This is a genomic window from Azospirillum sp. A26 (assembly GCF_042604635.1).
In the GTDB taxonomy this organism is placed as follows: Bacteria; Pseudomonadota; Alphaproteobacteria; order Azospirillales; family Azospirillaceae; genus Azospirillum; species Azospirillum palustre.
This window is the reverse complement of record NZ_CP170473.1, coordinates 781,881-839,551: the sequence shown is the minus strand read 5'-3', so window position 1 is coordinate 839,551 and position 57,671 is coordinate 781,881. Positions and strand designations below refer to the sequence as shown.

Annotated in this window: 26 protein-coding genes (2 of these 26 cut by a window edge); 14 read left to right on the top strand and 12 right to left on the bottom strand. The window is 67.8% G+C overall.

From position 1 onward, the window contains the following. Together ABNQ39_RS17840 and ABNQ39_RS17835 are read left to right on the top strand one after the other, a co-directional pair. On the top strand, positions 1 to 75 hold the 3' end of the coding sequence (locus ABNQ39_RS17840; protein ID WP_376962246.1) for an agmatine deiminase family protein. It extends 969 nt beyond the left edge of the window; only the last 75 of its 1,044 coding nucleotides appear in the window; its start codon lies beyond the left edge, outside the window; its stop codon occupies positions 73 to 75. Between the two features lie 114 nt (positions 76 to 189). Further along, on the top strand, positions 190 to 2,076 hold the full coding sequence (locus ABNQ39_RS17835) for an AI-2E family transporter (protein ID WP_376962244.1): 1,887 nt from the start codon (positions 190 to 192) through the stop codon (positions 2,074 to 2,076). Here ABNQ39_RS17835 and ABNQ39_RS17830 read toward each other — a convergent pair. Genes ABNQ39_RS17830 through ABNQ39_RS17810 form a run of 5 tightly spaced genes read right to left on the bottom strand, consistent with a single transcriptional unit; the run spans position 2,073 to position 6,480 of the window. Further along, positions 2,073 to 2,861, bottom strand: a complete 789-nt coding sequence (locus tag ABNQ39_RS17830; protein WP_376962242.1) for a diguanylate cyclase — start codon at positions 2,859 to 2,861, stop codon at positions 2,073 to 2,075. The two genes, ABNQ39_RS17835 and ABNQ39_RS17830, sit on opposite strands and share 4 nt — an antisense overlap. After that, positions 2,858 to 3,805: a sensor histidine kinase gene (locus ABNQ39_RS17825; RefSeq protein ID WP_376962240.1), complete on the bottom strand. Its 948-nt coding sequence runs from the start codon at positions 3,803 to 3,805 to the stop codon at positions 2,858 to 2,860. Before ABNQ39_RS17825 ends, ABNQ39_RS17830 begins: the two co-directional genes overlap by 4 nt. Positions 3,806 to 3,825: 20 nt before the next feature. After that, a complete protein-coding gene (gene siaC / locus ABNQ39_RS17820; RefSeq protein ID WP_376962238.1) occupies positions 3,826 to 4,200 on the bottom strand; it encodes a biofilm regulation phosphoprotein SiaC in 375 nt (124 codons plus the stop codon). Positions 4,201 to 4,220: 20 nt separating this feature from the next. Further along, a complete protein-coding gene (locus tag ABNQ39_RS17815) occupies positions 4,221 to 4,766 on the bottom strand; it encodes a SiaB family protein kinase (protein ID WP_109047716.1) in 546 nt (181 codons plus the stop codon). Positions 4,767 to 4,785: 19 nt separating this feature from the next. Then, on the bottom strand, positions 4,786 to 6,480 hold the full coding sequence (locus tag ABNQ39_RS17810; RefSeq protein WP_376962236.1) for a SpoIIE family protein phosphatase: 1,695 nt from the start codon (positions 6,478 to 6,480) through the stop codon (positions 4,786 to 4,788). Between the two features lie 461 nt (positions 6,481 to 6,941). On the opposite strand from ABNQ39_RS17810, the gene ABNQ39_RS17805 reads away from it, so the two are divergent. From ABNQ39_RS17805 to polA, 3 genes are all read left to right on the top strand, one after another. Further along, positions 6,942 to 7,817 carry a substrate-binding periplasmic protein gene (locus ABNQ39_RS17805; protein WP_376962233.1) on the top strand — a complete coding sequence of 292 codons (876 nt, stop codon included), beginning with the start codon at positions 6,942 to 6,944 and terminating at the stop codon, positions 7,815 to 7,817. 118 nt (positions 7,818 to 7,935) lie between these two features. Next, positions 7,936 to 8,721: a response regulator transcription factor gene (locus ABNQ39_RS17800; protein ID WP_376962231.1), complete on the top strand. Its 786-nt coding sequence runs from the start codon at positions 7,936 to 7,938 to the stop codon at positions 8,719 to 8,721. 101 nt (positions 8,722 to 8,822) lie between these two features. Continuing rightward, a complete protein-coding gene (gene polA / locus ABNQ39_RS17795) occupies positions 8,823 to 11,747 on the top strand; it encodes a DNA polymerase I (RefSeq protein ID WP_376962229.1) in 2,925 nt (974 codons plus the stop codon). Positions 11,748 to 11,878: 131 nt separating this feature from the next. On the opposite strand, the gene ABNQ39_RS17790 is transcribed toward polA, so the two are convergent. Then, positions 11,879 to 14,212: an FdhF/YdeP family oxidoreductase gene (locus ABNQ39_RS17790; protein WP_376962227.1), complete on the bottom strand. Its 2,334-nt coding sequence runs from the start codon at positions 14,210 to 14,212 to the stop codon at positions 11,879 to 11,881. Between the two features lie 140 nt (positions 14,213 to 14,352). After that, positions 14,353 to 15,366, bottom strand: coding sequence for a chemotaxis protein CheB (locus ABNQ39_RS17785; protein WP_376962225.1), 1,014 nt, complete (start codon positions 15,364 to 15,366; stop codon positions 14,353 to 14,355). A 159-nt stretch (positions 15,367 to 15,525) separates the two neighbouring features. Between ABNQ39_RS17785 and ABNQ39_RS17780 the strand changes: the two genes are divergently transcribed. The 3 genes from ABNQ39_RS17780 (at position 15,526) to ABNQ39_RS17770 (ending at position 20,430) form a co-directional block, all read left to right on the top strand. Continuing rightward, positions 15,526 to 17,793 carry a CheR family methyltransferase gene (locus tag ABNQ39_RS17780; protein ID WP_376962223.1) on the top strand — a complete coding sequence of 756 codons (2,268 nt, stop codon included), beginning with the start codon at positions 15,526 to 15,528 and terminating at the stop codon, positions 17,791 to 17,793. A gap of 297 nt (positions 17,794 to 18,090) precedes the next feature. Further along, on the top strand, positions 18,091 to 19,521 hold the full coding sequence (locus ABNQ39_RS17775) for a PAS domain-containing sensor histidine kinase (RefSeq protein WP_376962221.1): 1,431 nt from the start codon (positions 18,091 to 18,093) through the stop codon (positions 19,519 to 19,521). A 228-nt stretch (positions 19,522 to 19,749) separates the two neighbouring features. Then, positions 19,750 to 20,430 carry a LuxR C-terminal-related transcriptional regulator gene (locus ABNQ39_RS17770; RefSeq protein ID WP_376962219.1) on the top strand — a complete coding sequence of 227 codons (681 nt, stop codon included), beginning with the start codon at positions 19,750 to 19,752 and terminating at the stop codon, positions 20,428 to 20,430. An 18-nt stretch (positions 20,431 to 20,448) separates the two neighbouring features. Here the strand turns inward: ABNQ39_RS17770 and ABNQ39_RS17765 are convergent, their stop codons facing one another. Then, positions 20,449 to 21,996, bottom strand: a complete 1,548-nt coding sequence (locus tag ABNQ39_RS17765) for a hypothetical protein (RefSeq protein ID WP_376962217.1) — start codon at positions 21,994 to 21,996, stop codon at positions 20,449 to 20,451. A 320-nt stretch (positions 21,997 to 22,316) separates the two neighbouring features. On the opposite strand from ABNQ39_RS17765, the gene ABNQ39_RS17760 reads away from it, so the two are divergent. Beyond that, a complete protein-coding gene (locus ABNQ39_RS17760; RefSeq protein WP_174473752.1) occupies positions 22,317 to 22,532 on the top strand; it encodes a hypothetical protein in 216 nt (71 codons plus the stop codon). 129 nt (positions 22,533 to 22,661) lie between these two features. On the opposite strand, the gene ABNQ39_RS17755 is transcribed toward ABNQ39_RS17760, so the two are convergent. Both ABNQ39_RS17755 and ABNQ39_RS17750 read right to left on the bottom strand, forming a co-directional pair. Further along, entirely contained in the window at positions 22,662 to 23,984 is a 1,323-nt protein-coding gene (locus ABNQ39_RS17755) for an HlyD family type I secretion periplasmic adaptor subunit (RefSeq protein WP_376962215.1), read from the bottom strand. A 52-nt stretch (positions 23,985 to 24,036) separates the two neighbouring features. Beyond that, positions 24,037 to 28,140, bottom strand: coding sequence for a peptidase domain-containing ABC transporter (locus ABNQ39_RS17750; protein WP_376962213.1), 4,104 nt, complete (start codon positions 28,138 to 28,140; stop codon positions 24,037 to 24,039). Between the two features lie 339 nt (positions 28,141 to 28,479). On the opposite strand from ABNQ39_RS17750, the gene ABNQ39_RS17745 reads away from it, so the two are divergent. Next, positions 28,480 to 48,195, top strand: coding sequence for a beta strand repeat-containing protein (locus ABNQ39_RS17745; RefSeq protein ID WP_376962211.1), 19,716 nt, complete (start codon positions 28,480 to 28,482; stop codon positions 48,193 to 48,195). 54 nt (positions 48,196 to 48,249) lie between these two features. Here ABNQ39_RS17745 and ABNQ39_RS17740 read toward each other — a convergent pair whose 3' ends face one another. Continuing rightward, a complete protein-coding gene (locus ABNQ39_RS17740; RefSeq protein WP_376962209.1) occupies positions 48,250 to 48,744 on the bottom strand; it encodes a MarR family transcriptional regulator in 495 nt (164 codons plus the stop codon). A gap of 239 nt (positions 48,745 to 48,983) precedes the next feature. Here ABNQ39_RS17740 and ABNQ39_RS17735 point away from each other — a divergent pair, with 239 nt between their 5' ends. Both ABNQ39_RS17735 and ABNQ39_RS17730 read left to right on the top strand, forming a co-directional pair. Beyond that, complete coding sequence (locus ABNQ39_RS17735; protein WP_109050645.1) at positions 48,984 to 49,682, top strand: HAD family hydrolase; 699 nt, start codon at positions 48,984 to 48,986, stop codon at positions 49,680 to 49,682. A 251-nt stretch (positions 49,683 to 49,933) separates the two neighbouring features. Continuing rightward, complete coding sequence (locus tag ABNQ39_RS17730) at positions 49,934 to 50,104, top strand: hypothetical protein (protein WP_376962207.1); 171 nt, start codon at positions 49,934 to 49,936, stop codon at positions 50,102 to 50,104. Between the two features lie 289 nt (positions 50,105 to 50,393). Here ABNQ39_RS17730 and ABNQ39_RS17725 read toward each other — a convergent pair whose 3' ends face one another. Continuing rightward, positions 50,394 to 51,677: an MFS transporter gene (locus ABNQ39_RS17725; RefSeq protein WP_109050644.1), complete on the bottom strand. Its 1,284-nt coding sequence runs from the start codon at positions 51,675 to 51,677 to the stop codon at positions 50,394 to 50,396. 844 nt (positions 51,678 to 52,521) lie between these two features. Between ABNQ39_RS17725 and nifJ the strand changes: the two genes are divergently transcribed. Beyond that, positions 52,522 to 56,055, top strand: coding sequence for a pyruvate:ferredoxin (flavodoxin) oxidoreductase (gene nifJ / locus ABNQ39_RS17720; protein ID WP_376962612.1), 3,534 nt, complete (start codon positions 52,522 to 52,524; stop codon positions 56,053 to 56,055). Positions 56,056 to 56,235: 180 nt separating this feature from the next. Beyond that, positions 56,236 to 57,671: the 5' portion of a tagaturonate reductase gene (locus ABNQ39_RS17715; RefSeq protein ID WP_376962205.1), read on the top strand. Its footprint extends 70 nt past the window's final position; only the first 1,436 of its 1,506 coding nucleotides appear in the window; the start codon lies at positions 56,236 to 56,238; the stop codon falls past the right edge of the window.

The following is a 57,671-nucleotide window of genomic DNA, read 5'->3' as shown; positions in this document are numbered from 1 at the left end:
CAGATCGCGGCACTCGACATCGTCCGCGGCGGCGGCGGCATCCACTGCATCACCCAGCAGCAGCCGCTTCCCTGACGGGCCCAATCATGGTTTGGCGACCCTCGCCGCCGTGACGGGGCCGGCGAGGGAACGTGCCGGCGCGGCCGGTGTTCATGTCGGGCATTCTCCTTTCCGGAAAGCCCGACGATCATGGCCGAGGACACCGCTCGCCGACTACAGGCACGCCCCATCGCGGTGACGAAGGCCGCTCCTCTCGTTTCCACCCAGACGATCCTGCTGATCATCACGCTGATCGTGGTGACGCTGTATCTGGCGGCCGACATCCTGATGCCCATCGCGCTGGCGGTGCTGCTCAGTTTCGTGCTGACGCCCATCGTCACCCGGCTTCAGCGCTGGCATCTCGGCCGCGTGCCGTCGGTGCTGGCGGTGGTGGCGCTGCTGTTCCTCGGCATCACCGGCTTCGGTGCCGTGGTGGGCAGCCAGCTGGGCGATCTGGCCGACAATCTGCCGACCTACCAGCGCAACATCCACACCAAGATCGAGTCGCTGCGCAGCGCCACCGCATCGGCCGGCGACCGCGGCGCGTTGAAGCAGGCGACGGACGCCTTCCGCGACCTGCAACAGGAGATCGAGCGCGCCACCGCCGGTGCTGCCCCAAACCAACTGCCCGGCGCCGGCCCGGCGTCGCAGGCCGGCGCGCCGACGCACCGTGAACCGGTCCCGGTGCGCATCGACCAGTCCGACACCGGGGTCTTCGACCTCGTCAGCCGGGTGCTCGGCCCGGCGATGACGCCGATCGCCACCGCCGGCATGGTGCTGGTCTTCACCATCTTCATGCTGTTGCAGCGGGAGGATCTGCGCGACCGCATGATCAGGCTGGTCGGCTCCGGCGATCTCAGCCGGACGACGGAGGCGATGAACGACGCCGGCGAGCGGGTCAGCCGCTATCTGCTGATGCAGGTGGTGGTGAACGTGACCTACGGGCTGCCCATCGGTGTCGGGCTCTGGCTGCTCGGCGTGCCGAACCCGCTGCTGTGGGGGCTGCTGGCGACGGTGCTGCGCTTCATCCCGTTCCTCGGGCCGGTGATCGCCTCGGCCTTTCCGATCCTGCTGTCCTTCGCGGTCGATACCGGCTGGACCCTGCCGTTGCTGTGCATCGCCCTGTTCGTGGCGGTGGAACTGTTCTCCAACAATGTGGTGGAGCCCTGGCTCTACGGAACGGCGACCGGCCTGTCCTCGCTTGCCATCATCGTCGCGGCGGTGGTGTGGACGACGCTGTGGGGGCCGATCGGCCTTTTACTGGCGACGCCGCTGACCGTCTGCCTCGTGGTGCTCGGCCGCCATGTGCCGCAGCTGCATTTCCTGGAGGTGATGCTCGGCGACCGCCCGGTCCTGCCCGACGAGGCGAAGATCTACCAGCGCCTGCTGGCCCGCGATCCGGTGGAGGCGACCGAGCTTGCCGAGGAGCGGCTCGGCAAATGCACTCCGGTGGAGCTGGCCGACGGGCTGCTGCTGCCCGCCCTGTCGCTGGCCGAACAGGAGCGCCAGCGCGGCTCCCTCAATCCGGACGGGCGGCAGGCGGTGGCCGAGGGCATGGCGGGACTGCTGGACGAGCTTTCGGACGCAACCGCGCCTGCCGACAATGCGCCGCGCGTGCTCTGCGTCGGGGCCCGCAACAATCTGGATGAGGCGGCGGCCGGGCTTCTCGCCTATCTGCTGACCGGACGCGGCATCCATGCCGATGTCGTGCCCTGCGAGAAGGCATCGACCCGCGCCATCGCCAGCCTCGGCACCACGGGGGTGGATGCGGTGGTGCTGTCCTCGCTCAACCCCACGGCGCTTGGCCATTGCCGGCGGATGATGCGCCGCCTGCGGATGCATTTCGGTCCGCGCGTGCCGATCCTGCTCTGCCTGTGGAGCGCGCATCCGGAATCCGAGGTGCCGGAGCGGGCCAGCGCCGAGACCGACGCCAATCTGGTCGCCACCGGCATGGCCGGGGCGCTGGCGCAGCTGGAGGAGCTGAACATCGGTGCCGCGCCGGTGCCGGTTGCCGAAGCGGCACCGTCTTCGAGTTAGGCGGCGGCCGCCCAACGGTTGCGTCCGGCGCGCTTGGCGATGTAGAGCGCGTCGTCGGCCTCCTGGATGCAGGCGTCGGCGGTCTGACCCTGGCGATAGGATGCGACGCCAAGGCTCAGCGTCACCGTGAGGCTGCTGTCCTGGTGGACGAACGGATGGTGGGCGATGAGTTGCCGCAGCTTTTCCGCGACCGTTTCGGCCTGGATCTGATCGCTGCCGGGCAACAGGATCAGGAATTCCTCTCCGCCCCAACGGGCGCACAGGTCGTGCAGGCGGAGGTTCCGGCGCAGCAGGCCGGCGGCCTCCACCAGCACGTGATCGCCGGCGGCATGGCCGAAGGCGTCGTTCACGTCCTTGAAATGGTCGATGTCCAGCATGATCAGCGCGAAGCCGCTGCCGTTGCGGCTGACGCGGCACAGCTCGGCCTCCAGCCGCTCGATCATCTGGCGGCGGTTCGGCAGATCGGTCAGCGGGTCGGTCTGCGATGCGGCGTGCAGCGTGCGCGCCATCTGGCGGGTGTCGGTCTGAATGCGGTCGCTGATCTTGGCGATCTTGGTCAGCTGCCGCATCAGCTTCATGTGGTCGTTGGCGAGCGCGCGGAACTCCTGCATCAGCGGATGGCCGGCATAATCCTCGTTGGCCGCGAGACGGGCGACCCAATCCTGAAGCTTTTGTTCCTGCAGCATCATGCCCATCGTTCCCCGCCGCAAGGCCCAGCGTCTGGGCAAGCCCGTTACCGTCGTGCCGCCGGAATTGCCGACCTCGGAGTCGGCAGCCCCTGTCATGGCGACGTCTCCGGCACCGGAAGCGCCGCCGCTGCCGGTGCCGCTGTGGGCGTCGCCGCCCGTGCGACCGGCAGCCGGACGGTGAAGGCCGAGCCCTGGCCCGGTTCGCTCGCCACCGAGATGCCGCCGCCGTGGGTGTCCACGATGCAGCGGGCAAGGTGGAGGCCAAGCCCGGCCCCGGTCGTCCCCGCCGCGTTGGACGCACGGAAATACTTGTCGAACAGCCGTGCCGCGTCGGCTGCGTTGACGCCGATCCCCTGGTCCGTGATCCGCACCGTCACCTGGCCGCCAGGACCCCCACAGGGGCTGCCGACGGCGCCGTCGCCGACCGAGAGGTCGAGGCGGATCGTGCCCCCGTTCGGCGAATATTTGACAGCGTTCTCCATCAGGTTGGAAAACACAACGGCCAAAAGGTCGCGGTCGCCGGGAATGGGCACCGGACGGTCGAGGCCGTGCAGTTCGAACCGGTGGTTGGTGGCGGTCCCTGCCATCTCGCCCGCCAGTGCGGTTAGCATCGCCGCAAGGTCGAAGGCCACCGGCCGCGCCGCCACGGTGCCGAGCCGGTCATTGGTCAGGCAGCGTTCGATCAGGTGCAGCATCCGCTGGACCGCGTTGCGGATCTTGCCGACCCGCGGCATCGCCGAAACCGGCAGCTTCGGCTCCAGCTCCAGCATCTGCGAGGCGCTGTCGATGATCGCCAGCGGCGTGCGGAATTCGTGGCTGACCATCAGCACGAACTGCCGCTGCTGGCGCGCCATCTCCTTGGTCTCGGTCTGGAGACGGTCACTGATCTTGGCGATCTTGTGGAACTGGCGCAAAAGCTTGCCATGCCGTTCCGCCAGCGTCCGGAATTCCGCCAGCAGCGGGTTGTCGGCATTGGCCGGATCCTCGGCCAGCCGCTCCACCCATTGACGAAGCTCCTGTTCCTGTGAGCGCATCGGCATTTCGGGTACTCAGCGCGCCGTCAGTGGGCCAAAATTTCGAACGGCAGAGACACGTCTTCGGCAAACTCCTCCGCCATTTCGAGCGCGCGGTCGTTGTCGCTGTCGTAATGCCAGCGCACCGACACCGTCTGGCCCTTCTGGTGGGCGCCGTCCAGCATTTCCAGCACGTCGATCATGCATTTGATGCTGCTGGTGTTGAGGTAGCTCAGCCCGATGTCGAGCACCACCGCCGGGGCGGGGGCCTTCAGATAATCCTCCAGCCAGTTGAACACCGGCGCATAGAAATCGAAGGAGTTCTCCGGATAGGATTCACCTTCGATGCGCAGCAGCCCGGCCGCCGGATCGAAATCGATCAGGGGAGAGCAGGAGGTTGCCTCGATCCGCAAACTGTCCATTATGTGTATTCCGTGATTTCTTATAGCTGCACTTCAAGGCTGAAGAAGAAATAGGTGTCATCGACCGCGCGCAATGAATATTCCAGCGGCCGGGTGGCCTTGCGCGCCATGTCGATCAGGCCCAGCCCGGCGCCGCTGGCGCCCGCCTCGCGCGGCTTGCGCGACTGTTCCTTGTAGACCGCCTTCAGGCCGGCCTTGTCCAGGCCGCGCAGCTTCTCCAACATCGCTGACAGGCCGGGGACATCGTCCGCCTCCACCAGATTGCCGGAGCTGACGACGTAATGGTCGTCCTCCTTGCCGATCACCACGATGCCGCTGTTGGCCGGGATCGGCCGGCCCAGCGCTTCCCGCGATGCCGTGTAATTGCGGACATTCTGCGCCTGCTCCACGTAGACGGAGAAGACGTCCATGATCGCCGACTTTTCGATCCGCTCATTTTCCAGATGGTTGCGGACCGCCTTGCCCAGCTCTTCGATGACGCTGTGGCTGAAGGGGCCGCTGAAGCAGATCAGCAGCTTCTGCCGCGACAGCAGCTCCTGCAGGTTGAAGAGTTCGTTGCCTTTCATCGTACCTTGATGACCTGCCTTACGGGTGAACGGGGTGGGATGAGGATGCGTCGGGCGCGGATGCCGCCGCAAGCACCGGTGTTGCGGCCGGTGCAACGGCCGGCGAAACGGTGAAGCCGACCAGGGTGATGTCGTCGCGCTGCGCCCGCTCGCCCTGATGGTCGGCCAGGGCCTGCGCGAAGGCGGCCCGGCGCTCCGTCATCGGGATCGCGTCATGCTCCAGCAGCATCGCGGTGAAGCGGCGGTTGCCGAAGCCGAAGCCGCGGGTGCCGCCGGCCTGGTCGAGGAAGCCGTCGGTGGTCAGGTAGAAGCTGCGGCCCGGCGCCAGTTCTACCCGGTGGGTGGTGAAGCGGTGGCCGCTGTCGGACCGGCGATAGCCCAGGCTCTGCGCATCGCCCTTCACTTCGCTGACGGTGCCGTCAGCAGAGGAGTCGATGATGTGCAGGCCGATCCGGCCGCCGGCGAACAGCAGGTCGCCCTTGTCCGGCCGCACCAGGCAAAGCCCGATGTCCAGGCCGTTGTCGAAACGCGGGTTGTCGCGCCCGCGGGCCAGCGCGGCGCGCACCATGCGGTTCAGGCCGCCGAGGATCGTCGCCGGATCGCTGTCCGGCGTTTCCGACAGCACATGGTCCAGAACGGCGGACACCGTCATCGTCATGAAGGCGCCCGGCACGCCATGGCCGGAACAGTCGGCGACGCCGATCAGGAAGCGGCCGTCCTCCAACTCGCGGAAGATGTGGAAATCGCCGCCCACCACGTCGCGCGGACGCCACAGCACGCAGACGCCGTCGAGATGCCGCGCCATCTCGCGCTCGTCGGGCAGGATGGCGGATTGCAGGAGGCTGGCGTACTGGATGCTGTCCATCACCTGCCGGTTGACGACCGCCAGCTGGTCGTTCGACTGGCGCAGTTCCTCCGTCCGTTCGGCAACGCGCTGTTCCAGCCGCTCGGTGTAGTCGTGGACGGTTTCCGCCATGTGGTTGAAGGCGACGGTCAGCTGCCCGATCTCGTCGGCACGGGTGTTGCGCAGACGGACGCGGTAGTCGCCGGCGGCGATGGCTCCGGCGGAGCGCGTCAGCCGGGCCAGCGGCGCCAGCACCAGCCGGTTCAGCAGGATGCTGATCATGCCGATGACGGCGAGCAGCGAGAAGAAGACCAGCCCGGCCATCGGCGCCAGCGCGGTCATGGTGGCGCTTTCCGCCTCCTCCAGCGAATAGGTCATGCGCAGCAGGCCGACCATCGTGCGCTCGCCGTTGCCGCCGGACATGACGATCTGCCTTTCGACGGTCGTCAGCTCGGCCCGGCCGGCCGGACGCTCCAGCGCCACCAGCGGCTCGCCATGGCCGCCGCGGCCGCCGGACGCCGCCCATACCTTGACGCTGCGCACCGCCGCATCCTCGGCCAACAGGCCGCGGATCATCGCCTCCACCGCGCGGGTGTCGAACTCCCACACCGCCTGCCCCATGGCCGACGCCTGGAGCGTGCCGACCAGGGTCGCGCGGTGGGTCAGCGCCTCCCTCTGCTGCCGGCCGACCAGGACGGAGGAGACGCCCATGGCGATCAGCCCGACCAGCAGGGTGCAGCCGACGATCATCAGGATGACGCGCGTCAGCAGCGACGACCCGCCGGCACGGACCACCTCGTCGCCCGACCCCTGGGGGCCGGCGCCGCGCAGCGTATAGGATTCGGTGTCGTCCCAACCCGTGACGCTCATCCACATCCTCCTGACCCGGCCGATCGGGCGTTCCGTGTCCATGGCGGGTTTCAATTGAGCCGCGGTCCTGGTTGCCAAGTCCGCGATAGTCCCAAGCGCATCAGTAAATCCACCCTCGCGTGCAGCATGCCGACAGTCATCGAACCGGCCGGTGGGCATGATGCATGTGGCGGATGAGCTTACCCTTAGCACAACGGGATTAATCAGTCCTGAAATAACATTCGGCACCGCTTTCATACAGTGTCGGTACGTCCGGGAAAACGGGAACAATCGGAAACCGGCCGAGACCATTCCCGTCCAATTGCGACGAACTGTAACAACGGCGCAGCCAACCGGCTGAGGCCTTTGGGGGACAGTGGTTTTTCCCGTGGACGCCCGCGTCATCGGCCGTGCTACCTTCGGATAGGGTTGCTTGTGGCAAGAGCCGGCGGCTGGAGCTGTCTTGTGGGGGAGAGCGAAGGATGGCGTTTGGTGTTCGTGCGTTCGTTATCCCGCGGATCGTTCCGGCCGGACGTGCCGCTGCCGGCGTGGTGGTTCTTGCCGCGTTGACAGCGACGGCGCTGCCCGCCGCCGCGCGTCCGGTTACCGTGCTGGCGCCGGAACTGCCGCCGATGATGAGCGCCGACGGCACCGGGCGCGAGGCCAGCATCATCACGGAGACGCTGGCCGCCTGCGGGCATGAGGCGCATTACAAGGTCGTCCCCTTCGGCCGCCACTGGAACGATTACCGCGACGGCGTCCAGGGAACCGCGCAGGCTGGTGGGCAAACGGGAGGGCAGATCGACGCCGTCTCCACCGTCCCGGCGGGCATGGAGATGCCGGGAGCCCGCTCCGCCCCCTACATCCTCTACCACAACGGCGCCTCCGTGCTGAAAAGCAGCGGCCTGACCGTGCAGTCGCTGGCCGATCTGGCGGGCAAGCGCGTCATCACCTTTTCCGGCGCGCCGGACGTGCTGCCGGGGCTGCGCGCCGCCATCCCCAGCTTCGGCGATTTCCGCGAACGTGCCGACCAGATGGTGCATTCCAACCTGCTGTTCGCCGGGCGGGTCGACGCGGTTCTGGCCGACGGCCTGATCTTCGCCGAATACAACCGCCAGCTTCAGGAAAAGGCGAAGGCGGCCGGCGGCCTGCCCTTCGACCCGGCCCAGCCGGTGCAGTTCACCGCCATCTTCCCGCCCACCGCTTACAGCATGGTGTTCCGCGACGAACAGCTGCGCGCCGACTTCGACCGCTGCCTTGCGGAGATGAAGGGGAAGGGCCGCCTCGACGCCATCGACCGCGAGTGGGTGGGCCGCTATTCTGCGACGGTCGGCGACCGTTACCTGTCCGAAAGGTAGCGGGCCGGAACCGGATTTGCGGGACCGGGGTTTATCCCATCCGTCCGATATGGTTTGCGTAACCGCTTCGGGCGTTTAATATAACTTCATATGAATGTGAATGGGGGCGTGAGGCGTCGTGGCCCGGATCATTGTGGTCGAGGACGAAGCCGACCTTCGTGACGATCTTGTCGAATATCTCGACCGCTGCGGGTTCGAGGTGGAGGGTGCGTCGCGCGGCGCGGAACTGGACCGCCTGCTGGAGGCGGGCCCGGCCGATGTGATCGTGCTCGACATCAATCTGCCGGACGAGGATGGATTCTCGGTCGCCCGCCGCGTCCGCGCCAGCTGTTCGGCCGCCATCATCATGCTGACGGCGCGATCCGGACTGATCGACCGTGTCATCGGGCTGGAGCTGGGCGCCGACGTCTATCTGGTCAAGCCGGTCGATTTCCGCGAGGTGGAGGCGCAGATCAAGGCGCTGATGCGCCGGATGCAGAAGGGCGCCGCACCGCACCCGGCCGCGGAGCCATCGGCGGGGATGCCGGTGCCGGCGGCCGGTCCGACATCTGCCCCCGCTCACGCTCCTGCGGACTCGCGCAAGGTCTGGGTGTTCGACGACATCGAATGGCGCATCCAGCCGCCGACCGGCTCCGCCGTGCCGTTGACCGCGACGGAATACAAGTTTCTCTCCCTGCTGGTCGCCGCCCCCGGTGAGGCGGTCAGCCGCCAGGACATTTCCGTCACCCTGACCGGCCGCGATTGGGACCCCTACAGCCGCTCCATCGATTCCCTGGTCCGCCGCCTGCGCATCAAGGTGGAGGAGCGCAGCGGCTGCGCCCTGCCGGTGCAGGCGGTGCATGGCGTCGGCTATGCCTTCGTCGGTCCGGTGGTGACCAGCGCGGTGGAGGACAGCGCCGACTGACCACAAGCTGCTGACGGGGCGCTCCATCCCGGTCTCGGCACTCGACTCCCGGCCCTCCTTCGGCGATGGTAGCGCCCGCAAGGAAGGGACGAGAGACCACCATGACAGATGCCACCGCCGCCTCCGAGAACACCCCCGCCACCGGCAGCCCCGCTTCGGACGGCACCAGTTCGGGCGGTGACGGCAGCGGCCTGTATCTGGTCGACGGCTCGGGCTTCATCTTCCGCGCCTTCCACGCGCTGCCGATGCTGACACGACCGGACGGCACGCCGGTCAACGCGGTGCTGGGCTTCTCCAACATGCTGCTGAAGCTGCTGGCCGACGCCAAGGCGGAAGCCGTGGCGGTGGTCTTCGACAGCAAGCGCCTGAACTTCCGCAACGAATTCTACCCCGACTACAAGGCCCACCGCCCGGAGCCGCCGGAGGAGCTGAAACCGCAGTTCGCCCTGATCCGCGAGGCGACCGAGGCCTTCTGCCTGCCCTGCCTGGAACTGGAGGGCTTCGAGGCCGACGATTTGATCGCCACCTACGCCCGTCTGGCGCAGGAGGCCGGGCGGCCGGTCACCATCGTGTCGTCGGACAAGGACCTGATGCAGTTGGTCCGTCCCGGTGTCGGCATGTTCGACCCGATGAAGAACAAGGCCATCGGCCCCGACGAGGTGTTCGAGAAGTTCGGCGTCCCGCCGGACAAGGTGGTCGACGTCCAGGCGCTGGCCGGCGACAGCGTCGACAATGTCCCCGGCGTGCCCGGCATCGGCGTGAAGACCGCCGCCCAGCTGATCACCGAGTATGGCGACCTGGAGGGCCTGCTGGCCAACGCCGAGAAGATCAAGCAGCCGGCCCGCCGCCAGAAGCTGATCGAGTTCGCCGATCTGGCCCGCGTCTCCCGCCGTCTGGTCCTGCTCGACGATCAGGTGCCGCCGCCCAAGCCGCTGGACGAGCTGCGGGTGCGCGAGCCCGACCACCAGCGGCTGATCGACTTCCTGCGTGCCCAGGGCTTCCGCAGCATCGTCTCGCGCGTCGAGATGGAGATGCAGAAGGACGGCCGCATCGCCGACGGCGCCGGCGGTTCGCTCCCGGCCCCCGGCTCGATGCCAACCCCTGCCGTGAAGTCCGCGGCGGCGGCCGAAAGCCCGGCCGCGGAGGACCGCCCGGCCCGCAAGACGGTGCTGAACGTCCCGGAGGTGCGCTACGAGCTGGTGCAGGACGCCGATGCGCTGCGCCGCTGGGTCGAGCGGGCGCGCGAGACCGGCGTGCTGGCGGTCGATACCGAGACCGACAGCTTGACGCCTGCCACCGCCACGCTGGTCGGCGTCTCGCTGTCGACCGAGCCGGGCATCGCCTGCTACATCCCGCTCGCCCACAAGGCGGAGGGAGCGGCGGCGGCCGGCCAGCTCGACTTCGAAGCCCCGACGCCGCCGGTGCAGATCCCGACCGACGAGGCGATGGCGATCCTGAAGGACGTGCTGGAGGACCGGTCTGTCCTGAAGATCGGCCACAACTTCAAGTTCGACCACCAGCTGTTCGCCCGCAACGGCATCGCGGTGTCGCCGGTCGACGACAGCATGCTGATCTCCTATGTGCTGGAAGGCGGTTCGCATGGCCACGGCATGGACGAGCTGGCCGAGCTGCACCTCGCCTACACGCCGATCCCCTTCAAGGAGGTCTGCGGCACCGGCAAGAACCAGATCACCTTCGACCGCGTGCCGCTGGACAAGGCGCTGGCCTATGCCGCCGAGGACGCCGACATCACGCTGCGGCTGTGGACGCTGCTGAAGCCGCGGCTGGTCGACGACCGCATGGTCACCGTCTATGAAACGCTCGACCGCCCGCTGGTCCCGGTGGTGGCCGACATGGAGCGGGCCGGCGTGCACATCGACAAGAAGGCGCTGTCCGACCTGTCGCAGAGCCTGTCGCTCCGCCTCGCCGAGATCGAGAAGGACGTCCATGCGCTCGCCGGCCAGAGCTTCAACATCGGCTCGCCCAAGCAACTGGGCGAGATCCTGTTCGACAGTCTCAAGCTCGGCACCGGCAAGAAGGGCAAGACCGGCGCCTATTCCACCGACAGCAGCGTGCTGGAGGAACTGGCGGAGCAGGGCCACACCATCGCCCAGCGCGTGCTCGACTGGCGCCAGCTCGCCAAGTTGAAAAGCACCTACACCGACGCGTTGCAGGAGAAGATCTCCCCGGTCACCGGCCGCGTCCACACTGCCTTCGCGCTGGCGGCGACCAACACCGGCCGCCTGTCCTCGACCGACCCCAACCTGCAGAACATCCCGGTGCGGACGGAGGAGGGCAAGAAGATCCGCCGCGCCTTCGTGGCATCCCCCGGCTACAAGCTGCTGAGCGTCGATTATTCGCAGATCGAGCTGCGTCTGGTGGCGGAGATGGCGAACATCCAGGCGTTGAAGGACGCCTTCCGCGACGGGCTGGATATTCACGCCGCCACCGCCGCCCAGGTCTTCGGCATCCCGCTGGAGCAGATGACGCCGGACATCCGCCGCAAGGCCAAGGCGATCAACTTCGGCATCATCTACGGCATCTCCGGCTTCGGGCTGGGCCGCCAGCTCGGCATCGCGCCGGGGGAGGCCAACGCCTTCATCAAGACCTATCTGGAGCGCTTCCACGAGCTGAAGGTGTGGATGGAGGCGACGAAGGCCTTCGCCCGCCAGCACGGCTATGTGGCGACCCTGTTCGGCCGCCGCTGCTACATGCCCGGCATCCAGGAGAAGAACGCCGCCCGCCGCGCCTTCGCCGAGCGTCAGGCGATCAACGCCCCGATCCAGGGGACCGCCGCCGACATCATGAAGCGCGCGATGAACCGTATGCCGGGCGCGCTGGCCGCTGCGGGCAGCAACGCGCGGATGCTGCTGCAGGTGCATGACGAACTGCTGTTCGAGGTGCCCGAAGCGGAGGCCGAGGACGCGGCGCGGATCGTGCGCGAGGTGATGGAGGGGGCGGCGCATCTCGGCGTGCCGCTGGTGGCGGAAGCCGGCATTGGCGACAATTGGGAAGAGGCGCACTGAGGGGGGCCAGGATCTCCCCCTCTCCCCCCCGGGGAGAGGGTCGGGGTGAGGGGGATGCATAGGGTGGATTTGGTGGGGACCGGGGAGTGCACGATGCTTGATGAAAATCCTCGCTTCGCGTCCCCCTCACCCTAACCCTCTCCCCGGGGGGGAGAGGGGACTTTTGGCACATTGCCCTCCGCCAAAATCCGCACCGGCACACCCTTTGCGGCGGGCGTCTTAGACGCCTCGTCGTGATACCACAGCGGGATCAGCGGGTTCATCTCCGGGTAGTACGCCCCGAGGCAGCCGCGCGGCAGGTGGAAGGGCGTCACCGTCAGGCCGCCCACTTGGCGGTCGACATCGTCGCCGGCGTCGCTCGCCAGTGCCACCACCTGACCCTCGCGCAAGCCGGCGGCGGCAATGTCCAGGGGGTTCATCAGCAGAACGTCGCGGGTGCCCTCGATGCCGCGCAGGCGGTCGGAATAGCCGTAGATCGTCGTGTTGAACTGGTCGTTCGACCGCATGGTCATCAGACGCCAGCGCCCCGGCGCATCCTCGAAGCCGATGGCGCGCAGCTTGCCCGGCGGGGTGAAGTTGGCTTTTCCGGACTCCGTCTTCCAGATCCGCTCCCGCGCCGGGTTGCCGCGGTAGAAGCCGCCGGGGGTGAAGACCCGCTCGTTGAAATGGTGGAACTGGTCGGGATAGGTCGCCTCGATCAGGGCGCGGATGCGGCGGTAATCGGCCACCCACGCGTCCCAGGTCACCTTCGGATTCGGCGGCAGGGTCGCTTTGGCCATGCCGGCGACGATGGCGACCTCCGATTTCAGATGCGGGCTGGCCGGCGTGTTGGTGCCGAGCGAGCCGTGGATGCAGCTGAGGCTGTCCTCCATCGTCACCGCCTGTGCGCCGCTCTCCTGCACATCCTCCTCCGACCGGCCCAGGCAGGGCAGAAGATAGGCGACCTCGCCGTTGATCAGGTGGCTGCGGTTCAGCTTGGTCGCGATCTGTACGGTCAGGCGCAGGCGCGTCCAGGCCGCCTCCATCCGCTCACGCTCGGGGATGGCGCGGACGAAGTTGCCGCCGAGGCCGATGAAAGCCTTCACCTCTCCCGACAGGATTTTCTCACAGGCCTTGACGGTGTTCAGCCCCTCCTTGCGCGGCGGCTCGAAGCCGTACTGGTCAGCCAGCCGGTCGAGCGGCACCAGCTCCGGCTTTTCGGAAATGCCGACGGTGCGCTGGCCCTGGACGTTGGAATGGCCGCGCACCGGCGAGATGCCGGCGCCGTCGCGGCCGATGTTGCCCTTCAGCAGCCACAGATTGACCAGCGCCCCCAGCGTCTCCGATCCGCGCACCTGCTGGGTCAGGCCCATGCCGTACATGGCGATGGAGCGTTCCGCCTCGATGTAGATGTCGGCGGCCTGCTTCAGGTCGGCGCGGGTCAGGCCGGACTCCTCCTCGATCTCCTCCCAGCCGATGGCGTCGACCCGCGCCTTCATTTCCTCGAAGCCGGCGGTGTGCTGGGCGATGAAGTCGTGATCGAGGACATGCTTGCCCTCCACCTTGCGCTCCTCCTCGGCCGCCAGCACATGCTTGATCATGCCGGTGATCGCGGCGATGTCGCCGCCGGCCTTCAGTTGGAAATAGAGGGTGGAGATTTGCGTCTCCTTGCCGGTCAGCATCTCCAGCGGGCTCTGCGGGTTGCGGAAGCTCTCCAGCCCCTTTTCCCGCACGGGGTTGAAGGTGACGATCTTCGCCCCGCGCTTCACCGCCTCCTGCAACGGGTGGAGCAGCCGGGGGCTGTTCGATCCGGTGTTCTGGCCGAAGAAGAAAATGGCGTTGCAGCTGTCGAAATCGTCGAGCACGCAGGTGCCGACCGGCGAGCCGATCACCTTCTTCAGACCGACCGAGGTCGTCTCGTGGCACATGTTGGAGCTGTCGGGCAAATTGTTGTGCCCGTAGAGCCGCGCGAACAGCGCGTAGAGATAGGAGGTTTCCAGGCTGGCGCGGCCCGAGGCGTAGAACACCGCCTGCTTCGGATCGATGGCGCGCAGCTCCGCCCCGATGGCGGCAAAGGCCTCGTCCCAGCCGCAGGGCACATAGCGGTCGGTGGCGCGGTCATAGCGCATCGGGTGGGTCAGCCGCCCCTGCTGCTCCAGATCGTAATCCTTCCAGCCCTTCAACTCCGTGACCGTGTGCTGGGCGAAGAAGTCGGGGGTGCAGCGTCGGCTGGTCAGTTCCCAGATCGTCGCCTTGGCGCCGTTCTCGCAGAATTCGAAGGTGTGCGGCTTGGCCGGCTTGGCCCAGGCGCAGGACACGCACATGAAGCCGCCGGGCTTGTTCTGCCGGCGCAGCGTGTCGAGCACGGCGGGGGTCGGCCGTTCCTCTCCCATGATGCGGGCCATCGACCCGACCGATCCCCAGCCGCCGGCCGGACCGTCGTAATGCGGGGTGTCCTTGTCGTCCGACAGGCCGTCGATGCTCATGGGGCGATACTCAGGGGGATGGTCTTGCGACATTTCGGGGGCAGGCTCCTGGGGCCGGAACTTAGGTTCCGAATGGATCCAACCCGCCGGATGCCATCCGGTTCCAGCGGCCGGTCATCCGGTCGGCACCAACCGCCCGATCACCGCTTCTTCTGGGAGCTGGTGTTCCGGACCTCCGGCTTGGACAGCACGGCGCGCAGCAGGTCGGCGTTCCTGCGGGCCTCCTGCTTCTGGCTGTCCCAATTGGCGGCGATCAGGTCCTGGCCGCGTTCGCGGGCATAGTCGCCCAGGCGCTGGAACAGCTCCACCCGCTCCTCGTGGGTCCGCAGGGCGACCCACAGGGCCGTTTCCATCGCTTCGGCCTGCGCCGCCTCCATGCTGTCGGGGCTGTAGGCATGGCCGACATGACAGCGGAAGCGCAGCACCGGTCCGTCATGGATCTCGCTCAGGCCGCCGCCGCATTCCGGGCAGGACAGGGTGGTCGGCAAGCCGACCGCTTGGGTGTCTTCGGACACGGCTGTGAACTCCTGCTCGGCGATCCGCGCCTCGGTGGCGACATCGAGCGGCACGGGTGGGCTCGGTGGGGCCGGTTCGGCGGCCAGCCGGGACAGCAGGGCCGGCATATGGTCGAGCGGCAGGACGTGATCGGCTTCACCGTTGTCGATGGCGCTTTGCGGCATTCCCGGCCATTCGGCATCGCCCGGGTCCTGGACGACGCCGATGCCGCCGCAGCGGCGGATCGCCCGCAGGCCGGACGTGCCGTCGTCCAGGGTGCCCGACAGTACGACGCCGACGACGCGGCTGCCGAAGGCGACCCCGGCCGAGCGGAACAGCGGGTCCACCGCCGGCCGGGTCCGGTTCTCCCGCGGGCCGCGGCGGACCAGCACCCGGTCGCGGTGGACCAGCAGATGGTGGTCGGGCGGCGCCACATGGATGTGACCGGGGCGGATCGGCTCGCCATCGACGGGATGGAAGGCCGGCAGCCAGCCGGTCCGGTCGAGCAGCTGCGGCAGGACGCTGGTGGCATTAGGCGTGATGTGGAGGACGACGAACACCGTCGGGGTGCCCCCCTTCGGCATCGCGCCGAACAGGCGGGTGAGGGCGCTCAGACCGCCGGCCGACGCACCGATGGCGATGATGTCGCGATTCTCCATGAAACCAGAACAGGTCCGCCGCTGCGGCGTTTCACGATTGGCTGAATAATTCCCCGGTTCCTTCCAACAATTCCCGGGAAGGGCGTAGGTCTCCGCGCCGCTTGAGCCGGGGGCGGGCAGGCGACTAAGCTGTCCCGGACACCGTCATGACGCAGAACGATGACCAAGACGACCGACGATCCCGACAACGATTTCAACAATCTGATCCGTCACATCCAGGAAAGCCGCGGCATCGATTTCCGCGGCTACAAACGCACGAGCCTGGAGCGGCGCATCCATCGGCGGATGGAGGAGGTCGGCTGCGACGGCTTCGCCGCCTACCATGCCTTTCTGGAAGCCCATCCGCAGGAATTCGTCGATCTATTGAACACCGTCCTCATCAACGTCACCTCCTTCTTCCGCGACGGCGAGGCGTGGGAGGTGATGCGGCGGGAGGTCGTTCCCCGCATCCTGGCACGCAAGGGCGACCAGGCGCCGATCCGGATCTGGAGCGTCGGCTGCGCATCGGGCGAGGAACCCTATTCGCTGGCGATGATGTTCGCCGAGGCGCTGGGGACGGCGGAGTTCTGCCGGCGCGTCAAGATCTACGCCACCGATCTGGACGATGCGGCGCTGAACACCGCGCGCCACGCCACCTATGGGCCTCGCGATGTGGAATCTGTGCCGGAGCCGCTGCTGGAACGCTACTTCGAGCGCATCGGCAATCATTACGTGTTCCAGCGCGACCTGCGCAAATGCGTGATCTTCGGCCGCCACAATGTGGTCAGCGATGCGCCGATCTCCCGCATCGACCTGCTGATCTGCCGCAACCTGCTGATCTATCTGGAGGCCGACACCCAAGGGGTCGTCCTGCCGCGGCTGCATTACGCCCTGGTCAATGACGGTTTCCTGTTCCTGGGCAAGGCGGAGACCCAGCTGGCCCGGTCGCGTATGTTCGAACCGGTCGACCTGAAGAGCCGCATCTTCGCCAAGGTGCCGCAGGAATGGCGGCGGAGCGCCGGCGGAAGCCTGTCGCTGGCCAACGAGGCCGGCGGTCCCCGCGTCAACCAGCAGGCGCGGCTGCTGGAGAGCATCGTCGACGGCAGTTCCACCGGCTATCTGGCGGTGAATGCCGAAGGGGTGCTGATCTTCGCCAACACCCATGCGCGCCGCCTGTTCGATGTCGAGGAAAGCGACATCGGCCGCCCGTTTCACGACCTGACCATCTCCTACCGCCCGACCGAGTTGCGCAGCCGGATCGAGGAGGTGCGCAATTCAGGCCGGATGGTCCGCATCGAACACCAGCCCTTCACCCGGCCGGGGGCCGAGCCGGTCCGCCTGACCATCGAGGTGTCGCCGCTCTACAGCCGCGACGGCAAGGCCTTCGCCACGCTGCTCAGCTTCTTCGACACCAGCCGCATCTATCTGCTGCAACAGGAGATCGAGGCGGCGCAGGAAAGCCTGGAAACCACCATCGAGGAACTCCAGTCCTCGAATGAGGAGCTGGAGACGACCAACGAGGAGCTGCAGTCCACCAACGAAGAGCTTGAGACGACCAACGAGGAACTCCAGTCCACCAACGAGGAACTGGAGACGATGAACGAGGAGCTGCGCTCCACCAACGAGGAGCTGGAGGTCGCCAACGAGGAGATGCGCAGGCAGGGCGAGGAGGCGGGCGAGTATCGCCTGTATTCCGAATCGATCCTGCGCAGCATCGACGTCGGCATCATCGTTCTGGACGACAACCTCACCGTTCAGTCCTGGAACCGCTGGAGCGAGAATGTCTGGGGCCTGCGCAACGAGGAAGTGATGGGTGAGGTGTTCCTGGACCTCGACATCGGCCTGCCGGTGCAGCGCCTGCGCCGTCCGCTGCACGACATCCTGACGACGCAGGCGCCGGTCGAGCCGGTGGAGATAACAGTGATGGACCGCCGCGGCCGGCGCATCACCTGCCGCATCCGCCTGTCGCCGCTGCTCTACGACACCCGGCTGGCGCGCGGCGTGGTGCTGATCATCGAGGATGTGACGGAACGGGCACGGTCCGACGCCTTCGCCGAATATCTCGGGCGAATCATCGGGGAGTCGCTGAACGAGGTCTATTTCATCGATCCCGCCACCTTCAGCTTCCAGCTGGTCAACAAGGGGGCGGAGCTGAAGCTGGGCTATTCCCTGGAGGCGTTGCGCCAGATCGCCCTGCACGACCTGATGCCGGACATCGACGCCCTCGCCTTCACCCGGCTGGTGGGGCCGCTGCTGTCCGGTGAAAAGGCCGAGATCGTGTTCGAAACGACCATCGAGGGGCCCGACCAGACGCTGCGTCCGATGGAAATCTGCATGCAGTATTTCGCGGAGGAACAGCCGCCGATTCTCGTCGCCATGGCCCATGACGTGACGGAACGGCAGCGGATCGGTCTCGACGACAGCCGTGCGGAGGTCACCAGCCGCTGATCGTCAGGCCGGTTTGCGTGATGGAGACGAAAAGAGAAGCCCAACGGGTTTACTTGTAAACGACGGTATCAGGACCGATCGGCCTCCGATACTCAATTCCCGTCATGCTGATCGCTCTAAAGAAGCTGTCCGGAACGGCGGTTGACCGTGACAGTTTAGATAGTGAACTTACTGCTGTTTTACCTTGGCGACTTGACACAAGGTGGCGCGTTGGTGCTGCTGGCAGGGGTTGATGGAATGTCCGATGACCATGGATTCAAGATGGCGGGCCGGACCGCGGGTACCGGAATGAAGGCCATGCCGCTGGTCGTGCAACCCCTGTGGGACCATATGGACCATGCCGTCATCGTCACCGACAGCCAGCTCGATGTTCCCGGACCGACCATCCTCTATGTCAATCGGGCCTTCACCACCCTGACCGGCTACCGGGCGGACGAGGCCATCGGCCGCTCCCCACGCTTTCTGCAATGCCGCCGCACCGATCCCGCCGTGGTTGCGACCATCCGGCGTGACCTGCGGCAAAACGGTGCCGCCCGTCTTTCCCTGGTCAACCGGCGCAAGGATGGCAGCGACTATCTGTGCAGCCTCGTCATCACGCCGCTGGTGGGGGTGCGTGGAGAAACCGAACATTTCATCTGCGTGGCGGAGGCCCTGAAGGAGGACCGGACGCCCGACGCGCTGATGCGCCTGTCGGCCGAGCTGGAGCAGGCGCAGACGCTGATCGAGGATCTGGAACGACGCCAAAGCGATGCCGAAGAACTGATCGACCGGCAGACCCGTGAACTGTCGATCATGACGGAGCGCTACCGCCACTCCCTGGCGCAGCTGGATGCGATTCAGGAGAGGCTGGCCATCCGCGAGACCGCGCTGGAGCGCCGCGGCAGGGACTTCGAACGCTCGGATTCCGAATTGCACGCCTCGCTGGAAGAGTTGCGGGCGATGGACGAGGAACTGCGCACCACGCTGGATCAGATGGAGGAGGCCAATAGCCAGCTGGCCCGCACCAATGAGGAGCTGCGCCGCCTTCAGGCCGCCGATGCCGACAAGCTGCAGCTCCTGGCCTCCGCCAGCCACGACCTGCGCCAGCCGGTGATGTCGATGGGGCTGTTCCTCGACGTCCTGCGCAACCGTCTGGGCGAGGCGGAGCGGCCGATCATGGGCGGGCTGCTGGCGGCGCACCTGTCGATCCGCACCCTGCTGGAAGGCATGCTGGATACGGCGAGGCTGGATGCCGGCGTGCTGGAGCCGATGATCGAGCCGTTGCCGGTCGCGACGATGCTGGAAATCATCCATGGCGAATTCCTGCCGCAGGCCGAGATGCGCGGCCTGCGCTTCCGGGCCGTTCCCAGCACCGCCATGGTGCTCAGCGACGCCCAGCTGCTGGAGCGCATCCTGCGGAATCTCATCGCCAACGCGCTGAAATACACCGTGTCCGGCAAGATCCTGCTGGGCTGCCGCCGCTGCGGCGATTGCCTACGCATCGAGGTGTGGGACACCGGCCCCGGCATCCCCGAGCATAGCCAGCAGGCCATCTTCGAGGAGTTCCGGCAGCTCGACAACCCGAGCCGCGACCAGAAGCGCGGCGTCGGGCTGGGGCTGGCCATCGTCTCACGGCTCGCCGGCCGGCTCGGCCACGCGGTCGGCCTGCGCTCCTGGCCGGATCGTGGATCGGTCTTCTCGGTGACGGTTCCGCTTGCCGAACGTAAAAGGCGCAGGCGCCACCATTGATGGTCTGGAGTGCCACCTTCGGTTTGGAAGCTGGTTATCCCCATGCCCCCTCATGCCAGCCGACCGAACCGTTCATACTGTTGTCGCACTGGTCCTAAGGTTGCGTCATGTCCTGCGTTTCCATGGGCAGATGGCACTTTAGGCGAGTAAAGGGGAACAAACGTGGACCATCACGTGCAGCACGCTCATGACTCAGCAAAATTGGATCAGGCGTCCGACCGCCGGGGCTTGTCCGGCGCTCCCCTCAAGTTCCTGATTGTCGACGACCATGCCCTGGTCCGCTACGGCCTGTCGCTGGCCCTGCGCCAGCGCTATGAGGATGTCGCGATCATCGAGGCGGGATCGCTGGCCGATGCCGTGCGCAAGGTGAACTCCGAACCGGGTCTGACCGCCATCCTCTACGATCTTCAGATGGGTGACGCCGACGAGCACAGCGGTTTGGCTGAGATGCTGGAGGCGGCCGGCGACGTGCCGGTGATCGTGGTCTCGGGTGCGACCGACGGCAACGTCATCGCGTCCTGCATCCGCGCCGGCGCCCGCGGCTTCGTCCACAAGGGATGCGAAAGTGCGGTGCTCGACCAGGCGCTGCCGATCGTGCTGGAAGGCGGCATCTTTGCCCCGGCCCCCCCGGCCGTGCGCGGCGGTACGCCGATCCGCATTCCGCTGCCGGCCGCCATGCCGCCGGTCCGCGCCGAAAGCGACGCCGTCAACGGGCTGACCGAACGTCAGCGCGAGGTGCTTCGCCTGCTGCTGGAAGGCCAGTCGAACAAGGAAATCGCCCGCGCGCTGGGCGTGCTGGAGGGCACCATCAAGGTCCATCTGCGCACGGTGATGCAGCGGCTGGGCGTGCGCAACCGCACCCAGCTGGCGCTCGCCACCATGAAATCGGGGATCAAGCTGTCGTCCTGATCCGGCAACCGGTGGGGGCTATTGCGGCGTCGGGCCGATGCCGCGTTGCTGGGCGGCATCCAGCAGGCTGACGAGTTCGCCCGACACCCACCAGCGGCAGCGGCGGCGCTCCTCGGTCGCGACGGTCACGACGCGCTCGATCAGCCTGCTTTCCCCGACGTTCAGCTCACGGCCATCGCGCAGGGCCCGCTCGGCGATGCCCAGCAGGGTCTTGTCGATGGCCGTCACCTCGATGGGGTAGCCGGCCTCCTCCGCCAGTTCGCACAGGTCGGCCATGACCGACAGCGCGTCCTCCCGGCCATAGGCACCGATCTGGCGGAACAGGGCGGCCAGATGCTCCCCGATTGCCGTCAGCCAGGGGTTGGTCGAGGCGGCGATGCCCCGGCGGCGCAGCCGGTGGTTGAAGCCGTTGATGAAGCGCACCGGGTCGATCAGCGGCCGGGCCGAGGTGCTGGCGTTCAGCGTCAGAAGCCGGTGACTCAGCACCGGCACCACCTCTCCTTCGACCAGCCCGGTCACCCGGCCGACGGCGGCCGAGACCGCCGCCCAGTTGCGTCCGCCGCGCTCGACGCCGAAACTCTGCAACGCGTCGTACCAGCGGAAGGCGCGCTCCTGCAGGCGGTCCACCGTCTCGCCCGCCGTCAGCTGCGGCGGGGCAGGGCGGCTGAGATGCAGATCCTCCAGCTTCTGGCGCAGGCACTGCCAGGCGAACTGCACATGGCCGACCGCGGCCTCCACCAGCGCCGGGCTGGGCGACATGCCATGGAGCGCCAGTGCCTGATCGGGATCGCGCGACCCGTTGATCAGGGAAAGCGCATAGTGCATCGCGCCGTCGGGCGAGCCGTGCTCCGCCATCTCCGACACGGCGTGCAGGATGCCGATGGTGTCGCGCGGGCGGACCATGCCCTTCCACAGCGGCGCATGATCCAGCATGGACTCCAGCATCGCCAGATCGCCCATCGACAGCGGCGCCACGCCCGCCAGCCCGCGCTTGCGCAGCAGGGTCAGCCGTTCGGAGTTGGCGGTGGCCAGCAGCGGCCCGGCCACGCCGCGCTGGCGCAGGACGGCCAGCGAGCGGACGCGAAGCTCTTCCGCCCAGTCCGCCGCGGCGGGGGAGGCGAGGACCCTGTCCAGCGGATGTTCGCTGGCGCGGGCGGCGATGTCGGACTGCACCCGTCCGGCCAGTTCGCGCAGATGCGGCAGCAGCGCGAACCACCAGGCGCTGGCGTCGACCACATGCATGCAGCCGGGCGGCCGGCTTTCCGCCAGCATCAACTGGTCGGTGCGCAGCATCACCGGATCGAACCAGCCGGTCCAGATGCGGCGCGCATGTTCGGTACGCGGGCCGTTCAGCATGGCGACGATCAGCCGGCCGACCTCCACCGTCATCTGGTCGTCTTCCAGATGCCCGGCTTGCACCAGTTCGAACAGCTTGGACTTCTGTGCCCGGTCCAGCGGAGCCAGAATCGCCTTCACCTTGTCCAGGCTGACGGCAGCCGGATCGGGTTCGACCGCGCGGAGCGGAGCGGTCTGGAGGGAGGCGCTGCGGTTGGGGCGGCCGGCCATTGGCGTTCACGGGCGCTGCTGAATCGCGGCAATTTTAGGTACTGGCACGAATGATTGCTACTGGTATGTCGTGACATATTCTGTCGAGCTGTGTCGGAGCCGTTGCTTGCAGCACCTCCGCAACTTTTGGCCGACAGGCCGACACAATTGAAACGAGATGCATCAAATGCATTCAAAATTTATTTCATTTAAGCGCTAAATGGTCCCTTCACACACGTGTTCCGTACACCCATTATGGGGGCAGGCATCGCCTCCAGCATCAAGGCGCTTAAATGGTTCCGCAGCAGATCGCCGACACCGCTCCCAGGTTGTTCAAAGTCATGACCCAGGCCGACTCCCGCAAGGCTGAGAAGATCGGACCCGAGCAGGCGGCAGACGATTTCGTCGCCCGTCTCGCCGCGGCCGGCCTGTCGGCCGATGAGCGGGCCGAGGCCTATGAAGCGGCGCTGAAGCAGCTGATGGGACACCTGATCCGGCAGGAAGGCTGGCTCGCCGAGGAATTCACCGCCGTCGCCCGGTCGCTCGGCGCCTACTGACCCTTTACACCGTTCCCATGTCGGCCGCCCGTCCAGTCAGGACCGGCGGCCTTTTTGCGTTTGTGGAGCGTTTGCAGAGGGTGGCCGCCGTCCCCTCTCCCCGGCGGGAAGAGGGGACGGCCGATATCCTCACCGCTCGTTGAAGCTGTCGGACAGGGCGAAGTAGATCGGCTTCAGCAGATATTCCAGCAGCGACCGTTCGCCGGTGGGCAGCTCGACCTGGGTGGTCATGCCGGGAAGCACCGGGTGCTGGATGTCGTCGCGGCCGACATGGTTGCGGCTGAGCGCAACGACCGCCTTGTAATAGGGGCGGTGCTGCTCGTCCAGGAAGGTGGAGGCGGAGATGCGCAGCAGCTTGCCGGTGATGGCGCCGTAACGGGCGAAGTCGTAGGTCAGCACCTTGACCGTCGCCTCCTGCCCGACCTGGAGATGGCCGACGTCGCGCGGGGTGACATGCGCCTCCACCGTCATTTCATGGTCGACCGGGACGACCTGCATCAGCACGCCGCCTTCCGGCACCACCGCGCCGATGGTGTTGACCCGCAGATCCTGCACCAGCCCGCGCACCGGCGACAGCACGGTCAAGCGCTGGGCACGGTCGTCGAGCTTGGCGCGGGCCTCGCGCAGTTGGGCGATCTCGGCGGTGACGGTGCCCATCTCGGTGACGGCGTCCTGCGACAGCTTGGCCGACTGGTCGAGGATGCGGTTCCCGGCCTCGGTGATCGCTTGGCCGGTGGCGATGATCTGGCCCTCGATCCGCCGCTGCTCGCCCATCAGGCGCGACTGCTCGCGCTGGGTTTCCAGCGATTGCAGCTTCGACGACAAGCCCATCGATTCCAGCTTGTTGCGGATGTCGACCGATCCGGTGATGAAGGTGATCTGGTCCTTGATGTTGGCCAGTTGCCCCTCATACAGCGCCAGCTCCGCCTCGCGCTGCGACACCTGGGCGCGCAGGACAGCGATGGCGGTGTCGCGGGCCTGGCGCTGGGTGTCGTAGATCAGCTTCTGGTCGGCGACCTGCGACTCCGTCTGCGGCGTGTCGGGGCCGGAAACGCGGGCGAAATCGGGGGCCCGCCCGGCGGCGAAGGCGCGCAGCCGCTCCGCCCGCAGTTCCAGCGTCAGCAGACGGGCGTTCATCTGCTCGCGCTCCGCCTGGACCTGCTTGGGATCGAAGACGAGCAGCGGCTGGCCGGCCTCCACCAGATCGCTTTCCTTGACCAGGATGGACGACACGATGCCGCCCTCCAGATGCTGGACGACCTGGGCGTTGCCGGACGGGACCACCTGCCCGGCGGTGACGACGGCCTCCTTGACCGGCATCAGCGTGGCCCAGGTCAGCAGGGCCGCCATCAGCAGGACCAGCACGACGATGGTGGCGCGGACCAGCGACAGCGTCGCATCGTCGGCGCTGAGCGATTTGCCGGTGGGGCGGGCGAGGTCTGAAGCGGCCATTTTGCGGTTCACACGGGACTGGAGGAAAGAGCGAAAGGCGTCAGCGCCCGGATCAGCGTTGTGGCGTGGCGGCGACGCCGGGCGGGCGTTGCAGCCCGATCCCACCCAGCAGCGCCCCGGCGATGCCGTTGGCGACGCTGTTGCCGCCACCAGGGCCGCCTCCCGGGCCTGTTCCGGGACCGACCGGACGGGGGCCGGGCAGGCCGCCGGCCGGGGCGGCGGGGCCGATCATGCCGGCATCCATGGTCAGCACCGTGTCGGCCAGCGTCAGGTGGCTCGGCCGGTGGGTGACCAGGAAGATGGTGCTGTGGCCGCGCAGGGCGGCCAGCGCCGCGTGCAGCGCCTTGTCGCCCTCGAAGTCCAGCCGGCTCGCCGGCTCGTCCAGCAGCAGGATGCGCGGACGGCGTATGTAGGCGCGGGCCAGACAGATCTTCTGGGTCAGGCTGGGCGACAGGCGCAGCGACTGGTTGTCGCCGATGCGGGTGTCCAGCCCGCGCGGCAGCGCCTCCACCTCGTCCAGCGCGCCGGCCAGCGACAGCGCCCAGCGCAGTTCGGCCTCGTCGGCAGTCTGGTCGGCGAAGCGCAGGTTCTGCGCGATGGTGCCGTAGAACAGCGAGCTGGCCTGCGGCACATAGCCGATGGACTTGCGCAGGTCGACCGGGTCCATCTGGCGGATGTCGACGCCGTCGACGCGCACATTGCCGGCCTGCGGCGCATAGAGCCCCAGCATCACCTTCAGCAGCGACGACTTGCCGGCGCCGTCCGGCCCGACGATGGCGACGATCTGCCCCGGCTTGACATTGAACGTCACGCCGACCAGCGCCGGATCGGCATCGTTGCGGTAGCGCAGCGACACGCGCGAGAAGGACACCTCGCCCTTCAGCCGGCGCGGCTGCAAGGTGGCGCAACGCGGCTCGCGCTCCGGCCGGATGCTCATCAGACCGTTGATCTGGCGGGCGTTGGCACGCAGCTGCTCGATGCGCGGCAGCATGGAGACGGCGGTCTGCAACGGCACCATCACCCGCCACAGCAGCATCATCGACGCCATCAGCGCGCCCGGCGTCATGGTGCCGGCGAAGACCTGGAGGGCGCCGACGCCGACGGTAGCCAATCCCGCCACCGGCACCACCAGCCCGGCCAGCGCCGCATGGGTCGCCGACAGGTTGGCGGCGGTGTGGCCCGACCGGGCGGTGCGGGCCGACAGCCGGTCATAGCGGTCGCGCCAGTGGGCCAGCCCGCCGATGGCGCGCAGGGCCGGCATCTTGGCGACCATCTCGACGAAGAATTCCTGCCGTTCGGTGTCGGCGCGCGCGGTGGTGCCGGTGCGGGCGCGCACCAGCGGGTGGACGGCGGCGCCGATGGCGGCGGTGACCAGCACGGCGGCCAGCGGGACGAGAGCCAGCGGTCCGCCCAGCACCGCCATCACGCCCAGATAGAACAGGGCGAAGGGCACGTCGAACAGCGCCGCCACCTGCCCCTGGCTGATGAAATCGCGGATCGACTCCAGGTCCTTCACCCGCGCGATCTGCGTGCCGATGGCCGCCCGCTCGCTCATGCCGACCGGCAGCATCAGGATGCGGTCGATGGTGGCGTTGCTGACGGTGCGGGCGATGCGCGAGCCGGCATGGGCCAGCGCCCGGCCGCGGATCTGGCGCAGGGCGAAGTCGCCGGCGATCACCAGGAAGGCGCCGACGGCGATGGTCGCCAGCGTGTCGAACGACCCGGTGCCGATCACCTTGTCATAGATCGCCATGGTGAAGAGCGGGGCGGCGACCGACAGCAGGTTGATGACGGCACTCAGCCCCAGCACCGCCCACAGCAGCGGGAAATAGGCGTGGATGACCGAACCGACCCAGTTCTGGTTCCCGGCGCCGGAGGCGGTCTCCAGCGGCGTGAAGACGTAGGCCGTGCCCTTGCCGTAGTTCAGCGTCACCGTTTCGCGGGACTGGCCGCTGAAGGCGGTGACGCCGTCGGCATCGGCGGACAGCAGCGTGTAGATGCCGCCGTCGCGGGCACGGAACAGGCAGGGCAGCAGCGACGGCTCCGGCCGGCCGAGGTCGAAGCGCAGGCTGCGCCCCTCGAAATGCAGGCGCTGGAACACGTCGCACAGCTCCTCCACCGTCTGCACCTCGGAGAAGTGGGGCAGGGCTTCGGCCAGCGTCTGCGGCGCACCGCGCCAGCCCAGCGCGTCGAGCAGCGGCACCATGCAGGCGCCGACGGCCGATGCCTCGGCCAGCCGGCGGCGCAGGATGTCGCCGTCGTCATGGGCGGCGCGGATCGGCTCCGCATCGGCGCCGGCCTCGGCCTCTGGTGCCGGGGCGCTGGAGACGGGAGCCACCAGCGCCGGCTGTCCGCCGACGGCCTCGGCGGCAGGGTTGCGGGCCACCGCATGGCCGTCGACGATCTGCACCACCCGGTCGGCCAGCGACAGCAGCGATGGGCGGCTGCTGACCAGCAGGATGGTGACGCTGCCGCGCAGCTCGTCGAGCGCGCGGCGGAACGCCTTGTCGGACTCGACGTCGAGCGAGGAATTTGGCTCGTCCAGCAGCAGGACGGCCGGCTCGCGGACCAGCGCGCGGGCCAGGCAGATCATCTGCCGCGCGCCGCGCGGCAGCGCCTCCTGCGAGGCGTCGCCGACGATGGTCTCGTAGCCCTGCGGCAGGCTGGCGATGCGGCGGTCGAGGCCAAGGCGCCGGCAAACCTCCATCGCCAGATCGGCCCGGCTGGGGTCGAACAGCGTCAGGTTCTGCAGGATGGTGCCTTTGAACAGCTCCGGATGCTCGCCGACATAGACGACGCCGCCGATGCCGATCATGGCGTCGGCCCCGGTCAAGGTGCGCACGCCGACCCGGACCTCGCCGGACCGCGGCCGCAGCACCCCCAGGATCAGGCGCAGAAGCGTCGTCTTGCCCGAACTGTTGGTCGCCACCACGCCCAGGAACTCGCCCGGCCCGACGCTCAGCGACAGGCCGCTCAGGATCTCCGGTCCGCGGTCATAGGCGAAGGTGACCTTGTCCATCTCGATGGAGCCGGGAGCCAGCGGCGTGGCGACCGCACCGTCCGACTCGGAATTTCCATCCCGGCCGGCCGACGGTGCGGCGCCGTCGGCTCCGACCTCCAGCAGGACATGACCGATGCGGCGCAGGGCCAGCGACACCGACTGGTAGCGCACCCAGCGGTCGAACAGCGCCTGCACCGGCTGCACGCAGCGCCCGGCCAGCATCGAGCAGGCGGTGAGCACGCCGGTGGTCATCGCCCCGTCGATCACCGACACGCTGCCCAGCAGAACCACCAGCATCATCGTCGACTGCGCCAGCGTGCCGGCGACGACGGAGGCGGTGCCGCTGAGGCGGGCGACGGTGAAGTCCTCCTCGCTGCACCCTTGTTGCAGGCGCTCGTGACGGCGCAGCAGGCCGGCCTCGGCCCCCAGGCCCTTCACGGTGTGGACGCCGCCCAGCACCTCGCTGATGAAGTTCAGGCGCCGCTCCTCCAGCGTGTGGCGGCTTTCCAGCGCCCGGCGCATCCGCCGGCCCAGCACGGCGCCGACGATCAGGAAAAGCCCCAGCACCGCCACCGGGATCGCCGCCAGCCAGCCGGCCAGCAGGGCGATCAGGCCCAGGTAGAGAATGGCGAAGGGGATGTCGATGGCCGATTGCAGCGCCTGGCCCGAATAGAATTCCCGCACCAGCTTGATGGCGCGGTAAACCTCGAAATGGGTGCCGATTCCCTGTTGGGAAAAGGCGTTCAGCGGCATGTGCATCAGCCGGTCGATCAGCGACGCGCTTGACTGGTGCTCGATCCTCGCCCCCATCCAGGTGGTCAGCGCCGAGCGCGCCACCCGCAGGATCGCCTCCATCACTGCCGCCGCCCCGCAGCCGATGCCGAGCAGAAGCATGGTGCCGTAGGATTCGTTCGGCAGGATGCGGTCATAGACGTGCAGCAGCGTGACCGGCAGGGCCAGCCCGAAGATGTTCAGCGCGAAGGATGCGAGGATCAGCATCCCCCGGTCGCGGCGCGGGCCCAGCATGCCGGACAGCAGGCGCCGCGCCGCCTTCTCGGCAGCCCGGTTGCTGTCGGCCCGGTCCCGGCCGGCCGAAGCCTTGGCCGAGTCGGCGGACGATGTGGTGCGGGAAGTGGGCTGAGGGGCGGGCTGCAAGCGGATGGACCTGTTTCACGGAGTTAACCGAGCGCTAATCAACACCATATTTGCTAGTGATAGGTAAATCCGCGAATAGCAACAAAAGGCAACCGAGTGACAAAGTGCTTTGCCAGCGGCCCTTCGGAGCTTGCGCTAAAGCGGTAAAAACCCAAGCGCCCCAAGGGATTTTGTTGCCGCCAGCGGTTTCGGAGCGGTGGTCCCATCCGGCGGTTCAGCGTCCAAGCTGTTGAAACTCATCACAGGATGTTTCTTATCACAAGCAAGTAGGAGCGTTAGAACCTAGGGTCGTGACACGTGGTGCGGTGCGATTTTGCACCCGATTTATGGAGCGGTCAGATGGCTGAGGAAGCGGTTCAGGGTAAGGTCCCGGCTGTCGACGATCGTCAAATCCTGGATGATCTGACCCTTCTCCAGCAGGTCGACGGCACCCGCCTGGGCGGCGTCATCCATGAGGCGAGTTCCGTACAGCTGCAGCGGCCCGACGATACGCTGGGCTATGTCCAGACCGACTATCGCGGCGCCGAGGATCTGATGGTGGGCGGCGCGGTGCAGACCGGTGCCGTCGTCGGCGAATCGGTGGCGGTCGCCGCCGACCAGGCGGTGAACGCGCTGCTGCTGAACGGCGACGTGCTGCGCACCGAAGGCACCCGCGGTTCCGGCCCGGCCGGTCCCGAGGGCTCCGGCCCGACGGACGGGGAGGGCCGCGGTGCCGCCGGCAGGATGTCGGAGCGGGCGGAGCTGCTGTCGACTGCGCGCACGACCTCGGCCTACGACCCGCTCGAGGTTGCGGCGTCGGACATCCCCATGCCCGAGACGCCCGATCAGGTGATCGACAACGGGGCGGTTCCCGCCGCTGAGGGCGTGACCTTCCTGCAGGCCGCCGCGGTGGTCGCCCCCGCCGTCGCCGCACCCTCGACGCCCACGCCTGCGCCCACGCCCGCACCCGCACCGGTGTCCGACACGCCCAGCCTGACGGTGAACGGGGTGTCCGGTGACGAGGACAGCGCCATCGCCCTGAACATCGCCGCCGCCCTGACCGACACCGGCGGGACGGAGGTGCTGACCGTCACCCTGGCCGGCATCCCGGACGGCGCGGTTCTGCGCGACGCCTCCGGCGCGGTGCTGACGGTGGTCAACGGCAGCATCGTGCTGACCGCATCGCAGATCCCCGGCCTGACGCTGACCCCGCCGGCCAACAGCGGCGACAGTTTCAGCCTGACCGTGACGGCCACCAGCACCGACGGCACCGCCGCGCCCAACAGCGTCACCGCCACGCTGCCGGTCACGGTCAATCCGGTCTCCGACACGCCGACGCTCGGCGTCTCGGCCGTCACCGGTGCCGAGGATACGGCGATTCCGCTGTCGATCAGCCCGGCGCTGACCGACACCGACGGTTCGGAGACGCTGACGGTCACCATCGCCGGCATTCCGACCGGTGCGGTCCTGACCAATGCGGCCGGCGAGGTGCTGACGGTTTCCGGCGGCTCGATCACCCTGACGCCGGGCCAGCTGGCGGGGCTGGCGATCACCCCGCCGCTGAACAGCGACGCCGATTTCACGCTCACCGTCACGGCGACCAGCCGCGACGGCAGCGCCGCGCCGGCCAGCACCAGCCTGCCGCTGGTGGTCACGGTGAACCCGGTGACCGATACCCCGACGCTGAGCGTCAGTGCGGCGACCGGCAACGAAGACTCCGCGATCCCGCTGACGATCACCCCGGCGCTGACCGATACCGACGGGTCGGAGACGCTGAGCATCACGATCAGCGGCATCCCCGCCGGTGCCAGCCTCGCCAACGCGGCGGGCGACACGCTGTCGATCAGCAACGGTGCGGTCACGCTGACGCCCGGTCAGCTGGCGGGCCTCCGGATCACGCCGCCGGCCAACAGCGACGCCGACTTCACCCTGACCGTGACCACGACCGCGCAGGACGGCACCGCCGCGCCGGTGAGCGTCAGCGCTCCGCTGGCCATCACCGTCAACCCGGTGACCGACACCCCGACCCTGTCGGTCACCGCGGCGAGCGGCAACGAAGACACGGCCATTCCGCTGGTCATCTCACCGGCCCTGACGGACACCGACGGCTCGGAATCGCTGAGCATTACGATCAGCGGCATTCCCGTCGGCGCGAGCCTGAAGAACAGTGCGGGCGACACGCTGACGATCGGCAACGGGTCGATCACGCTGTCGCCGAACCAGCTGGCCGGCCTGACGATCACGCCGCCGGCCAACAGCGACGTGGATTTCACCCTGACCGTCACCGCCACCGCCCGGGACGGCGGTGCCGATCCGGTCAGCGTCAGCGCTCCCCTGACGGTCACGGTGACCCCGGTCACCGATACGCCGACCTTGAGCGTCACGGCGGCCACCGGCAGCGAAGACACGGCGATCCCGCTGTCGATCAGCCCGGCCCTGACCGATCTGGATGGCTCGGAGACGCTGACGATCACCATCAGCGGCATCCCGGCCGGAGCGGTGCTGACCAACACGGCCGGCGATCCGCTGACCATTTCCGGCGGGGCGATCACCCTGACGCCGGGTCAGCTGGCGGGGCTGGCGATCACCCCGCCTGAGAACAGCGATGCGGATTTCTCGCTGACCGTCACGGCGACGGCCAGGGATGGCGTCGCCGACCCGGTTTCGGTGACGCAGATCCTGGCGGTGACCGTCAACCCGGTGACCGACACCCCGACCCTGTCCCTGTCCGCCGCCCTCGGTGACGAAGACACCGCCATCCCGCTGACGATCAGCCCGGCGCTGACCGACACCGACGGCTCGGAGACGCTGACGATCACCGTCGCCGGAGTTCCGGCCGGTGCGACGCTGAGCGCCGGCACGTCGGTCACCCAGCCGGACGGCACGACCACCTGGACGCTGACGCCTCAGCAGCTTACCGGCTTGAAGATCACGCCGCCGGCCGACAGCGACGTGGATTTCGACCTGACGGTCACCGCGATTGCCAAGGATGGGAGCGCATCCGTCGCGACGACGAGCCAGACCCTGCATGTCACCGTCGATCCGGTCACCGACACCCCGACTCTGTCGGTCACCGCGGCGAGCGGCAATGAAGACACGGCGATTGCGCTGTCGATCAGCCCGGCGTTGACGGATCTGGACGGATCGGAAGCGCTGACGATCACGATCAGCGGCATCCCGACCGGAGCAACGCTCGCCAACACCCTTAACGGCACGCTGACGGTCAACAACGGCTCGATCACGCTGACGCCGGACCAGCTTGCCGGATTGAAGATCACGCCGCCGTCGAACAGCGACGATGACTTCACCCTGACCGTCACCGCCACGGCCAAGGATGGCGTTGCCACTCCGGCCAGCGCCAGCGCACCGCTGGTGGTTACCGTCAATCCGGTGACCGATACCCCGACGCTGAGCGTCACCGCGGCGACCGGCAACGAAGACAGCGCGATTGCGCTGGCGATCAACCCGGCCCTGACCGACACCGACGGCTCGGAAACGCTGACCGTCACCATCAGCGGCATCCCGGCAGGTGCCAGCTTCAGCAACACGGCTGGCGATACGCTGACCATCAGCAACGGTTCGATCACGCTGACGCCGGACCAGCTTGCCGGTTTGAAAATCACGCCGCCGAACAACAGCGACGCTGACTTCACCCTGACCGTCACGACCACTGCGAAGGACGGTGTTGCCGCTCCGGTCAGCGTCAGCGCACCGCTGTCGGTGACCGTCAATCCGGTGTCTGACACTCCGACCCTGTCCGTTTCGGCCGCCCGCGGCGATGAGGACACCGCCATTCCGCTGACGATCAGCCCGGCGCTGACGGACACCGACGGCTCGGAGACGCTGACGATCACCGTCGCCGGCGTTCCGGCCGGTGCAACGCTGAGCGCCGGCACCTCGGTCACCGAGCAGAACGGTACGACCACATGGACGCTGACGCCTCAGCAGTTGGCCGGCCTGAAGATCACGCCGCCGGCCAACAGCGACGTGGATTTCGACCTGACGGTTACCGCAATCGCCAAGGACGGCAGCGCGCCGGTCGCGACGACGAGCCAGACTCTGCATGTCACCGTCGATCCGGTGACCGACACCCCGACGCTGAGCGTCACAGCGGCGAGTGGCAACGAAGACACGGCGATTGCGCTGGCGATCACCCCGGCCCTGACCGATCTGGATGGGTCGGAAACCCTGACGATCACCATCAGCGGCATTCCGAGCGGCGCCAGCCTCAGCAACACGGCCGGCAACACGCTGACGATCAGCAACGGTTCGATCACTCTGACGCCGGACCAGCTTGCCGGTCTGAAGATCACGCCGCCGTCGAACAGCGACGATGACTTCACCCTGACCGTAACCGCGACCGCAAAGGATGGCGTTGCCGACCCGGTTTCGGTGACGCAGACCCTGGCGGTGACTGTCAGCCCGGTGACCGACACCCCGACCCTGTCGGTTTCGGCCGCCCGCGGTGACGAAGACACTGCCATCCCGCTGACGATCAGCCCGGCGCTGACCGACACCGACGGCTCGGAGACGCTGACGATCACCGTCGCCGGAGTTCCGGCGGGAGCGACGCTGAGCGCTGGCATTGCCGTTACCCAGCAGGACGGCACGACGACTTGGACGCTGACGCCTCAGCAACTGGGCGGGTTGAAGATCACGCCGCCGTCGAACAGCGACGTGGACTTCGACCTGACGGTCACCGCGATTGCCAAGGATGGCAACGCGCCGATTGCGACGACGAGCCAGACCCTGCATGTCACCGTCGATCCGGTCACCGATACCCCGACTCTGTCGGTCACCGCCGCGAGCGGCAACGAAGACACGGCGATTGCGCTGTCGATCAGCCCGGCGTTGACGGATCTGGACGGATCGGAAGCGCTGACGATCACGATCAGCGGCATCCCGACCGGTGCGACGCTCGCCAACACGCTGAATGGATCACTGACATTTACCAACGGCTCGATCACGCTGAACCCCGACCAGTTGGCCGGGCTCAAGATCACGCCGCCGGTGAACAGTGACGGTGACTTCACCCTGACCGTCACCGCCACGGCCAAGGATGGCGTTGCCACTCCGGCCAGCGTCAGCGCACCGTTGGTGGTTACCGTCAATCCGGTGACCGATACCCCGACGCTGAGCGTCACCGCGGCGACCGGCAACGAAGACAGCGCGATTGCGCTGGCGATCAACCCGGCCCTGACCGACACCGACGGCTCGGAAACGCTGACCGTCACCATCAGCGGCATCCCGGCAGGTGCCAGCCTCAGCAACACGGCTGGCGATACGCTGACCATCAGCAACGGTTCGATCACGCTGACGCCGGACCAGCTTGCCGGTTTGAAAATCACGCCGCCGAACAACAGCGACGCTGACTTCACCCTGACCGTCACGACCACTGCGAAGGACGGTGTTGCCGCTCCGGTCAGCGTCAGCGCACCGCTGTCGGTGACCGTCAATCCGGTGTCTGACACTCCGACCCTGTCCGTTTCGGCCGCCCGCGGCGATGAGGACACCGCCATTCCGCTGACGATCAGCCCGGCGCTGACGGACACCGACGGCTCGGAGACGCTGACGATCACCGTCGCCGGCGTTCCGGCCGGTGCGACGCTGAGCGCTGGCATTGCCGTTACCCAGCAGGACGGCACGACGACCTGGACGCTGACGCCTCAGCAGTTGGCCGGCCTAAAGATCACGCCGCCATCGAACAGCGACGTGGATTTCGACCTGACGGTTACCGCAATCGCCAAGGACGGCAGCGCGCCGGTCGCGACGACGAGCCAGACTCTGCACGTCACCGTCGATCCGGTGACCGACACCCCGACGCTGAGCGTTTCCGCCGCGAGCGGCAACGAAGACACGGCGATTGCGCTGGCGATCAGCCCGGCCCTGACCGATCTGGATGGGTCGGAGACGCTGACGATCACCATCAGCGGGATTCCGAGCGGCGCCAGCCTCAGCAACACGGCCGGCAACACGCTGACGATCAGCAACGGTTCGATCACGTTGACGCCGGACCAGCTTGCCGGCTTGAAGATCACGCCGCCGCTGAACAGCGATGCGGACTTCACGCTCACCGTCACCGCGACCGCCAAGGACGGCGTCGCCAACCCGGTTTCGGTCAGCCAGACCCTGCCGGTGACCGTCAGCCCGGTGTCGGATACTCCTTCGCTGAGTGTCACGGCGGCGACGGGCAACGAGGACACCGCGATTGCGCTGTCGATCACGCCGGCTTTGACCGACACCGACGGGTCGGAGGTGCTGACCGTCACCATCGCCGGCATTCCGGCGGGTGCGACGCTCACCAACACGCTGAACGGCACGCTGACCGTTACCAACGGCTCGATCACTCTGAACCCCGACCAGCTTGCCGGGCTGAAGATCACGCCGCCGGTGAACAGCGACGATGACTTCACCCTCACCGTCACCGCGACCGCCAAGGACGGGAGCGCGGCGCCGGCCAGCACCAGTGCGCCGCTGCTGGTGACCGTCAACCCGGTGTCGGACACTCCGACCCTGTCCGTATCCGCCGCCCGCGGTGACGAAGACACTGCCATTCCGCTGACGATCAGCCCGGCGCTGACCGACACCGACGGCTCGGAGACGCTGACGATCACCATCGCCGGCGTTCCGGCCGGTGCAACGTTGAGCGCCGGCACCGCTGTTACTCAGCCGGATGGCACGACCACCTGGACGCTGACGCCTCAGCAGCTTGCCGGTCTGAAGATCACGCCGCCGGTCAACAGCGATGTGGATTTCGACCTGACGGTCACCGCGATCGCCAAGGACGGCAGCGCGCCGGTCGCGACGACGAGCCAGACCCTGCATGTCACCGTCGATCCGGTGACCGACACGCCGACGCTGAGCGTCACCGCGGCGAGCGGCAACGAAGACACGGCGATTGCGCTGGCGATCAGCCCGGCGCTGACCGATCTGGATGGATCGGAGACGCTGACGATCACCATCAGTGGGATTCCGAGCGGCGCCAGCCTCAGCAATACAGCCGGCAACACGCTGACCATCAGCAATGGTTCGATTACGCTGACGCCGGACCAGCTTGCCGGTCTGAAGATCACGCCGCCGTCGAACAGTGACGACGACTTCACGCTCATTGTCACCGCGACGGCCAAGGATGGCGTTGCCAATCCGGTGTCGGTGACGCAGACCCTGGCGGTGACCGTCAGCCCGGTGACCGACACCCCGGCTCTGTCCGTATCCGCCGCCCGCGGTGATGAAGACAACGCCATCCCGCTGACGATCAGCCCGGCGCTGACGGACACCGACGGCTCGGAGACGCTGACGATCACCGTCGCCGGCGTTCCGGCTGGTGCGACGCTGAGCGCTGGCACCGCTGTTACTCAGCCGGATGGCACCACCACCTGGACGCTGACGCCTCAGCAGCTTGCCGGCTTGAAGATCGCGCCGCCGGCCAACAGCGATGTGGATTTCGACCTGACGGTCACTGCGATTGCCAAGGACGGCAGCGCACCCGTCGCGACGACGAGCCAGACCCTGCATGTCACTGTCGATCCGGTCACCGACACCCCGACGCTGAGCGTTTCCGCAGCCAGCGGCAATGAAGACACGGCGATTGCGCTGACTATCAGCCCGGCACTGACCGATCTGGATGGGTCGGAGGTGCTGACGATCACCATCAGCGGCATTCCGGCGGGCGCAACGCTTGCCAACACGCTGAATGGATCGCTGACGGTCACCAACGGCTCGATCACGCTGAACCCCAATCAGCTTGCCGGGTTGAAGATCACGCCGCCGCACAACAGCGACGACGACTTTACTCTCACCGTCACGGCGACCGCCAAGGATGGCGTTGCCGCTCCGGTCAGCGTCAGCGCGCCGCTGGCTGTCATCGTCAATCCGGTGACCGATACTCCGACGCTGAGCGTCACCGCGGCGACGGGCAACGAAGACACCGCGATTGCGCTGACCATCAGCCCGGCCCTGACCGACACCGACGGGTCGGAGGTGCTGACGATCACCATCAGCGGCATTCCGGCCGGTGCGACGCTCGCCAACACGCTGAATGGATCGCTGACGGTCAGCAACGGTTCGATCACGCTGAACCCCAATCAGCTTGCCGGGCTCAAGATCACCCCGCCGCTGAACAGCGACGACGACTTCACGCTCACCGTCACCGCAACCGCCAAGGACGGCGTCGCCGACGCGGTCAGCGTGACCCAGACCCTGGCGGTGACCGTCAACCCGGTGACCGACACCCCGACCTTGTCGGTTTCGGCCGCCCGCGGTGACGAAGACACTGCCATCCCGCTAACGATCAGCCCGGCGCTGACCGACACCGACGGCTCGGAGACGCTGACGATCACCATTGCCGGCGTTCCGGCCGGCGCAACGCTGAGCGCCGGTACCTCGGTCACCGAGCAGAACGGCACGACCACCTGGACGCTGACGCCTCAGCAGCTTGCTGGCTTGAAGATCACGCCGCCGTCGAACAGCGACGTGGATTTCGACCTGACGGTCACCGCAATCGCCAAGGATGGCAGCGCGCCGGTCGCGACGACGAGCCAGACCCTGCATGTCACCGTCGATCCGGTCACCGACACCCCGACCCTGTCGGTTTCGGCTGCTCGTGGCGATGAAGACACCGCCATCCCGCTGACCATCAGCCCGGCCCTGACCGACACCGACGGCTCGGAGACGCTGTCGATCACCGTTGCCGGCGTCCCGGCCGGAGCGACGCTGAGCGCCGGCACTTCGGTTACGGAAAGCAATGGCACGACCACCTGGACGCTGACGCCTCAGCAGTTGGCCGGCCTGAAGATCACGCCGCCGTCGAACAGCGACCTGGACTTCGACCTGACGGTTACCGCGATTGCCAAGGACGGCAACGCCCCGGTGGCGACGGCGACCCAGACCCTGCACGTCACCGTCGATCCAGTGACCGACACCCCGACGCTGAGCGTTTCCGCCGCGAGTGGCGACGAAGACACGGCGATTGCGCTGTCGATCACCCCGGCCCTGACCGATCTGGACGGGTCGGAGGTGCTGACCATCACCATCAGCGGCATTCCGGCAGGCGCAACGCTGGTCAACACGCTGAACGGCACGCTGACGGTCAGCAACGGCTCGATCGCGCTCAATCCCGACCAGCTTGCCGGTCTGAAGATCACCCCGCCGTCGAACAGCGACGATGACTTCACCCTGACCGTGACCGCGACCGCCAAGGATGGCGTCGCCGCTCCGGTCAGCGTCAGTGCGCCGCTGGTGGTCACCGTCAATCCGGTGTCGGACACCCCGTCCCTGTCGGTGTCCGCCGCCCGTGGCGATGAAGACACGGCGATCCCGCTGACGATCAACCCGGCGCTGACCGACACCGACGGCTCGGAGACGCTGAGCATCCGGATTTCCGGTGTCCCCGCCGGGGCGACGCTGAGTGCCGGCAGCTCGGTTACGGAAAGCAATGGCACCACCACCTGGACCCTGACGAAGGACCAGCTGACCGGCCTGAAGATCACGCCGCCGAACAACAGCGACGTGGACTTCGACCTGACGGTCACCGCAATCGCCAAGGACGGCAGCGCACCGGTCGCGACGACGAGCCAGACTCTGCATGTCACCGTCGATCCGGTCACCGACACGCCAACGCTGAGCGTCACCGCGGCGACGGGCAATGAAGACACGGCGATTGCGCTGACGATCAGCCCGGCGCTGACCGATACCGACGGGTCGGAAACCCTGACGATCACCATCAGCGGCATCCCGACCGGCGCGATCCTCGCCAACACGCTGAACGGCACGCTGACGGTCAGCAACGGTTCGATCACGCTGAACCCCAATCAGCTTGCCGGGCTCAAGATCACCCCGCCGCTGAACAGCGACGACGACTTTACCCTCACCGTCACTGCGACCGCCAAGGACGGCGTTGCCGACGCGGTCAGCGTGACCCAGACCCTGCCGGTCACCGTCAACCCAGTGTCCGACGCGCCGACGCTGAGCGTCACCGCCGTCACCGGTAACGAAGACACCGCCATTCCGCTGACGATCACCCCGGCGCTGGTCGACACCGACGGGTCGGAGGTGCTGACGATCCGCATCAGCGGCATTCCGGCCGGTGCGACGCTGGTCAACACGCTGAACGGCACGCTGACGGTCACCAACGGATCGATCACGCTCAATCCCGATCAGCTTGCCGGGTTGAAGATCACGCCGCCGCTGAACAGCGACGATGACTTCACCCTGTCGGTGACCGCTGTTTCCAAGGACCGCGGTGCTGCGGAGGCGACCACGACCCTGCCGCTGGTGGTCACCGTCAACCCGGTGACCGACACCCCGACGCTGACCGTCACCGCGGCGAGCGGCAACGAAGACACCGCGATTGCGCTGGACATCAGGTCGGCCCTGACCGATCTCGACGGGTCGGAGAGCCTGAGCGTCAAGATCACCGGCGTTCCCGCCGGGGCGACGCTCAGCGCCGGCACCTATGTGATGGAAAGCAACGGCACCACCAGCTGGACCCTGACCCAGGCCCAGCTGGCCAACCTGAAGATCACTCCGAAGGCCGACAGCGACGTCGATTTCACCCTGACCGTCACCGCCACGGCGACGGACCGCGGCCTGTCCCCGGTCTCGGTGCAGACGACCCTGGCCGTCACCGTCGTCGCCGTGGCCGACAAGCCGACCGTTTCCGTCACGCCGGTCTCCTACGATCTGGCGGTCGGGCAGAACGACACGCTGACCGGCACCGCCGGCAACGACACGCTGTCGGGCGGCGCGGGCAACGACACCATCCTGGGCGGCGCCGGCGACGACGTGATCTATGGCGACGGCACCGGCACCTTCACCGTCGCCCTGTCGATCACCCCCGCCGTGACCGACCGCGACGGGTCGGAATACATCTCCAAGGTGACGATCTCCGGCGTCCCGGCCGGGGCGACGCTCAGCGCCGGCACCCTCAACGCCGACGGCACCTGGACCCTGACCGAGGCCCAGCTGTCCGGTCTGAAGCTGACGGCGCAGGAAGGCGACACCAGCCATCCCATCACCCTCACCGTCGTCTCGACCTCCAAGGAGTTGGAGAACGGCAGCACCGCCGACAGCGATCCGCGGACGCTGACCATCAGCTTCGGCAACACGCCGAAGGGCAACGACAGCCTGGACGGCGGCGACGGCAACGACACCATCCTCGGCGGGGCCGGCAACGACACCCTGATCGGCGGGCTGGGCGACGACAGCCTGGACGGTGGCGACGACAACGACCTGCTGGCCGGCGGCCCCGGCAACGACACCATCGATGGCGGTGCCGGCAACGACACCGTCACCTACGCCGGCTCGGCGACCGCGGTGAACGCCAATCTGGCGACCGGGGTCGGCACCGGCGAGGGCACCGACGTGCTCCGCAATCTGGAGAACGTCACCGGCTCGGCCTTCGACGACGTCATCACCGGCGACGGCGGCGCCAACATCCTGCTCGGCGGCGGCGGCAACGACACCATCACCGGCGGGGCCGGGACCGACACCATCCATGGCGGGGCCGGCGACGACCTGTCGATCTTCACCGTCGGCACCGATGGCGGAACCGCGTCGGCTCCGGAACTGCAGGATGGCGATGCCGGCATCGACACCTTCCGGGTGATGCTGACCTCCGCCCAGATGTCCAACCCTGCGATCCTGGCCGATCTGCGGACCCTGCGCGACCTGATCGAGGCGGCGGCGGCCGATCCCAACGCCGCGACCAAGGACACCGATGTCGCCAACGCCGTCACCCTGACGGCGCTGGGCATCAAGGTCGCGGATTTCGAGAAGCTCGAAATCTACGTCGACGGCCAGCCGGTCAATGTGCGCGAGGTGCTGAACTACACCCCGACGGCCACCGCTACCGCCACCACCACGGCCACCACCGAGGACAATGCGGTCAGCAGCCGCCTCGTCGCCACCGACCAGGACACCCTCAACGGGCGCACCGACGACAGCCTGACCTTCAAGGGGCCGGGCGACAACGGCCAGCCGGTGCGGCTGGCGCACGGCACGCTGGTGGTGAACGCCGACGGCACCTTCACCTACACGCCTGACGCCGATTTCAGCGGGACCGAGACCTTCTCCTTCACGGTGACCGATGCCTATGGCGGCAGCTCCACCGCCACGCAGACCATCAAGGTGGCGCCGGTCGCCGACCCCATCACGCTGACCACGCTGAACGCGCGCGGCAACGAGGATGCGGCCGGCGGCATCGCCATCGCCCCGACCATCACGCTCAGCGACGTCGATGCCGCCAGCCCCGAGGCTGTGGAGACGGTCAGGCTGACCATGTCGGCCGCGCAGCTGGATGTCGCCGGCGCCAAGCTGTACCTGAACGGCACCGAGCTGACGCGCAGCGGCACCGGGACCTACAGCTGGACGATACCGACCAGCGCCCTGGTGGCCGGCGGATCGGCCGGAACCTGGACGGTGTCGGGCCTGAAGATCGTCACCACCCGCAACTCCGACGCCGATCTCACCTACACCCTGACGGTCGGGACCATCGACAGCACCAGCGCCGGCACGGTGCGTGGCAGCAAGTCGGCGACCGGCACCATCACCGTCGATGCGGTGGCCGATGCGCCGACCGTGACCGCGGCGGCGGCGGCGACGGATGAAGACACCTCGGTCGCGCTGAAGATCACCCCGGCGCTGACCGACACCGACGGGTCGGAGAGCATCGGCTACGTCACCATCTCCGGCGTGCCGGCGGGGGCGAGCCTCAGTCTCGGCACGGTCCTGAGCACCCAAGGCGACGGCAGCACCAGCTGGAAGGTCAACGCGGCCGATCTGGCGAGCTTGCGCCTGACCCCGCCGCACGACTTCTCCGGCACCATCACCCTCCGCGTCGTCGCGACCTCGGTCGAGCGCGAGAACGGCTCGACCGCCGATTCCGCGCCGGCGACCCTGACGGTGACCGTCACCGGCGTGGCCGACGCCCCCATCGTCATCCCCGTGGCGACGACGGGCTTTGAGGACACCGCCATCCCGCTGTCCATCGACGCCCACCTGTCCGACGTGACGGGCGAGACGCTGGACCACATCACCATCACCGACCTGCCGGAAGGGGCGAAACTGTCCGCCGGCATCCACAACGCCGACGGCAGCTGGACGCTGACCCCGGCGCAGCTGACCGGCCTGACCTTCACCCCGCCGTCGAACTATTCCGGCACGCTGACGCTGAAGATCACCGCCACCTCGGTGGAGGGGGCGACCACCGCCACCTCGGCGCCGCAGTCGCTGACGGTGACCGTCACCGCCGTCGCCGACACGCCGGTGCTGTCGGCCTCCGACGCGGTGGGGCGCGAGGACACCGCCATCCCGCTGTCGGTGGTCGCAGCATTGACCGACCGCGACGGCTCGGAAAGCCTCAGCATCCTCGTCGGTGGCGTGCCGGCGGGCGCCACGCTGAACCATGGCCATTACGACGCCACCCTGGGCAAATGGGTGCTGACCCAGGCCGACCTGTCCGGGTTGACGATCACCCCGCCGGCCAACTCCAACACCGGCTTCAACCTGACCTTCACCGCTCGGGCGACGGAGAGCTCCAACGGCGCCTTCGCCGACGCGGCGGCGGTGTCCGTCCATGTCGAGGTGCAGGGCGTGGCCGACGTCGTGACGCCGAACGGCACGCTGACCGCCCGCGGCGACGAGGACACGGCGATCAACCTGAATCTCGGCAGTTTGCTGATGACCGACGATGACGGATCGGAACGCCTGTCGCTGGTCGTCAGCAACCTGCCGTCGGGCTCCTGGCTGTCGCTGGCGCCCGGGCACGACAGCGGTCTGGTCTATCTCGGCAACGGCCGCTGGTCGGTCGATGCGGAGTACCGCAACGAACTGACCCTGACGACGAAGAAGGACTTCTCCGGTACCATCTCGCTGAAGGTGGACGTCATCACCACCGACAGCAACGGTGCCCCGATCGTTACCGTGAACGGTGTGACGTCGGGCGGAACGCTGAAGGACACCCGCGACCTGACGGTCACCGTCGATCCCAAGGCGGATGAGCCGGTCGTCTCGATCGGCGCCAGCGGGCTGGAGGATGCCATCGGCGGCATCCCGCTGACCATCTCCGCCCTGACCGGCGACAGCGACGGGTCGGAGCACATTTCCGCCATCGTCATCTCCGGCCTGCCGGTCGGGGTGACGCTGACCAGCAGCGATGCCGGCGCGCTGACCGCGAATGCCAATGGCAGCTGGACGGTCGATCCGGCGAAGCTCGGCAAACTGCGCCTGATCGTGCCGGCCAACAACGCCGACGACTTCACCATCACCGTCAAGGTGACGGCGATGGACGGCACCGACACCCTGACCAGGACCTACACCCCGACCGTCACCATCACCGCGGTGGCCGACGCGCCGGTGTCGCATGCCGCCGACGGTTCGGCGGTGCCCTACCATGTCGATGACCAGTCGACGGCCGGCGTGCCGGACGGGCTGGTGCTGAACCTGAACGCCTTTCTGGCCGACACCGACGGGTCGGAAAAGCTGGCGGTCACCATCGGCGGCGTGCCGAAGGGCACGGTGCTGTCGCGCGGCATCGACAACGGCAACGGCACCTGGACGCTGACTGCGGAGGACTATACCGCGGCGCTGGCCGAGGGCGGTCTGAAGCTGACCGTCAAGGATGCGAACGCCACCGGCATCACCCACACGGTGGCCGGCAGCGTCGACACCGCCAGCGTCACGCTGACGGTCAACCCCTACAGCATCGAGAGCGAGGGCGACCGCAACACCAGCGTGTCCGACAGCTTCGTGCTGAGCTGGACCACCACGGCCTCTTCCGGCGGCGGCTCGACCGATCCGGGCAATGGCGGCAACACCGGCGGCGGCACCAGCCCGCCTCCGCCGCCCCCTCCTCCTCCTCCGCCGCCGCCTCCGCCCCCGGTGCTGGACCCCAGCGTCGGCAGTGACCGGCCGCATGCCGTGACCACCGCCGAGGATACGGGCGTCGCGCTCGGCCTGAAGGACGGGCTGGCGAACTGGCAGGACGTCTCCACGGTCACCCTGTCGGGCATTCCGACCGGCGCCAGCCTGACCAACACGGCCGGCGACACGCTGACCGTCACCGGCGGCTCGATCACGCTGACCAAGGCGCAGCTCGACGGGCTGAAACTGACCCCGCCGTCGAACAGCGATGCCGATTTCACCCTCGCCATCGACGTGGTGTCGGGCAGCAGCAATGCCCACACCACGCTGACCCAGGCCGTGACCGTCACCGCCGTCGCCGATAGCCCGCTGCTGACCGTGCAGACGGCGTCCGGCAACGAGGACACCGCCGTCGCGCTGAACATCACCGCCGCGCTGGCCGACACCGATGGGTCGGAAACGCTCGCCAGCATCATCATCGAAGGGGTGCCGGCCGGTGCCTCGCTGTCGGCCGGCTATCTCGACTCCACCACCGGGCGCTGGGTTTTGACGCCGGCCCAGCTGGCGGGGCTGAAATTCACCCCGCCGCACGATGCCAGCGGCACCTTCCAGCTGACGGTGACGGCGGTCTCGCGCGAGATCAGCAACGCCGACCGGGCGACCACGACCAAGACGCTGACCATTGAGGTTGCGCCGGTCAGCGACGCCCCGGCCATTTCCGTCAGCGCCGCCACGGCGCTGGAGGATCATGCCGCCAACCTGTCCATCGACGCCGCGGTCACCGATCTGGTCGGCACCGGCGAGGTGATCACCGCCCTGCGGGTGACGGTGCCGGCCGGCTTCACCCTGTCGGGCGGCACGTCGCTCGGCAACGGCGTCTACGATCTGACCGGCCTGTCGGCCGGCGACCGCGCGGCCCTGACGCTGACGCCGCCCGCCAACTATTCCGGCACGGTGACGCTGACGGTGGAGGCGGCCTCCCAGGACGGCACGGCGGCCCCCGCCTGGTCAACGAAGAGCTTCTCGGTCACCTACACCGCGGTCGCCGACGCGCCGAACGTCACGGTCCATGACACGACGGGGACGGAGGACACCGCAATCGCCCTGAACCTGTCGGCCAGCCTCGTCGACACCGACGGGTCGGAGACGATGGCGGTCATCCTGTCGGGCCTGCCGGCCGGTGCCGTGCTGAACCACGGCTCCAACAACGGCGACGGGTCCTGGACCCTGAAGCCGTCGGAACTGGCGGGCCTGACCGTCACGCCGCCGCGCAACTATTCGGGCGGCATGGACCTGACGCTGACCGCCACCAGCCTGGAAAGCTCCAACAAGGACACGGCGAGCACCACCGCCACCATCCATGTGAACGTTACGGCGGTCGCCGACGCGCCGACCGTCATCGTCGCCAACGCCTCGGGCAGCGAGGACACCGCCATCGCGCTGAACCTGACGGCGGCGCTGGTCGACACCGATGGGTCGGAGACGATGGCTATCGTGCTGTCCGGCCTGCCGGCCGGTGCGGTGCTGATCGATGCCAACGGCACCATTCTGACGCCGACCGCCGGCTCGGTCGCCCTGACCGCGGCCCAGCTGTCCGGGCTGAAGCTGATGCCGCCGACCAATGCCGGCACCGACTTCAACCTGACCCTGACCGCGACGACGACGGAAGCCTCCACCGGCGCCACCGCCACCACCAGCCAGCTGTTCCGGGTCAGCGTCGATCCGGTCGCCGACCAGCCGATCATCACCTGGGCGCCGCTGACCGGCACCGAGGACATTGCCGTGCCGCTGAACCTCTCGGTGGCGCTGTACGACACCGACGGGTCGGAGCGGCTGGGGCTGCTGACGATTGCCGGCGTGCCGACGGGCGCGCTGCTGTCGGCCGGAACGAAGAACGCCGACGGCAGCTGGACCCTGACGCCGGCCCAACTCACCGGCCTGACCCTGACCCCGCCCGCCAACAGCGATGCGGCGATCACCCTGACCGTCACCGCAGTCAGCATCGAGTCCAACGGCAGCACGGCGACCAGGACCGTCACCGTGCCGATCACCCTGGCCGCGGTGTCCGACACCCCGACCCTGACAGTGTCCGCCGCGACCGGCAACGAGGACACGGCCATTGCGCTGACGATCAACCCGGCGCTGACCGACACCGACGGGTCGGAGACGCTGACGATCGCCATCAGCGGCATCCCGACCGGCGCCAGCCTGAGCAACAGCGCCGGCAACACGCTGACCATCAGCAACGGCTCGATCACCCTGACCCCGGCGCAGCTTGCCGGGCTGAAGATCACGCCGCCGTCGAACAGCGACGCCGACTTCACCCTGACCGTCACGGCCATCGCCACCGACGGCACTGCGGCACCGGCCAGCACCAGCGCGCCGCTGCTGGTTACGGTGAACCCGGTCACCGACACGCCGACCCTGAGCGTCATGCCGGCGACCGGCAACGAAGACACGCCCATCGCCCTGACGATCATCCCGGCGCTGACCGATCTGGACGGCTCGGAGACGCTGACGATCACCATCAGCGGCATCCCGACCGGCGCCACCCTGAGCAACAGCGCCGGCAACACGCTGACCGTCAGCAACGGCTCGATCACCCTGACCCCGGACAAGCTGGCCGGGCTGGCGATCAAGCCGCCGTCCAACAGCGATGCCGATTTCAACCTGACGGTGACCGCCACCGCAAAGGATGGCAGCGCCGCTGCGGTGTCGGTGTCCTCGACGCTGGCGGTGACGGTCAATCCGGTGTCCGACACCCCGACCTTGAGCGTGTCGGCGGCGACGGGCAACGAGGACACGGCCATCGCGCTGACGATCAATCCGGCGCTGACCGACACCGACGGGTCGGAGACGCTGACGGTCACCATCAGCGGCATCCCGACCGGCGCCAGCCTGACGAACAGCGCCGGCAACACGCTGACGATCAGCAATGGGTCGATCACGCTGACTCCGGCCCAGCTTGCCGGGCTGAAGATCACGCCGCCGCTGAACCGCGACGACGACTTCACCCTGACCGTCACCGCGACCTCGACCGATGGCAGCGCGGCACCGGCCAGCACCAGCGCGCCGCTGCTGGTCACGGTGAACCCGGTCTCCGACACGCCGACCCTGAGCGTGACGCCCGCGACCGGCAACGAAGACACGCCCATTGCGCTGACGATCAACCCGGCGCTGACCGACACCGACGGGTCGGAGACGCTGACGATCACCATCAGCGGCATCCCGACCGGCGCCAGCCTGAGCAACAGCGCCGGCGACACGCTGACGGTCAGCAGCGGCTCCATCACCCTGACCCCGGACAAGCTGGCCGGGCTGGCGATCAAGCCGCCGTCGAACAGCGATGCCGATTTCACCCTGACGGTGACCGCCACCGCCAAGGACGGCAGCGCGGCCCCGGTGTCGGTGTCCTCGACGCTCGCGGTGACCGTCAACCCGGTGTCCGATGCCCCGACCCTGACCGTGTCGGCCGCGAGCGGCAACGAGGATACGGCGATCCCGCTGTCCATCACCTCGGCCCTGACCGACACGTCGGAGGTGCTGAGCATCACCATCGCCGGCATCCCGGCCGGAGCCAAGCTGACCAACAGCGCCGGCAACACGCTGACGATCAGCAATGGGTCGATCACCCTGACGCCGGCGCAGCTGACCGGGCTGAAGATCAAGCCGCCGCCGAACGACGACGCCGACTTCACCCTGACCGTCACCGCGACCTCGACCGACGGCAGCGCCGCTCCGGCCTCCACCGTGGCGCAGCTGGCAGTCACGGTCCTGCCGGTTTCCGACACCCCCACCCTGGCGGTCAATCCGGCGGCGGTGGCGGAAGACGGCACGGTGGCGCTGTCGATCACCCCGGCCCTGACCGATCCGTCGGAGACGCTGAGCGTCACCATCGCCAACATCCCGATCGGCGCCCACCTGTCGAACACGGCGGGCGACACGCTGACCATCGTCAACGGCGCGATCACCCTGACCCCGGCCCAGCTGGCCGGCCTGTCGATCACGCCGCCCCACGACAGCGGCACCAGCTTCACCCTGTCGGTCACCGCCATCTCGACCGACGGCACCGCCACGCCGGCCAGCCTGTCGCGCTCGCTCGCGGTGACGGTGACGCCGGTTGCCGACACCCCGATGCTGACCGCTCCGGCCGTCCATGGGCTTGAGGACACGGCGATCCCGCTGACCATCACCGCCGCCTCCACCGACACCGACGGGTCGGAAACGGTGACGGTGCGGATCACCGGCATGCCGGCGGGCGCCAGCCTGAACCACGGCATCCACAACAGCGACGGCAGCTGGACCCTCAGCGCGGCGGACCTGACCGGCCTGACCTACACCCCGCCGGCCGACGCCAACGGCACCGTCACCCTGTCGGTCACCGCGACCGCCCAGGACGGGGCCAGCACCGCGGCGGTCACCCAGACGCTGGCGGTGACCGTCGATCCGGTGAACGACAAGCCGACGCTGGCCGCCGCCCATCCCACCACTGTGATCGCCGCCGACGCCACCGACCATCCGGCCGTGGTTTCCGACGCGACGATCACCGATGTGGACAGCAGCGTCATGTCCGGCATGTCGATCCGCATCGCCGCAGGGTCGCAGACCGGCGACACGCTGAACCTCGACAGCCTGACCATCGCGACCGATCCGTCGACCGGGCGCAAGACGGTGGCCGGCACCGGGATCGAGGTCAGCTGGGACGATGCCAACCACCGGCTGTCGCTGTCCGGCACGGCTTCCACCGCGACCTACACCGACATCCTCCACCATCTGGCCCTGACGCCCAACGGCAGTGGCGCCCGGACGCTGGAGGTGATGGTCAGCGACGATCAGGGGCTGTCCAGCGATCCGCTGGCGGTGCAGGTCCTGGTCTCGAACAGCGCGACGATGACCGGCAGCGCGGGTGCGGACATCCTGCATGCCGGAACGACCACCACCAGCATGTCCGGCGGGGCCGGCGACGACCTGTTCATCTTCGCCCCGCGCGGCGGCGACCTGACCATCAACGGCGGGGCGGGCTGGACCGACGTGGTGGAGGTCGGCGCCTTCGTCGCCAATGCCGGCACCAACTGGATGCAGCAGCTGGACGGGCATGCCTACACGGTGGATCCGTCAGGCCACGGCCTGACCTTCACCCAGGAGACGACCGTCACGCTGGAGGACCAGAACCATCACCAGCTGGTGCTGCAGAACATCGAACGGCTGACGTTCTGATGGGGTGGGGCGGAATGACGGGGCAGGGGCGGAGCGGGGGAGCGGCAGGCCGGGTCAGGCGTCCGGCGTGCCGTTCGCCTTCTCCCCTCCGGCTTCGCCGTCGCCGCTGCCCGTCTGCATGTGGGTTATGATCCGCTTCATCAGCCGCCCCAGCATCGCCCGTTCGTTGGCCGCCATGGCGGCTATGGGCGGGCTCAGCGACTGGCGCAGGGGGTCGCGCTCCAGCAGGATCCTGCCGTCGTCGGTCAGGTCGAACAGCCAGCCGCGCTTGAATCCGGGGTGCGGGCGGCGGGTCAGCAGCCCCTTGTCCACCAGGGTGGAGACGGTGCGCGACACCGGTGCCAGGTGGATTTTCTGGAACCGCGCCAGCGCGGTCAGGGTGCGGGCCGGCTCCGGCGCGTCATGGAAATAGCGCAACGCCACCCATTGGGCCGGGAAAAGCCCATCGGTGAAGCTGATGCCATAGACAAGCCGGCTGACCTGGTCCAGCAAGGTGACCAGATCGTCGTCGGTCGACGGGTTGTCGCCATCCTCCGGCCTTTCCGACACGCGCTTTTCTCCCTCCCGAAACTGCACCGAACCAACCGGCGGCAAGCTTGGCGGGGGACTGTAGCGAAGTCAACGCGCCAGCGGAAGCGGCAGTCTTCGCGTCTGCGTGGTGAAAGTATCGGGCCGATTCGCGTGGATTATCGTTGAGGGAAATCCATTGCCCCCTCGGCAAAGGCTTGGCGAAAACGGCCGGTCCGCCCCATCTGTGGTTCAACTCTCACAAACCGCGGACACTGGACATGACCGGCACCCCCCGTCTGACCAACGCCTTCCTGTTCGACCTCGACGGCACGCTGACCGACACGGTCTACCAGCATGTGCTGGCCTGGAAGGAGGCATTGGACGAGGAGGGCATCGCCCTGTCGGTCTGGCGCATCCACCGCAAGATCGGCATGAGCGGCGGGCTGTTCACCAACATGCTGCTGCGCGAAACCGGTCTCGGCGCCGACCAGGCTCTGCTCGACCGGCTGCGCCACCGCCATGCGCAGGCCTACCGGCGGCTGGCTCCCGGCGTGGTTCCGCTGCCGGGTGCCCGCGAGTTGCTCGACACGCTGACGGAGCTGAACATCCCCTGGGCCATCGCCACCAGCGGCCGGATGGAGACGGCGCGGCCGGCGCTGGAGAAGCTGGGCGTCGATCCCTTGAGGGCCGCGGTCATCACCCGTGACGAGGTCGAATATGCTAAGCCCGACCCCGACCTGTTCCTGGCCGCCGCCGCACGTATCGGCGTGGACATCGCCAGCGCCTTCGTGGTCGGCGACAGCATCTGGGACATGATCGCCGCCAAACGGGCGCGGGCGCTGGGGATCGGCCTGCTGTCCGGCGGCTATGGCCGGGAGGAGCTGGAGCGCTCCGGCGCGCTGCGCGTCTATGAGGACCCGGCCGACATGCTGGATCATCTGGACGAAGTCGGCGGACGCCGCGGACTGGCACAGTAAAACGACGTTACAGGAAAGTATCCGGTCCGCCGATGCAATCGGAGCGCTGCGAGTTGTTGCCGTATTATGGATCATGCACAGTCACAGCGCTGTGACGCAGTGCAACATGATCATGCAGGACATGCGGTAACGGTGCGTTTCACAGGGGCGGAGCGGTGGCAGCATGGGTTTGCCGATGATGGTGACGCCGCTCCCCGACGCCCCGATCATCGAAACCCTGCTCATCGAACCCCCGGATCAGGAGCCGCCGCATGCCCGCCCATCAGTTCACTGGCCGCCATACCGTCGCCCGCGCCCTGGTCGCCTCCGCCTTCGCGCTGGCGTCGCTGCTGTCCGTCGCCGCCGCCGCGGCCGTCACCGCCACGCCGGAACGCCCGGTCCCCGCGGTCGCCATCGACAGCCAATCCTTCCTGTTCAACTGACGCCGTCTCCAGACCAGGCATTCTCTGATCGGATGGGCAAAAAAAAGCCGCCGGAAAAACCAGCGGCTTTGAAGTCCGAGAGGAACGTCCAACAAGTTGTGCCGGGTCAACCCACGGCGCATCCAGCGGTACGGGACTAATATATTAATATCTCATCGGTCTGGCAAGCGGCTTTCCTTCTTACGCTCGTATTTTTTATCCAGTATCACCGGAACGGAAACGCCCCCCGGCGGTGAGCCGGAGGGCGTCTCGATCACAGTGAAGGGGCGTTTCAGGGACGGGCGGACCGTCAGTCGGCGCCGGCCGTGGCGTTCGGGACGGCGGCGGCGGACTTCGGACCGCGCTGGCCCAGCACCAGGGCGATGATGGCGAAGGCGGCGAGATCGAACACGGTCAGGCAGGCGAACAGCGGCTCGTACCCGATGGTGGTGGCGAGCTGGCCGATCATCAGCGAGAAGATCATGCCGCCCATGTAGCCGGCCATGCCGCCGAAACCGGTCGCCGTGGCGACGTCCTGCTTTTCGAAGGTGTCGGTCACCAGGGCATAGAGCAGGCTCGACAGCATCTGGTGGGCGAAGGCGCCGAGGGAGAACAGGAAGATCGCGGCGATCGGGCTGACGGTGAAGCTGATCAGCGCCGGGCCGATCATGCAGACCGCACCGACGCCGACGCCGGCGATGCGGGAATTGACCAGCGACATCTTGAAGCGCTTCACGAAGAAGGGCGACAGGTAACCGCTGAGGATGCAGCCGATGTCACCGGCCAGGAACGGCAGCCAGGCGAACAGGGCGAACTGCTTGATGTCCATGCCACGGGTGGAGACCATGTACAGCGGGATCCAGAAGCTGAAGGTCTGCCACGCCGGCTCGGTCAGGAAACGGGCGGCGGCGATGCTCCAGAACTTGCCCTTGCCGAGCACGCGCTTCATCGACGGCTTCGGCAGCTCGACCTGTTCCTGGCCGTCCAGGATGTAAGCGTGCTCTTCCTTGGTCAGGCGCGGATGGTTTTCCGGGTTGCGATACAGCATGTACCAGAGGGCCGACATGCCGACACCCAGCAGACCGGTGACGAGGAAGGCTTCCTGCCAGCCATAGGTCAGCGACAGCCAGATGACGAAGGGCGGGGCGATCATCGCGCCGATGGAGCTGCCGGTGTTGAACCAGCCGGTGGCGATAGAGCGCTCCTTGGCCGGGAACCACAGAGTGGAGGTCTTGACGCCCGACGGCATGGCCGCCGCTTCGCTGACGCCCAGCAGACCGCGGAAGAAGGCCATCGACTGCCAGCTGCCGGCCAGTGCGTGCATGGCGGCGGCAATGCCCCAGACGCCGGCGAACATCGCGTAACCCAGCTTCAGCCCGATCAGGTCGGTGATGTAGCCGGCGACCGGCTGCATCAGGCTGTAGCAGAGCTGGAAGGCGCTGACGATGAAGGAATACTGCTCGGTCGTGAAGTGTAGCTGTTCCTTGAGCGTCGGCGCCAGGATGCCCAGAGTGTTGCGGTCGATGTAGTTGACCACGGTGCCCAGCATCATCAGGGCAAGGATTTGCCACCGCAAACCACGGATCTTGTTCATCTTTTCCTCACATGCCTGCCACGGCAGGCGCCGGTGCGCACGTACAGGCCCTTCAGGCGGCGATCCTCGGGCGGGATGCCTGGCCGGCGGGTGTTCGGTGCCGGGCGAATGGGTCGCTTCCGCTCTGCTTCAAGAGAGGCGGGAGCATCGCTGACGGAGTTATATTAATATATCAGTGTTGGGTGCAAGCGGTTTTCCGGTGCCGCCTTCGGCTCTTGCGAAAATGTCGCAGTCCAATGATGCGAGGCGCTGATTTCTTCGCAGTCGCAGCAAAAACCCGCCCGTTTCCCGAGAGCGGTTACTTGCTGCGGTGCAATATAATTGAAGGTTGAAAGGCCTGTTTTGCTGTTCGGATTTTAAAGGCGGGCCGGTCTGCCCGGTTCATCCGCCTGTAGGAAGCCACAGCATCGGCTCGCCATAAATGACCTGGATCAACGGGCTATGCGCCGTTTCCGTCCCGCCGGTCATGAAGGAACGGCGGCCATGCCGCTGCCATCTCCGCGGAAACGCTCGGCCTTTGCTAATTGCTGCAGTGCGACAATCTGGGGCCTTCCTTGCAAAAGTAATATATCAGACAGTTGTGCAGCGCAGAGCAGCGGCACCCGGAAATTCCGCTCCGGACTGACCGACGTCAATGTGTCCGGCCCGCTTCGGATCGACCATTCGCCCTGGTCGACCGCCGTTTTCTGCCGCAATCCGCGCCGGCTTTTGAAAGACCCGCCGGCCCCGTCATCGAAGACGCCCCCCTCGGGAGACGACTGTCGCCAGCACAAAGGATTTTTCCGGCATGACCCAAAGCCCGACCTCCACCGCCCCCATCAGGTCCGCCTCTTCCGTCCGCATCATGGATGGCAACGAGGCGGCGGCCTCCGTGGCCTATCGCGCCAGCGACGTCATCGCGATCTACCCGATCACGCCGTCCTCGCCGATGGGGGAATTCGCCGACGAATGGTCGGCGGCACGCCGCCCCAACCTGTGGGGCAGCGTGCCGCAGGTGGTGGAGATGCAGTCGGAGGGCGGGGCGGCCGGGGCGGTCCATGGCGCCTTGCAGGCCGGCGCGCTGGCGACGACCTTCACCGCGTCGCAGGGCCTGCTGCTGATGATCCCCAACATGTACAAGATCGCCGGAGAGCTGACGCCCTTCTGCATGCATGTCGCGGCGCGCACGCTGGCGACTCATGCGCTGTCGATCTTCGGCGACCATTCCGACGTGATGGCCTGCCGCCAGACCGGCTTCGCCATGCTGGCCTCGGCCAACGTGCAGGAGGCGCAGGATCTGGCGCTCGTCGCCCATGCCGCCACCTTGCGGGCGCGCGTGCCCTTCCTGCATTTCTTCGACGGCTTCCGCACCTCGCACGAGTTCAACTGCATCGAGCCGCTGGCGGACGACGATCTGCGCGCCCTGATCGACGACCGGTGCGTCGATGCCCACCGCCGCCGCGGCCTGACGCCGGACCATCCGGTCGTCCGCGGCACGGCGCAGAATCCCGACGTGTTCTTCCAGGCGCGCGAGGCCGCCAACCCCTGGTACGACGCCTGCCCGGCCATCGTGCAGGAGATGATGGACCGGCTCGCCGCCCGCACCGGCCGGGCCTACCGCCTGTTCGACTATCACGGTCATCCGCAGGCGGAGCGGGTGGTGGTGGTCATGGGATCGGGTGCCGAGACCTGCAACGGCACGGTGGACCGGCTGGTCGGGCAGGGGGAGCGGGTCGGCTGCCTGACCGTCCGCCTGCTCCGTCCCTTCGCCATCGCCGATTTCGTGTCCGCCCTGCCGGCGACGGTGCGGCGCATCGCCGTGCTCGACCGCACCAAGGAGCCCGGCGCCGTCGCCGATCCGCTCTATCTCGACGTGGTTGCCGCCCTGGCCGAAGCCCGCGCCACCGATTCGAGTGCCATAGACCCTATCGTCGTCGCTGGCCGCTACGGCCTGTCGTCCAAGGAATTCAACCCGGCCATGGCGAAGGCGGTGTTCGACGAGTTGGGCCGCGACCGTCCGAAGCGCCGCTTCACCATCGGCATCACCGACGACGTCACCCACAATTCGATCCCCTGGAATGCGGACTGGGCCGTAGAGGAGCCGGGCGTGTCCCGTGCCGTCTTCTTCGGCCTCGGCGCCGACGGCACGGTGGGCGCCAATAAGAACTCGCTGAAGATCATCCAGTCGCGCAGCGGCGGCCACGCCCAGGCCTATTTCGTCTATGACAGCCGAAAGTCCGGCTCGACCACCGTGTCGCACCTGCGCTTTTCCAAGGAGCCGATCCGCGCGCCCTACCTGATCGGGCAAGCCCAGTTCGTCGCCTGCCACCATCTGCCGCTGATGGAACGGGTGGAGGTGGCGGAGATGGCCGCCCCCGGCGCCACCCTCCTGCTGAACGCCCCCGGCACGCCGCAGCAGGTGTGGGACGCCCTGCCGGCCGAGGTCCAGCGGCTCTGCATCGAGCGCAGGCTGTCCCTGCACGCCATCGATGCCGGCGTCGTCGCGCGGGAGGTCGGGCTCGGCCGCCGCGTCAACACCATCATGCAGACCTGCTTCTTTGCCCTGTCGAAGGTCATGCCGGTCGAGGACGCCATCGCCGAGATCAAGGCGGCGATTGCCAAGACCTATTCCCGCCGCGGCGAGGAGGTGGTGGCGCGCAACATCGCCGCCGTCGATCAGGCGCTGGCCCACCTGCATCCCGTCCCGGTGCCCGACCATGTCACCGCCGATCATATCCGCCCGGCCCCGGTGCCCGAAACCGCTCCCGACTTCGTCAAGCGCGTCACCGCCATGATGATCGCCGGCCATGGCGACCGGCTGCCGGTCTCCGCCTTCCCGGTCGACGGCACATGGCCGACCGGCACCTCGAAATATGAGCACCGCAACATCGCGGCCGAGGCGCCGGGCTGGAACGCCGACCTCTGCATCGAGTGCAACAAGTGCGTGCTGGTCTGCCCGCATGCCGCCATCCGCGCCACCGTAGTGCCGGAGTCGGCGCTGGCCGGCGCGCCGGACGGTTTCGAGACCATCCCCTACAAGGGCCGCGAGTTCCCTGGCGGCCGCTATCGCCTGCAAGCCTCTCCCGCCGACTGCACCGGCTGCACGCTCTGCGTCGCCGCCTGTCCGGCCCAAGAGAAAGAAGGGAAAGACAAGAGTGGTTCCGGCCGCAAGGCGCTGGAGATGCGCCCGATCCAGGCGCTGGCCGGCCAGCAGGAGGCCTTCGACTTCTTCCGCGGCCTGCCCGCCATTCCGCGCGAGTCGGTGCCGGTCACCGTCAAGCACAGCCAGCTTCTGGAACCGCTGTTCGAGTTCTCCGGCGCCTGCGCCGGCTGCGGCGAGACCCCTTACATCAAGATGCTGACCCAGCTGTTTGGCGACCGCATGGTGATGGCGAACGCCACCGGCTGCTCGTCGATCTATGGCGGCAACCTGCCGACCACCCCCTACACCACCGACGCCAGCGGCCACGGCCCGGCCTGGGCCAACTCGCTGTTCGAGGACAATGCGGAGTTCGGCCTCGGCCTGCGCGTCGCCATCGACGGGATGGCCGAACAGGCGCGCGACGCGCTGGCCCTGCTGTCGGCCCAACTGGAGCCCGGCCTCGTCACGGCATTGCTGGAGGCCGGGCAGAACGACGCCGCCGGCATCGCTGCCCAGCGCGCCCATGTCGCCACGCTGAGGACGCAGCTCGCCTTGCTGAAGGACCCGCTGGCCCGCCGGCTGGAGCAGCTGGCCGACTATTTGGTCCGCAAATGCGTGTGGATCGTCGGCGGCGACGGCTGGGCCTACGACATCGGCTATGGCGGTCTCGACCATGCGCTGGCGTCGGGGCGCGACATCAACATCCTGGTGATGGATACGGAGGTCTATTCCAACACCGGCGGCCAGCAGTCCAAGGCGACGCCCATCGGCGCCTCGGCCAAGTTCGCCACCGCCGGCCGGTCGGCGGCCAAGAAGGATCTGGGGCTGATGGCGATGGCCTACGACCATGTCTATGTCGCCCGCACCGCCTTCGGCGCCCGCGACAGCCACACGCTGAACGCCCTGACGGAGGCGGAGGCCTACCGCGGCCCGTCGCTGGTGCTGGCCTACAGCCATTGCGTCGCCCACGGCTTCGAGCTGTCGCACGGGCTGGAACACCAGAAGCTGGCGGTGGACAGCGGCCACTGGTCGCTCTACCGCCGCGACCCGCAGCGGCTGGCCGAGGGCAAGACCGCCCTGCAACTGGACAGCGGCGCCCCGTCCGCCGGCCTTGCCGCCTTCATGGCCGGCGAGTCCCGCTTCAGCGCGGTGGAGCGCGCCAATCCCGAGCGCTATCACGTGCTGTTGGATGAGGCCGAGGCGGAGATCCGCCGCAAGCGCCACCTGTTCGAGCATATGGCGGGGTTCAAGGAGTAGGGGACTCCTTCTCCACAGGGGGAGGGGACTTCCGCCGGGTGTCGTCCTCTCCCCACCACAATGCCGCACCCTTTTCCCCTTGCTCCACCCATTAATATATTAGTATATTGACCTCATCGCCCGTGCTTGCCCTCCTGGCGCCGGGCCCGGATTTCCAGCTCCCCTTAAGGATGCCCAGTCATGCGCTCCCTGACCCGTGACCAGCTTGCCGGCGGCGCGTTCGACGTCGCTCACACCGACGGCGCTCCGACCCTGCCCGTGACCATTCTCCAGGTGGGTGACGGCAATTTCCTGCGCGGTTTCGTCGATTGGATGGTCGATGTCGCCAACGGGCAGGGGCTGACCAAAGCCGGTGTCGCCATCGCGCAGCCGCTGGACCAGGGCATCGCACCGCTGCTGAAGGCGCAGGACAACCTCTATACCGTCCTGCTGCGCGGCATCGAGAATGGGCAGGAGGTCGAATCCCGCCGCGTCGTCTCTTGCGTGTCGGAGGCGCTGAACCCCTATGCCGACTGGGCGCGGATGGTCGAACTGGCCTCCTCTCCGGCGCTGCGCTTCTTCGTCTCCAACACCACCGAGGCCGGCATCGCCGACCGTGAAGAGGCCTATGCGCCCGGCGCCTGCCCGGACAGCTTCCCGGCCAAGGTCGCGGCCCTGCTGCACGCCCGCTACACGGCGCTGGGCGGCAGCGCCGACAGCGGTCTGGTCTTCCTGCCCTGCGAACTGATCGAGGCCAACGGCACCAACCTGAAGCGCATCGTCCTGGCCCATGCCAAGCGCTGGGGGCTAGAGGCCGGCTTCGCCGACTGGATCGAGACGCACAACCACTTCCTGAACACGCTGGTCGACCGCATCGTCCCCGGCTACCCGAAGGACGAGGTCGCGGCCCTCAGCGCCAAGTGGGGCTATGAGGACAGGCTGGCCGTCGCCGCCGAGCCCTTCCATGTCTGGGTGATCGAGGGGCCGGCCCATCTGGCGGACGAGCTGCCGCTGCACCAGGCCGGCCTGAACGTGGTGTGGACCGACGATCTCCAGCCCTACCGCACCCGCAAGGTCCGCATCCTGAACGGCGCCCACACCGCCAGCGCGCTGGCCGCCTATTGCGCCGGGCTGGACACCGTCAAGTCGATGATGGACGACCCGACCGTCTCGGCCTACCTGAACAGAGTGATGTTCGAGGAGATCGTCCCCTACGTGCCCCTGCCGGAGGCCGAGCGGCAGGACTATGCCCGCACCATCATGGAGCGCTTCGGCAACCCCTATATCCGGCACGAGCTGATCTCGATCACGCTGAACTCGGTGTCGAAGTGGCAGGTGCGCGTCCTGCCCAGCCTGAAGGACGCGGTGGTCCGCAACGGCTCGGCTCCGGCCGGCCTGTCCTTCTCGCTGGCGGCGCTGCTGCGCTTCTACCGCGGCGAGCTATCCGGCGGCGCCTATGCCGGCACGCGCGAGGCCGGGTCCTACCCGATCAGCGACAATGCCGAGGTGATCGCCGCCATGAGCGCCGCCTGGGCGGCCAATGGCAGCGATCCGAAGGCGCTGGTTGCCGCCATCCTGTCCGACGTCCGCCTGTGGAAGGAGGACCTGACCACCATCCCCGGCCTCGCCGCGCGGGT

What these genes read in the sequence shown, in the direction of transcription:
- siaC (WP_376962238.1), bottom strand. Translation starts at nt 4,200, where the DNA reads ATGGACAGTTTGCGGATCGAGGCAACCTCCTGCTCTCCCCTGATCGAT.
- ABNQ39_RS17765 (WP_376962217.1), bottom strand. Translation starts at nt 21,996, where the DNA reads ATGGCCGGCCGCCCCAACCGCAGCGCCTCCCTCCAGACCGCTCCGCTC.
- ABNQ39_RS17805 (WP_376962233.1), top strand. Translation starts at nt 6,942, where the DNA reads ATGGCGTTTGGTGTTCGTGCGTTCGTTATCCCGCGGATCGTTCCGGCC.
- ABNQ39_RS17725 (WP_109050644.1), bottom strand. Translation starts at nt 51,677, where the DNA reads ATGAACAAGATCCGTGGTTTGCGGTGGCAAATCCTTGCCCTGATGATG.
- ABNQ39_RS17810 (WP_376962236.1), bottom strand. Translation starts at nt 6,480, where the DNA reads ATGAGCGTCACGGGTTGGGACGACACCGAATCCTATACGCTGCGCGGC.
- ABNQ39_RS17835 (WP_376962244.1), top strand. Translation starts at nt 190, where the DNA reads ATGGCCGAGGACACCGCTCGCCGACTACAGGCACGCCCCATCGCGGTG.
- polA (WP_376962229.1), top strand. Translation starts at nt 8,823, where the DNA reads ATGACAGATGCCACCGCCGCCTCCGAGAACACCCCCGCCACCGGCAGC.
- ABNQ39_RS17815 (WP_109047716.1), bottom strand. Translation starts at nt 4,766, where the DNA reads ATGAAAGGCAACGAACTCTTCAACCTGCAGGAGCTGCTGTCGCGGCAG.
- ABNQ39_RS17825 (WP_376962240.1), bottom strand. Translation starts at nt 3,805, where the DNA reads ATGCCGATGCGCTCACAGGAACAGGAGCTTCGTCAATGGGTGGAGCGG.
- ABNQ39_RS17790 (WP_376962227.1), bottom strand. Translation starts at nt 14,212, where the DNA reads ATGAGCATCGACGGCCTGTCGGACGACAAGGACACCCCGCATTACGAC.
- ABNQ39_RS17755 (WP_376962215.1), bottom strand. Translation starts at nt 23,984, where the DNA reads ATGGCCGCTTCAGACCTCGCCCGCCCCACCGGCAAATCGCTCAGCGCC.
- ABNQ39_RS17745 (WP_376962211.1), top strand. Translation starts at nt 28,480, where the DNA reads ATGGCTGAGGAAGCGGTTCAGGGTAAGGTCCCGGCTGTCGACGATCGT.
- nifJ (WP_376962612.1), top strand. Translation starts at nt 52,522, where the DNA reads ATGGATGGCAACGAGGCGGCGGCCTCCGTGGCCTATCGCGCCAGCGAC.
- ABNQ39_RS17735 (WP_109050645.1), top strand. Translation starts at nt 48,984, where the DNA reads ATGACCGGCACCCCCCGTCTGACCAACGCCTTCCTGTTCGACCTCGAC.
- ABNQ39_RS17780 (WP_376962223.1), top strand. Translation starts at nt 15,526, where the DNA reads ATGACCAAGACGACCGACGATCCCGACAACGATTTCAACAATCTGATC.
- ABNQ39_RS17830 (WP_376962242.1), bottom strand. Translation starts at nt 2,861, where the DNA reads ATGACAGGGGCTGCCGACTCCGAGGTCGGCAATTCCGGCGGCACGACG.
- ABNQ39_RS17785 (WP_376962225.1), bottom strand. Translation starts at nt 15,366, where the DNA reads ATGGAGAATCGCGACATCATCGCCATCGGTGCGTCGGCCGGCGGTCTG.
- ABNQ39_RS17730 (WP_376962207.1), top strand. Translation starts at nt 49,934, where the DNA reads ATGCCCGCCCATCAGTTCACTGGCCGCCATACCGTCGCCCGCGCCCTG.
- ABNQ39_RS17775 (WP_376962221.1), top strand. Translation starts at nt 18,091, where the DNA reads ATGCCGCTGGTCGTGCAACCCCTGTGGGACCATATGGACCATGCCGTC.
- ABNQ39_RS17760 (WP_174473752.1), top strand. Translation starts at nt 22,317, where the DNA reads ATGACCCAGGCCGACTCCCGCAAGGCTGAGAAGATCGGACCCGAGCAG.